Annotated in this window: 58 protein-coding genes, 1 tRNA gene and 1 pseudogene (2 of these 60 only partly in view); 39 read left to right on the top strand and 21 right to left on the bottom strand. The window is 59.8% G+C overall.

From position 1 onward, the window contains the following. A protein-coding gene (locus tag IE091_RS06620) for an NAD(P)H-dependent flavin oxidoreductase (RefSeq protein WP_189463131.1) crosses the window boundary here: on the top strand, positions 1-837 show its 3' portion. The gene continues 123 nt to the left of window position 1, outside the view; the window shows 837 of its 960 coding nt (coding positions 124-960); the start codon falls outside the window, past its left edge; its stop codon occupies positions 835-837. Here IE091_RS06620 and IE091_RS06615 read toward each other — a convergent pair. The 8 genes from IE091_RS06615 to IE091_RS06580 form a co-directional block, all read right to left on the bottom strand. Then, a complete protein-coding gene (locus IE091_RS06615; RefSeq protein WP_189463130.1) occupies positions 819-1,598 on the bottom strand; it encodes an enoyl-CoA hydratase/isomerase family protein in 780 nt (259 codons plus the stop codon). The two genes, IE091_RS06620 and IE091_RS06615, sit on opposite strands and share 19 nt — an antisense overlap. 10 nt (positions 1,599-1,608) lie before the next feature. Further along, entirely contained in the window at positions 1,609-2,727 is a 1,119-nt protein-coding gene (locus tag IE091_RS06610; RefSeq protein WP_189463129.1) for an acyl-CoA dehydrogenase family protein, read from the bottom strand. Positions 2,728-2,736: 9 nt separating this feature from the next. Next, on the bottom strand, positions 2,737-3,930 hold the full coding sequence (locus IE091_RS06605) for an acyl-CoA dehydrogenase family protein (RefSeq protein WP_189463128.1): 1,194 nt from the start codon (positions 3,928-3,930) through the stop codon (positions 2,737-2,739). Continuing rightward, complete coding sequence (locus tag IE091_RS06600) at positions 3,927-5,447, bottom strand: enoyl-CoA hydratase/isomerase family protein (protein ID WP_189463127.1); 1,521 nt, start codon at positions 5,445-5,447, stop codon at positions 3,927-3,929. The genes IE091_RS06605 and IE091_RS06600 overlap by 4 nt, the downstream gene beginning before the upstream one ends. Before the next feature lie 294 nt (positions 5,448-5,741). Next, positions 5,742-6,887: a TAXI family TRAP transporter solute-binding subunit gene (locus IE091_RS06595; RefSeq protein WP_189463126.1), complete on the bottom strand. Its 1,146-nt coding sequence runs from the start codon at positions 6,885-6,887 to the stop codon at positions 5,742-5,744. Positions 6,888-6,908: 21 nt separating this feature from the next. Continuing rightward, positions 6,909-8,915 carry a TRAP transporter permease gene (locus tag IE091_RS06590; protein ID WP_189463124.1) on the bottom strand — a complete coding sequence of 669 codons (2,007 nt, stop codon included), beginning with the start codon at positions 8,913-8,915 and terminating at the stop codon, positions 6,909-6,911. Positions 8,916-8,964: 49 nt separating this feature from the next. Beyond that, a complete protein-coding gene (locus tag IE091_RS06585) occupies positions 8,965-10,125 on the bottom strand; it encodes a TAXI family TRAP transporter solute-binding subunit (RefSeq protein ID WP_144984801.1) in 1,161 nt (386 codons plus the stop codon). A gap of 233 nt (positions 10,126-10,358) precedes the next feature. Beyond that, on the bottom strand, positions 10,359-12,062 hold the full coding sequence (locus tag IE091_RS06580) for a SulP family inorganic anion transporter (protein ID WP_096922955.1): 1,704 nt from the start codon (positions 12,060-12,062) through the stop codon (positions 10,359-10,361). A gap of 237 nt (positions 12,063-12,299) precedes the next feature. Between IE091_RS06580 and IE091_RS06575 the strand changes: the two genes are divergently transcribed. Further along, a complete protein-coding gene (locus IE091_RS06575; protein ID WP_189463123.1) occupies positions 12,300-13,946 on the top strand; it encodes a methyl-accepting chemotaxis protein in 1,647 nt (548 codons plus the stop codon). Here the strand turns inward: IE091_RS06575 and rarD are convergent. Continuing rightward, positions 13,920-14,825, bottom strand: a complete 906-nt coding sequence (gene rarD / locus IE091_RS06570; protein WP_189463121.1) for an EamA family transporter RarD — start codon at positions 14,823-14,825, stop codon at positions 13,920-13,922. The genes IE091_RS06575 and rarD overlap by 27 nt on opposite strands. Before the next feature lie 72 nt (positions 14,826-14,897). On the opposite strand from rarD, the gene IE091_RS06565 reads away from it, so the two are divergent. Both IE091_RS06565 and IE091_RS06560 read left to right on the top strand, forming a co-directional pair. Beyond that, positions 14,898-15,713 (top strand): amidohydrolase, encoded by an 816-nt coding sequence (locus IE091_RS06565; protein ID WP_039177846.1) that lies wholly within the window; start codon positions 14,898-14,900, stop codon positions 15,711-15,713. Continuing rightward, positions 15,713-16,417 (top strand): pseudouridine synthase, encoded by a 705-nt coding sequence (locus tag IE091_RS06560; protein ID WP_096922958.1) that lies wholly within the window; start codon positions 15,713-15,715, stop codon positions 16,415-16,417. The genes IE091_RS06565 and IE091_RS06560 overlap by 1 nt, the downstream gene beginning before the upstream one ends. A gap of 152 nt (positions 16,418-16,569) precedes the next feature. Here IE091_RS06560 and IE091_RS06555 read toward each other — a convergent pair whose 3' ends face one another. From IE091_RS06555 to gloB, 6 genes are read right to left on the bottom strand one after another with little or no spacing between them, the layout of a single operon-like run. Beyond that, positions 16,570-18,162, bottom strand: coding sequence for an ABC transporter ATP-binding protein (locus IE091_RS06555; protein WP_039178421.1), 1,593 nt, complete (start codon positions 18,160-18,162; stop codon positions 16,570-16,572). Continuing rightward, the gene (locus IE091_RS06550) at positions 18,155-19,228 is read right to left on the bottom strand and encodes an ABC transporter permease (RefSeq protein ID WP_096922960.1); all 1,074 of its coding nucleotides are present in this window, start codon (positions 19,226-19,228) and stop codon (positions 18,155-18,157) included. Before IE091_RS06550 ends, IE091_RS06555 begins: the two co-directional genes overlap by 8 nt. 1 nt (position 19,229) lies before the next feature. Next, positions 19,230-20,303 carry a microcin C ABC transporter permease YejB gene (locus tag IE091_RS06545; protein ID WP_039178423.1) on the bottom strand — a complete coding sequence of 358 codons (1,074 nt, stop codon included), beginning with the start codon at positions 20,301-20,303 and terminating at the stop codon, positions 19,230-19,232. Positions 20,304-20,349: 46 nt separating this feature from the next. Beyond that, positions 20,350-22,215 (bottom strand): extracellular solute-binding protein, encoded by a 1,866-nt coding sequence (locus tag IE091_RS06540; RefSeq protein ID WP_189463120.1) that lies wholly within the window; start codon positions 22,213-22,215, stop codon positions 20,350-20,352. Between the two features lie 53 nt (positions 22,216-22,268). Further along, entirely contained in the window at positions 22,269-23,492 is a 1,224-nt protein-coding gene (locus IE091_RS06535) for a transglycosylase SLT domain-containing protein (protein ID WP_189463118.1), read from the bottom strand. Positions 23,493-23,521: 29 nt separating this feature from the next. Further along, on the bottom strand, positions 23,522-24,289 hold the full coding sequence (gloB, locus tag IE091_RS06530; protein ID WP_189463116.1) for a hydroxyacylglutathione hydrolase: 768 nt from the start codon (positions 24,287-24,289) through the stop codon (positions 23,522-23,524). A 110-nt stretch (positions 24,290-24,399) separates the two neighbouring features. On the opposite strand from gloB, the gene IE091_RS06525 reads away from it, so the two are divergent. From IE091_RS06525 to nudC, 4 genes are read left to right on the top strand one after another with little or no spacing between them, the layout of a single operon-like run. Next, positions 24,400-25,188, top strand: coding sequence for a class I SAM-dependent methyltransferase (locus IE091_RS06525; protein WP_189463115.1), 789 nt, complete (start codon positions 24,400-24,402; stop codon positions 25,186-25,188). Beyond that, complete coding sequence (rnhA, locus tag IE091_RS06520; protein WP_039177860.1) at positions 25,181-25,663, top strand: ribonuclease HI; 483 nt, start codon at positions 25,181-25,183, stop codon at positions 25,661-25,663. Before IE091_RS06525 ends, rnhA begins: the two co-directional genes overlap by 8 nt. Then, on the top strand, positions 25,651-26,400 hold the full coding sequence (gene dnaQ, locus IE091_RS06515) for a DNA polymerase III subunit epsilon (protein ID WP_189463113.1): 750 nt from the start codon (positions 25,651-25,653) through the stop codon (positions 26,398-26,400). Before rnhA ends, dnaQ begins: the two co-directional genes overlap by 13 nt. Further along, positions 26,393-27,166: an NAD(+) diphosphatase gene (gene nudC, locus IE091_RS06510; protein ID WP_189463111.1), complete on the top strand. Its 774-nt coding sequence runs from the start codon at positions 26,393-26,395 to the stop codon at positions 27,164-27,166. The genes dnaQ and nudC overlap by 8 nt, the downstream gene beginning before the upstream one ends. 4 nt (positions 27,167-27,170) lie before the next feature. Here nudC and IE091_RS06505 read toward each other — a convergent pair whose 3' ends face one another. Next, positions 27,171-27,482: an SCP2 sterol-binding domain-containing protein gene (locus IE091_RS06505; RefSeq protein ID WP_039177868.1), complete on the bottom strand. Its 312-nt coding sequence runs from the start codon at positions 27,480-27,482 to the stop codon at positions 27,171-27,173. Between the two features lie 162 nt (positions 27,483-27,644). Between IE091_RS06505 and sohB the strand changes: the two genes are divergently transcribed. Next, entirely contained in the window at positions 27,645-28,691 is a 1,047-nt protein-coding gene (gene sohB, locus IE091_RS06500; protein ID WP_189463110.1) for a protease SohB, read from the top strand. Between the two features lie 10 nt (positions 28,692-28,701). Here sohB and IE091_RS06495 read toward each other — a convergent pair whose 3' ends face one another. Continuing rightward, positions 28,702-29,022, bottom strand: a complete 321-nt coding sequence (locus IE091_RS06495) for an ArsR/SmtB family transcription factor (RefSeq protein WP_039177873.1) — start codon at positions 29,020-29,022, stop codon at positions 28,702-28,704. A 255-nt stretch (positions 29,023-29,277) separates the two neighbouring features. Here IE091_RS06495 and IE091_RS06490 point away from each other — a divergent pair. From IE091_RS06490 to IE091_RS06480, 3 genes and pseudogenes are all read left to right on the top strand, one after another. Next, a pseudogene (locus IE091_RS06490) lies at positions 29,278-31,215 on the top strand (propionyl-CoA synthetase); the annotation flags it as partial. Positions 31,216-31,353: 138 nt separating this feature from the next. Further along, positions 31,354-32,022 (top strand): 7-cyano-7-deazaguanine/7-aminomethyl-7-deazaguanine transporter, encoded by a 669-nt coding sequence (locus tag IE091_RS06485; protein ID WP_096922966.1) that lies wholly within the window; start codon positions 31,354-31,356, stop codon positions 32,020-32,022. 16 nt (positions 32,023-32,038) lie between these two features. After that, positions 32,039-32,845 (top strand): alpha/beta fold hydrolase, encoded by an 807-nt coding sequence (locus IE091_RS06480; RefSeq protein WP_189463107.1) that lies wholly within the window; start codon positions 32,039-32,041, stop codon positions 32,843-32,845. A gap of 36 nt (positions 32,846-32,881) precedes the next feature. Here IE091_RS06480 and IE091_RS06475 read toward each other — a convergent pair whose 3' ends face one another. After that, a complete protein-coding gene (locus IE091_RS06475) occupies positions 32,882-34,270 on the bottom strand; it encodes an exonuclease domain-containing protein (RefSeq protein WP_189463106.1) in 1,389 nt (462 codons plus the stop codon). A 21-nt stretch (positions 34,271-34,291) separates the two neighbouring features. After that, positions 34,292-35,377: an ABC transporter substrate-binding protein gene (locus tag IE091_RS06470; protein ID WP_308428119.1), complete on the bottom strand. Its 1,086-nt coding sequence runs from the start codon at positions 35,375-35,377 to the stop codon at positions 34,292-34,294. Between the two features lie 259 nt (positions 35,378-35,636). Between IE091_RS06470 and IE091_RS06465 the strand changes: the two genes are divergently transcribed. From IE091_RS06465 to IE091_RS06365, 21 genes are all read left to right on the top strand, one after another. Continuing rightward, entirely contained in the window at positions 35,637-37,343 is a 1,707-nt protein-coding gene (locus IE091_RS06465) for a potassium/proton antiporter (RefSeq protein ID WP_096922970.1), read from the top strand. 58 nt (positions 37,344-37,401) lie between these two features. Beyond that, positions 37,402-37,492: transfer RNA gene (locus IE091_RS06460), tRNA-Ser, on the top strand. A gap of 162 nt (positions 37,493-37,654) precedes the next feature. Continuing rightward, positions 37,655-38,881: a tyrosine-type recombinase/integrase gene (locus tag IE091_RS06455; protein WP_189463102.1), complete on the top strand. Its 1,227-nt coding sequence runs from the start codon at positions 37,655-37,657 to the stop codon at positions 38,879-38,881. Then, on the top strand, positions 38,878-39,447 hold the full coding sequence (locus tag IE091_RS06450; RefSeq protein ID WP_189463101.1) for a hypothetical protein: 570 nt from the start codon (positions 38,878-38,880) through the stop codon (positions 39,445-39,447). The genes IE091_RS06455 and IE091_RS06450 overlap by 4 nt, the downstream gene beginning before the upstream one ends. A gap of 58 nt (positions 39,448-39,505) precedes the next feature. Further along, the gene (locus tag IE091_RS06445) at positions 39,506-39,721 is read left to right on the top strand and encodes a helix-turn-helix transcriptional regulator (RefSeq protein WP_189463099.1); all 216 of its coding nucleotides are present in this window, start codon (positions 39,506-39,508) and stop codon (positions 39,719-39,721) included. A 272-nt stretch (positions 39,722-39,993) separates the two neighbouring features. After that, complete coding sequence (locus tag IE091_RS06440) at positions 39,994-40,203, top strand: hypothetical protein (RefSeq protein WP_189463097.1); 210 nt, start codon at positions 39,994-39,996, stop codon at positions 40,201-40,203. Continuing rightward, positions 40,200-40,445 carry a hypothetical protein gene (locus tag IE091_RS06435; RefSeq protein WP_189463095.1) on the top strand — a complete coding sequence of 82 codons (246 nt, stop codon included), beginning with the start codon at positions 40,200-40,202 and terminating at the stop codon, positions 40,443-40,445. Before IE091_RS06440 ends, IE091_RS06435 begins: the two co-directional genes overlap by 4 nt. After that, positions 40,435-40,917 (top strand): hypothetical protein, encoded by a 483-nt coding sequence (locus IE091_RS06430; protein ID WP_189463093.1) that lies wholly within the window; start codon positions 40,435-40,437, stop codon positions 40,915-40,917. Before IE091_RS06435 ends, IE091_RS06430 begins: the two co-directional genes overlap by 11 nt. Positions 40,918-40,919: 2 nt before the next feature. Further along, the gene (locus tag IE091_RS06425) at positions 40,920-41,213 is read left to right on the top strand and encodes a helix-turn-helix domain-containing protein (protein ID WP_189463092.1); all 294 of its coding nucleotides are present in this window, start codon (positions 40,920-40,922) and stop codon (positions 41,211-41,213) included. Positions 41,214-41,257: 44 nt separating this feature from the next. Next, entirely contained in the window at positions 41,258-41,659 is a 402-nt protein-coding gene (locus tag IE091_RS06420) for a helix-turn-helix domain-containing protein (protein WP_189463091.1), read from the top strand. Positions 41,660-42,074: 415 nt separating this feature from the next. Then, positions 42,075-43,292, top strand: a complete 1,218-nt coding sequence (locus tag IE091_RS06415) for a phage major capsid protein (protein ID WP_189463089.1) — start codon at positions 42,075-42,077, stop codon at positions 43,290-43,292. A 2-nt stretch (positions 43,293-43,294) separates the two neighbouring features. Next, positions 43,295-43,816, top strand: coding sequence for an HK97 family phage prohead protease (locus tag IE091_RS06410; protein ID WP_189463088.1), 522 nt, complete (start codon positions 43,295-43,297; stop codon positions 43,814-43,816). Continuing rightward, entirely contained in the window at positions 43,813-44,973 is a 1,161-nt protein-coding gene (locus IE091_RS06405) for a phage portal protein (protein ID WP_189463087.1), read from the top strand. The genes IE091_RS06410 and IE091_RS06405 overlap by 4 nt, the downstream gene beginning before the upstream one ends. After that, positions 44,945-45,256 carry an HNH endonuclease gene (locus IE091_RS06400; RefSeq protein ID WP_189463085.1) on the top strand — a complete coding sequence of 104 codons (312 nt, stop codon included), beginning with the start codon at positions 44,945-44,947 and terminating at the stop codon, positions 45,254-45,256. Before IE091_RS06405 ends, IE091_RS06400 begins: the two co-directional genes overlap by 29 nt. Positions 45,257-45,319: 63 nt before the next feature. Next, positions 45,320-45,781 carry a TerS protein gene (locus IE091_RS06395; protein WP_189463083.1) on the top strand — a complete coding sequence of 154 codons (462 nt, stop codon included), beginning with the start codon at positions 45,320-45,322 and terminating at the stop codon, positions 45,779-45,781. Next, positions 45,778-47,274 carry a terminase large subunit gene (locus IE091_RS06390; protein WP_189463082.1) on the top strand — a complete coding sequence of 499 codons (1,497 nt, stop codon included), beginning with the start codon at positions 45,778-45,780 and terminating at the stop codon, positions 47,272-47,274. The genes IE091_RS06395 and IE091_RS06390 overlap by 4 nt, the downstream gene beginning before the upstream one ends. Then, on the top strand, positions 47,271-47,561 hold the full coding sequence (locus IE091_RS06385) for a head-tail connector protein (protein ID WP_189463081.1): 291 nt from the start codon (positions 47,271-47,273) through the stop codon (positions 47,559-47,561). Before IE091_RS06390 ends, IE091_RS06385 begins: the two co-directional genes overlap by 4 nt. After that, a complete protein-coding gene (locus tag IE091_RS06380) occupies positions 47,561-47,803 on the top strand; it encodes a hypothetical protein (protein ID WP_189463079.1) in 243 nt (80 codons plus the stop codon). The genes IE091_RS06385 and IE091_RS06380 overlap by 1 nt, the downstream gene beginning before the upstream one ends. A gap of 685 nt (positions 47,804-48,488) precedes the next feature. Further along, complete coding sequence (locus IE091_RS06375; protein ID WP_189463077.1) at positions 48,489-49,424, top strand: Abi family protein; 936 nt, start codon at positions 48,489-48,491, stop codon at positions 49,422-49,424. Positions 49,425-49,505: 81 nt separating this feature from the next. Further along, the gene (locus tag IE091_RS06370; RefSeq protein WP_189463076.1) at positions 49,506-50,225 is read left to right on the top strand and encodes a DUF6694 family lipoprotein; all 720 of its coding nucleotides are present in this window, start codon (positions 49,506-49,508) and stop codon (positions 50,223-50,225) included. A 46-nt stretch (positions 50,226-50,271) separates the two neighbouring features. Next, the gene (locus IE091_RS06365) at positions 50,272-50,484 is read left to right on the top strand and encodes a hypothetical protein (protein ID WP_229800773.1); all 213 of its coding nucleotides are present in this window, start codon (positions 50,272-50,274) and stop codon (positions 50,482-50,484) included. 2 nt (positions 50,485-50,486) lie between these two features. Here IE091_RS06365 and IE091_RS06360 read toward each other — a convergent pair whose 3' ends face one another. Continuing rightward, entirely contained in the window at positions 50,487-50,681 is a 195-nt protein-coding gene (locus IE091_RS06360) for a hypothetical protein (RefSeq protein WP_189463075.1), read from the bottom strand. Positions 50,682-50,792: 111 nt separating this feature from the next. Between IE091_RS06360 and IE091_RS06355 the strand changes: the two genes are divergently transcribed. The 3 genes from IE091_RS06355 to IE091_RS06345 all read left to right on the top strand — a co-directional run bounded on the left by IE091_RS06355 (position 50,793) and on the right by IE091_RS06345 (position 53,085). Then, positions 50,793-51,788, top strand: a complete 996-nt coding sequence (locus IE091_RS06355; protein ID WP_189463073.1) for a hydrolase — start codon at positions 50,793-50,795, stop codon at positions 51,786-51,788. 29 nt (positions 51,789-51,817) lie between these two features. Continuing rightward, positions 51,818-52,816, top strand: coding sequence for an aldo/keto reductase (locus IE091_RS06350; RefSeq protein WP_189463072.1), 999 nt, complete (start codon positions 51,818-51,820; stop codon positions 52,814-52,816). Positions 52,817-52,920: 104 nt separating this feature from the next. Then, entirely contained in the window at positions 52,921-53,085 is a 165-nt protein-coding gene (locus IE091_RS06345; RefSeq protein WP_016913867.1) for a hypothetical protein, read from the top strand. Positions 53,086-53,167: 82 nt separating this feature from the next. Here IE091_RS06345 and IE091_RS06340 read toward each other — a convergent pair whose 3' ends face one another. Then, positions 53,168-53,929 carry a dienelactone hydrolase family protein gene (locus tag IE091_RS06340; protein ID WP_189463070.1) on the bottom strand — a complete coding sequence of 254 codons (762 nt, stop codon included), beginning with the start codon at positions 53,927-53,929 and terminating at the stop codon, positions 53,168-53,170. A 161-nt stretch (positions 53,930-54,090) separates the two neighbouring features. Here IE091_RS06340 and IE091_RS06335 point away from each other — a divergent pair, with 161 nt between their 5' ends. The 3 genes from IE091_RS06335 to tusC form a co-directional block, all read left to right on the top strand. Next, entirely contained in the window at positions 54,091-54,768 is a 678-nt protein-coding gene (locus IE091_RS06335; protein WP_039177898.1) for a Bax inhibitor-1/YccA family protein, read from the top strand. Between the two features lie 101 nt (positions 54,769-54,869). Next, complete coding sequence (tusD, locus tag IE091_RS06330; RefSeq protein ID WP_039177900.1) at positions 54,870-55,259, top strand: sulfurtransferase complex subunit TusD; 390 nt, start codon at positions 54,870-54,872, stop codon at positions 55,257-55,259. 9 nt (positions 55,260-55,268) lie between these two features. After that, positions 55,269-55,306 carry the start of a sulfurtransferase complex subunit TusC gene (tusC, locus tag IE091_RS06325; protein ID WP_039177902.1) on the top strand. It continues 325 nt past the right edge of the window, so only the first 38 of its 363 coding nucleotides appear in the window; its start codon is at positions 55,269-55,271; the stop codon falls past the right edge of the window.

Here is a 55,306-nt window from a genome sequence, read left to right as displayed (position 1 = left end):
CTGAACGCCAGGCCTGCGGAAGTGCTTCGGGAGTGGCTGCAGCAGATTACCTCGACGCTGGACGCCTATGACGCTCAGCACCCGCAAGAGCCCGCCGCACCGTTTGCGGTGAATCAGATCGTGCACCCCACCAATGACCGCCTGGACCACGATGTAGCGCTGTGCGCAGAGTTCAAGGTGCCGCTGATCATCACCAGCCTGCATGCGCCCAACCGGGTGGTCGAGCAGGTACACGCCTACGGCGGCCTGGTGTTTCACGATGTGACGACGATCAGGCACGCCCAAAAAGCCATCGATGCCGGAGTGGATGGGCTGATTCTGGTGTGCCATGGCGCAGGCGGCCATGCGGGGCGGCTCAACCCCTTTGCCTTCGTGGCCGAGGTTCGGCAGTTCTACGATGGGCCTCTGGTGCTGGCGGGTGCGATTACCAAAGGCGAGCAGATCGCCGCCGCGCAGGCGCTGGGCGTGGACATGGTGTACATGGGCACGCGCTTCATTGCTACCCGGGAAGCCAATGCCCAGCCTGCTTATAAGCAGATGGTGCTGGAGGCTGCTGCCGGGGATATCGTTTACACCAACCTGTTTACCGGCGTGCACGGCAACTATCTTCGCCAGAGCATCGAGCTGGCCGGGCTGGACCCGAATGCGCTGCCCGAGGGCGACAAGAGCGCCATGCGCTATGGGTCAGGTGGCAGCAGCAAAGCCAAGGCATGGCGGGATATTTGGGGCGCAGGGCAGGGGGTGGGCGGTATCACGACGCTCAACAGCGTGGCCGATGAAGTGGCCACCCTGCGGGCGGATTACCAACAAGCATGGGATCAGTTGCGACGGCGCTGACGAAAGGCGGCCACGCGCGCTTGAAAATCCTCCGTGGCTTTACAGGCATCCTGCAGCGAGCCCTCCAGCGTCAAGGTGTCGTCGAGCGACAGGTTGGCTGCCTGTCGCAAGGCGCGTTTCGTGGCTCCCAGCGCCTGGGGAGATTGCGCCACCAGCGCCTGCGCCAGCCCTCGGGCCTCCGCTAGCACCTGATCATCCTCCACCACTCGATTGGCCAGACCCAGCGCCACGCAGCGCTCGGCGTCGATGGGGGTGGCCAGCGCCGCCATTTCAAAGGCCTGGGCATGACCCAGCTTGCGCACCAAATGCCAGCATGCGCCGCCATCAGGAATCAGGCCAATAGTGATAAAAGCCAGCTTCAGGTACGCCGAGCGGCCCATGACCACCATGTCGCTGGCCAGCACATAGGAGACGCCAATCCCCGCAGCGGCACCGCTGACCGCTGCGATCACCGGTTTCTCCATGGTCATCATGGTGCGCAGGGCAGGAAGAAAGAGCATCGCGAGCCGCTCGCTGGCGGGCTGTGTGGAGGCTTTCTCGAACTCTGCCAGGTCGGCACCGGCGCAGAAGGCGCTGCCTTCGCCGCTGAGAATCACGCAGCGCACCTGTGAGTCTGCCGCCGCCCTGGCAAGGGCTTCGTTGAGTGCCAGGGCCGTGGGCTCGTTGAGAGCATTGCGAACCGCTGGGCGCGCAATGGCGATGTGGGTAATACCGTCTGCCGTTGGGTGGACCCGCACCAGCGGCGTGGCTTGCTGACTCATATTCGGCTCCTCAGGCGGCGTCCAGCTGTTCGCTCAGCGTTTCAAGGTGGAAGTCGCTATCGCCCAGGTAGTGATCGAACATGACCAGGTGCTTGGCATAGTGGGCCACGTAGCACTCTTCGGTCATGCCCATGCCGCCGTGCAGCTGAATGGCCTGTTCGGCAATGAAACGCGCTGATTCACCGCAGTACGCCTTGGCTGCGGCCAGCCTGGCATCCCGTTCCTGGGCGGGCAGCGAGAGGCTGGTGGCGGCAAGAATCGCCATGGAGCGCGACTGCTCCAGGTGCAGGTGCATGTCCACCATGCGGTGCTGCAGCGCCTGAAACGTGGCCAGCGGCAGGCCAAACTGCTTGCGCTCTTTCAGGTACGCCAGCGTCTGGGCGCAGGCGGTTTCCATGGCGCCGATGGCGTCGGCGCACAGCGCCGCCCGGCCCAGGGCCAATACCTCTGCCAGTGCCTCACCGGCGTCTTCGCTCAGGCAGTGCTCCAGCGGCAGGGCCACATCGTCCAGCATCAGGTCACCGGCGGGCTGGTCATCCATGGTGCGATAGGTGCGCTGCGAAACGCTCGGGGCATCGGCAGGCACGATGAACACGCCTAACTGGCCATTGGGCAGTTGGGCGGTGACCAGCGTGGCGGCGGCATTGGCCAGGTTCATGACCACGTCCTTGCGGCCATTGAGCAGCCACTGGCCGTTGTGCTGGCGCGCGTGGGTCGATATATCGAACGCGTCATAGCGGGCGGCGTGCTCTTGCCAGGCCAGGGCAAGCTGGTGCTCGCCTTCCAGCAGTGGGGCCAGCCAGCGTGCCTGCTGTGCTGGACTGCCACATAGCGCCAGCAGTTGCCCGGGCATGACCAGCCCAAACAGGTAGGCTTCCGGGACCAGGCCGCGCCCCAGTGCCTGCATGATGATCATCAGGTCGGTGCCGTTGCCGCCCAGCCCTCCCACGTCTTCGCTGAACGGCATATGCAGCAGCCCCAGTTCGGCAAAGGTACGCCACAGAGGGCTGGCGACGTGTGACGGCGCTTCCAGCAGGGCGCGGCGCTGTTCGGGGGATACCTGGTCGGCCACCAGGCGTGTCAGTGTCTCTTCGAGCATGCGCTGCTCGTCGGTGAGTGCGAAATCCATGGTGACCCCTTACATGCCTAGAATGGTTTTAGCGACGATGCTCTTTTGAATCTCGTTGGCGCCGCCATAAATCGACAGCTTGCGACGATTGAAGTACTGAGCGCTGGCAGCAGCGCTCTGGGCGGCGGTGTCTTCCAGCGTGTCATCACCGTGGAGAAACTCGGGAAAGAACGGCAGCGCGGCAGGCCCCAGCGCACGGCGGGTCAGTTCGCTGAGCTCCTGGCGTAGCTCCGAGCCGCGTACTTTCAGCAGAGAGCTTTCCGCCCCGGGAACGCCGCCCTCCCGGGAGGCGGCAATCACCCGCAGGTTGGTGACTTCCAGCGCCATCAGCTCCAGCTCCGCTTTGATCACCCGTTGGCGAAAGCTGGGCAGCGCCAGCAGCGGCTTGCCGCGATGCTGCATACGGGAGGCCAGCGACTTCAAATGGCGCAGCGCCTGCTTGGCGTGGCCCAGCCCGGCAATGCCGGTGCGCTCGTGGGTGAGCAGGAACTTGGCGCAGGTCCAGCCCTGGCCCTCGTCACCCACGCGGTTTTCCACCGGTACGCGCACGTTATCGAGGAACACCTCGTTGACTTCATGGGCACCGTCGAGGGTGATGATCGGGCGCACGGTAATGCCGGGGGTCTGCATATCGATCAGTAAAAAGCTGATGCCTGCCTGCTTTTTGGCCTGGGGGTCGGTGCGCACCAGGCAGAACATCATGTTGGCGTGCTGACCCAGGGTGGTCCAGGTTTTCTGGCCGTTGACCACATAGTGGTCACCGTCACGCACCGCACGGGTCGCCAGACCGGCCAGGTCCGAGCCCGCGCCCGGCTCGGAGTAGCCCTGGCACCACCAGTCCTGATTGTCGAGAATGCGCGGCAGGTAGTGTTGCTGCTGCGCGACACTGCCGAACTTCATGATCACCGGCGCCACCATGTTGACGCCAAAGGGAACGACCGTGGGGGCGTGGGCGGCGGCGCACTCTTCATCGAAGATATGCCGCTGCACCGGCCCCCAGCCTGGGCCACCGTGTTCGACTGGCCAGTTGGCGGCGAGCCACCCCCGTTCACTGAGAATGTTCTGCCAGCGCAGGTGGTCGTCGGCGCGTAAATGGCGCCCCAGGCGTACCCGCTCACGGATGTCCTCGGGCAGTGAGTCGCTGAGAAATTGGCGGACTTCCTCGCGGAACGCCTGCTCTTCGGGGCTAAACGTCAGGTTCATGAGTGTGCATTCCTGGCAGTGGTCGATGAGGTGTCGGAGGCGGGCTGGGCCAGCGTGGCCTGGCGGTGAGCCCCGCCTGAATGCCGGGGGTAGCCCATGGCTTCCACCGAAAGCAGATCGATATCGCTTTCCCGGTAGCAGGCTCCCTGCTGGGCCAAGGCCAGGCTGGTCTGCTCCAGCGCCGTTTGGGTGCCCTGGGCAGGCGCTTGTGCGGCGGCGTCATGCAGGGTGCTCAGCACGCCAGGGGAGCGCGTCACGACCACATTGGCCCGCAATGCCTTGAGGGTTAACGCCGCCCGCTGCTGGTCCAGCGCGCTGGCGTGGTGATTGACCAGTTCATGGAAGGCGCCATGCTCAGCCAGCACCAGGCTCAAGGAGGCCGAGGGCAGGTCTGTGTCAATGTGTTCGTCAATGTCTTTGTCAATGGCTGCGTCAATGGCTGCGTCAAGGGCTGCGCTGATGGGGGCAGTAAGTGGCCGCAGCGCTAGCGTGACGGCTTGGCCGGGGCAGGTGCTGGCATCCACGCCGGGCGCCAGCAGGCACAGTTCGGTGTTGGCGTCTGCTGTGGGTGTCAGCGTTATCCCCGCCCGCTGGGCGGCCTGCTGCAGCGTGTCGAACAGCGGGTGTTCACCGATCAGCGCTAGCTGGGTGAAGAGGGCCGCGTTCTCTACGCCGGGCACCAGGTGAGGGTTTCGGGCGGCAAAAAAGAGGTGGATCAGTCCTGCCCGTTGTGGGGAGTCCATACAGGCCAGAAACAGTGCCCGCTCCTGGCGCAGGCCCTCTTCCAGCGACGCTGCCTGGGTGCAGGCATCGATGGCTTCGACAATGCGAAACGGCGAAAACAGCTCCGGGACGCTGCTTTCAAGCTGCGCCCGCATGGTAGCCATGGCCTGAGGGTCGGCGTCGGGTGCGGGGAGCTGCCCGGTAATACGCGTTGTCTGCTCTCCCGCCAGCACTGCTCGTGCAGCGGCAAGCCCGGCTTCCAGCGGCGTTGCGGCGTCGCTGATGGCATCGAGGATTCCGATGGCATGAGCTTCCGTGGCCTCCACGAAACGCCCGCTGGTGATGATGTCTAGTGCATTTTTCACACCCGTCAGCCGGGGTAGGCGTTGGGTGCCGCCTGCGCCGGGCAGCAGGCCGAGCTTCACTTCTGGCAGGCCAACACGAGTGCTTGCCAGCGCCACACGATAGTGACAGCCCAGCGCAACTTCCAGGCCACCCCCCAGCGCCGTGCCGTGCAGCGATGCCACCAGCGGTTTGGGACATGCTTCCAGTTGGCTAATCACGTCTGGCAGAAGCGGCGCCTGGGGCGGTTTGCCAAATTCGCGGATATCTGCCCCGGCGATGAACGTGCGCCCCTCGGCCATGACCACCAGCGCCTGTGCCTGCTGGTCGGCGATGCCTTCTTGCAGCGCGTCGAGCAAACCGCGCCGCACGGCCTGGCTCAAAGCGTTGACCGGTGGGTTGGCGATACTGATGACACCCACCTCGCCATGCCGCTGGTAGTGAACACTCATGATGGCTCCCGTGTTTCGCTATATGAAACTAAGCATTGTTATTTGGAATATACATCGATCATGGCTAAAGACGCCGCTGGAGTCAATAATTCAAAACATTGTTTTGCATTGCGGAATTTATGGCTTCGAATAAAAGGCCGCACAGTGGCGGCCTGGGGTAAAAGATGAGGCGAAATATGAAGCGCGGCGTGAGGTAGGCTTGTTGAGGTAGGCCCGGCGATGAGGTGCACATGGGACACCCGCCACGTCAGCGTAAAGTGGCCCACCGCAGCTCGCCGTCTTTTCAGACAGAGCCTAGAACACTGGATTCAACCCAGCCTCTTCCAGCGCGGTGCGACGCACCTGCATCCAGCCGTCGATGAACGCCGTTTCGTCTTCGGGGGCATCGGCTTGATACGCTTCCCAGGTCTCCATCAGCAGCTGTTGCCGCGCTACCAGGGCATTCTGGTGGGCCTCCATGGCATCGTCCCACACGCCGGTCTGTTGGTAGTAGGCCACCACGGCATCGTGAAAGGGCACCACCCAGGTCATGTTCTGGTTTTCCAGCGCATAGCCGCTGGCGCCGGGGGCGTTGTCCTTGTAGTCGTCAAAGGACTCCACCAGCGTGGTGATCAGCCCGGTAACGGTGTCCGGTGCCAGGTCGGCGTTACTCACCATGATCGGGTAGGGGTAGCTGGCGCTGGCCAGCGGCTGCTCGGCATCGATGCCCGCGCCAGAGGTCACGTCGTGGGGCTGGAAGTAGGGGGCTACCTCCAGCATGCGTGCCCAGCCTGCGTCATCGTCTGCGGGTAGCGCTGGCCACTGCAAGCCGCGTGGGCTGGCCGCCAAGCGCTGGGCCGCCGGAGTGACCGTGGTGGTAATCGCCGCATCGGCACGGCCGCTGATGATGCCGTCGAAGGCGGCGTTGTAACCGGGGAAATCGACACGCTGCACGTCATCCCAGGTCAGCCCGGCAAACGCCAGATAGGCTTCGGCGGCCTTGTTCAGGGCATCGTCGCCACGCAGGTAGGCTAGCCGTTTGCCCTTGAGGTCGGCGATGGAATCGATCTCCACGTCGCCAGCTACCGCCATGCCCAGACCGAAGCTGGCCATGGCGGTGGAAATGACCCGTATGGGCTGTGGACCCCAGTCCGGTCCGGCAAACATCATGACGCCTTCCAAGCCGTAGTAGCTGGCAATGCCGCAGGCACACAGATCCACGCGGCCGGTTTTGAGCGGCGTCATGCGCATGGTGTCATTTTCACCGGGAATGACCCGGGACTGAGTGCCATGCTCCTCCTGAAGCAGCTGGCTGATCGCCATGATCTGGGCGTGGCCGCTGGTGCCCGTGCCATACGCCGTCCAGTTCAAGGTGCTGGGCATGGCGCTGGCGCTGCCCGCGGCCAGCAGGCCAGCGGTGACGCTACTGAGGGCGAGGGTAAGCGTTGTTCTTGTGTTCATGATCTCTCCTCGTGGTGGGTATCAAGCGTTGGCCGTCAGCGAACGCTGGTGGTGGCGCTGGCTAAGCCGCGCAAGGGCAACCCCTGGCAATAGTGCTGCCGCGGCCAGGCCAATCAACTCCCACTGGCTCAGCGGAACCATGCCGCCCCCGGGGAGCGCCAGCAGCAGGCCCGCTACCAGCACCAGACCACGAATGATTGCCTCTTGCAGCATGCCGTATCCCAGCCGCCCGACGCCCATCAGATAGCCCTGCATGGCCGATGCGAACAGGATGATGCCGATGATGGCCTGAATGAATACGGCGACGATCACCAGTGGCTCGCCCTGCATGATCAGCGCCGGGTTGAGGACGAACAGGAAGGGAATGAAGTAGATCACGCTGCCCAGGCGCATGGCCTGCAGGCCGGTCTCCATGGGGCGGGCGCCCGCCACCGTGGCGGCGGCAAAAGCTCCCAGCGCCACGGGGGGTGTGATGAAGCTCAGCATGCCCCAGTAGAGAATGAACATGTGCACTGCCATGGGGTCCAGGCCGCCGCCTTGAATCAGCGCCGGGGCCAGCGCCACGGCCAGGAAGATGTAGGCTGCGGTCACGGTCATGCCAATGCCCAGCACGAAGCTGGTGACCGCCCCCATGATCAGCAGCAGCGGTACGCTGCCCCCGGCGATGTTGATGAAGTCGTTGGCAATGGTGCCTGAAAGGCCGGTCATGGAGAGCGCGCCCACCAGCATGCCGACCCCTGCCAGAATGGCGATGAGTTCGGCAAACAGCTTGGCGGCCGAAGAGAGCGTGTCGGCAACATCTTTCCATCCCCAGCGGTTCTGGCGGGAAAGCTGGTTGAGTACCAGCAGCAGGGCGGTTGCGTAGAACGGTGCCACCGCTTCGCGCTGCATGACCAGCAGCATCCACACCAGCAGGCCAAAGACGAAGATGAAGTACCAGCCCTCCTTGAGGGTTTGCCAGACCGATGGCAGCTCTACCGCAGGCAGCCCCTTGACATCATGGCGGGCAGCGTAAGCGTCGATCTGGATGAACAGCCCCAGAAAATAGAGAATCGAGGGAATGACGGCGGCCAGCGCAATGGTGGAGTAGGGCACGTCCAGGAACATGGCCATGACGAAGGCGGTGGCGCCCATGACCGGTGGCATCAGCACGCCTCCGGTGGATGCACAGGCTTCGACGCCGCCAGCGAACGAACGGCTCATGCCGATGCGGCGCATGGCGGGGATCGACAGCACCCCGGTAGTCAGCACGTTGCTGATCACGCTGCCGCTCATGGAGCCCATCAGGCCGCTGGAGAAAATCGATACCTTGGCAGGGCCGCCGCGCACATGGCCCAGCAGTGCAAAGGCCAGGTTGATGAAAAACTTGCCGCCGCCGCTTTTTTGCAGCACGACGCCAAACACCAGAAAACCGATGACCAGCCCGGCAAAGGCCTGCAGTGGCACCCCCATGATGCTCTCGGTGCTCATGGTATGGTACATGGCCGTTTCAGACAGGCTGGAAGGAAACGCTTGAATCGGGCCCGGTACGATATCCGCCACCAAGGGGTAAAGAGAGAATAGCCCGGCAATGATGGCAATCGGCAGGCCGCCCGCCCGGCGGGCAGCTTCGATGATGAGAACCCAGTAGGCGTAGCTGGCGTAAATGGCAGTATCCGGGGCTGAAAATGCCCAGCCGCGCTCGAGAATGGACACCGCGTTATAGACGAAGTAGCCGCCAATCACCAAGGTGATGGCGCTGAGCAGGTAGTCGTACCAGGGGATGGTCTGGTCCTGCTGTCGGCTGAGCATGGGCCATAGCAGAAAGACCAGCGGCAGCAGCAGTGCCACTACTGCGTAATAGAACTGGGTTTCGAGCCCGGTCACGAAGGTGAGCCAGCCCCAGTTGAACAGGTAATCCAGCGTCATCATCATCAGCAGCACGGTGACGGCTGCGGGAACCCAGCGAAGCGCAGGTGGCAGCTCGCGGATTTGGCTGATCTTTTCTTTGACCTGCGGGGCATTAACAGGCGCGGTATCGGTGGTCATAGGGCGTTCCATCAATCAGCTGGGGCGGCGAGCGCCGCCCCGAGGCGAGTTACTCGAAAATCGGCTCGAATCCGGCGTCGGTCAATGCCGAGGCGCGGGCCGCCATCCACTCGGTAGTGAACGCGTCCGAGTCGCTGGGTGCGTCTGCCATGAACGCCTCCCAGGCTTGCAGCAGGACATTTTGCCGCTCGACCAGCTGATCCTGGTGAGCCTGCATGTCATCGGTCCATACGTCGATTTCCTTGTAGTACTCCACCACCGCATCGTGGAACGGCACTACCCACTGTAGATCCTGGTACTCCAGCGCGTAGCCCACGGCTCCCGGCGCGTTGTCCTTGTAATCGTCGTAATGGTCATTCATGGCTCGAATCAGACCATAGGCGACCTTGTCATCCAGGTCCTGATTGGCCACGACGATGGGATAAGGGTAGCTGGCGCTGGGGACCGGGTTGTCCGCGCTGATGCCGCCCGCGCCTGCGGTGACTTCATGGGGCTGAAAATAGGGGGCAACTGCCGCCATGCGCTCCCAGCCTGCTTCATCGTTTGGATCGAGCACCGGCCAGCTGATGCCTCTGGGGCTACTGGCCAGCTGCTGCGCAGGGGGCGTCACGGTCGTCGTGAAGGAGGCATCCACATCACCGGCGATGATGCCGTCGAAGGAGCGTGCGTAACCCGGATAGTCGACGCGCTCCACGTCGTCCCAGGTAAGCCCACCGAAGGCCAGATACGCCTCGGTGCCTTTGTTCAGCGCATCGTCACCACGAATGTAGGCAATGCGCTTGCCAGCCAGGTCCGCCGGGGTTTCAACGCCCAGGTCGCCTGCCACGGCCAATGACAGGCCGAATGACGCCGTGGATGTGGTGATCACGCGCAGCGGCTGTGGGCCCCAGTCGCGATCAGCGAACATCATGACCCCTTCGGCGCCGTAGTAGCTGGCGATACCGCAGGCGCACAGGTCGACACGTCCTTGTTTCAGGGGCGTCATGCGGGAAACGTCGTTGTCGCCGGGCAGTATGCGCACCGAAGAGCCGTAATGGTTCTGCAGCATGTTGCCGATGGCAACGGCCTGGGCGTAGCCGCTGGAGTTGGTGCCGTAGGCCGTCCACGCCATGGTGCGCGGCAGTTCTACTTCGCTGGCGTGGCTGACGGCCGCACCCAGTAGAGAAAGCGGCAGGGCGGCGATGAGCAGGCGGTGAGCAAATGGATGCATTTTCATGCTCCTTTATTGTGGTTGTGATGGTCGCTATCGGGTTGTTACGCTTTGCTACAATGTGTTTTGCTATGCGGTATTTGATTCTGCTAAGTGGTCAGGTGATAGTAGGTAAGCCAGCAGAGGCTGTCAACGCCGTTTGATGAAGTACCCAAAAATGCCGATTGCTAAATGCAAAAAGCCGAGCAATGGCTCGGCTTTTCGATTTATTTTCAATGGCTTGAATGACTGGGCTATGGGGAGAACTCACGCCAGGCAGCATAGGTGCTCAAAAACACGCGGCCAGACAGTTCTTCGAGGAAGTCGCTCTTCTTCAGTTGATCCATGACCGGCCCCTTGACCTCGGCAAGGTGCAGCTTCACTTCGGAATCCTTCAGCCGTGCGTTGATGGCATCCAGGCTTTCCAAGGCCGAGGCGTCGATCAAATTGACGGCCGAACAGATCAGTACCACGTGTTCCAGCTCGGGTCGGCTGGCCACCAGGTTGTAGACGGTATCTTCGAGGTAGCGGGCGTTGGCGAAGTAGAGGCTCTCATCGATGCGCAGCAGCGCTGCATGCGGGGCGGTTTCGACATCATGGCGCTCGGTATTGCGAAAATGTTCGGTGTCGGGCACCCGACCTACCAACGCGCTGTGGGGGCGGCTGGTGCGATAGAGAAAAAGTGCGATGGAGAGCGTGACGCCGCCAATGATGCCGGCCTCGATGCCTTCGACCAGAGTCAGCAGAATCGTGACCGCCATGGCGGCAAAGTCACTGCGGGAGTAGCGCCAGGTCTGGCGCAGCATGGGAATGTCCACCAGCGTCAGGATGGAGACCGTGATGGTGGCCGCCAGGGTGGCGATGGGCAGGTAGTAGAGCCAGCCAGTGAACGCCAGCGTCACCAACCCAATGCCCAGGGCGGCAAAGGCCCCTGCGGCCGGGGTCTGTGCCCCGGCATCGTAGTTGATCACGGTGCGCGAGAGCCCGCCGGTGACCGGCATGCCACTGGTGAAACCTGCCGCCAGATTGGCGGCGCCCAGGCCGATCAACTCCTGATTGGGTGAGATACGCTGGCGGCGTTTGGCGGCCAGCATCTGGCCCATGGAGACCGACTCCACAAACCCCACCAGACTGATCAATAGAGCAGGAATCAATAGCGCCCGCCAGAGTGAGGCGTCGCCCCAGGGCAGGCTGAACGCGGGCAAACCGCTGGGAATCGTACCCACCACCGCCACACCCTGATAGGCCAGCTGCCAGTGCCAGGTGACCAGCGTCGTGATCAGCACGGCAAATACCGGGCCTGCCTTGGTCAGCAGGTCTGCCAGGGATACAGGCACGCCTACCCAGATCAACGAGCGTTTGCCGTAGCGGCGCAGCGCCACCAGAAACAGCAGCGTCCCCACGCCAATGGTTGCCGTGTAGGGATTGATGTCAGGCAGGTTGGGTAGCAGCGTCATGAGCCGTTCGACGAGCGTAAAGCCGCTGCTGGCAATTCCCAGCAGGCCGCCCAGCTGGCTGACCGCAATCAGAATGCCGGAAGCCGTCAGGAAGCCAGAGATGACCGGGTGGCTCAGGAAGTTGCTGAAAAAACCCATTTTCAGGCTGCCCATGATCAGCAGGATCATGCCCGAGAGCAGCGACAGCACCAGTGCGGCTTGCAGGTATTCGGCGCTACCGGGGGCGGCCACCGACGAAAGTGCCGCTCCCGTCATCAGCGCAATGATGGCCACGGGCCCCACCGCCAGGGTTCGGCTGGTGCCCAGCAGGGTGTAGAGCAGTTGGGGAAGAAGACTGGCGTAAAGCCCTACCACGGCAGGCAGCCCGGCCAGCAGAGCGTATGCCAGCGACTGGGGAATGACCATGACCGTCACGATCAGGCCCGCCATGAGGTCGGCCCCCAGCAGGCGCCGATGATAGTGGGGTAGCCAGGCAAGAATGGGCAAATAGCGCTTCAACATGGTTTCTCGCAGCGTTGGCCATATCAGGAAAAACGGAACCTGCAAAACGGAACATAGTTTAGCCTGTTTAGTTATAAAAATGTCATGCCCACTTGCCTCAAGGCCAAATATTACCTTTTGCTATCCCCCCAAAGTGCTACTTATTTCAAATGCGTAACTGGTTAAGCTGACTGAGTGGTAAACGCGGTCTGTATTGCGCCATGACTCGACGATCTCAACAATAAAAGAGTACTCACTATGCGACTGCTTCGCTGGCTGTTACCGCTGCTATTGATCAGTGCTGCCGTCGGGATGACCTGGCGAGGAGGCTTCTGGGCGTATGCTGGGCTCGCCAGTGCCCTTGTCGCGGGGGGCGCGCTGGTGGCCGCCGCCCTGTACGACGTGTACCGTGCCGATCATCAACGTTTGGTATCGGTGCCCCGCAATATCAGGCCGATTCAGGACTATGGTGCGCTACGCGGCATGGCGTATCGCCTGATGCATCGCGCCAGCAGTACTGCCATTGCCTCGGCGGAGGTGTCCCATTACGCCGACCTGATGGCCCAACGTCTTGCCAAACAAGAAAACATGGCCAGTGAGGCCTCTTCCAGCATGAGCGCCATCAACGCTGCCATCATGCAAGTCAGCGCTAGCGCGACACAGGTAGCGACCCTGGCCGAAAGCGCCCAGCGGGCGAGTCATGACAATCATGATGCGCTGGCCGATATCATTCAGGACATGACCGATGTGGCCGAGCGCTCCGGCCTGGCGTTGGATATGCTCACCGAACTTAACGACAAGATCGAACGGGTGCGCAGCGTGACTTCCATGATCGAGGGGGTGGCCGAACAGACCCACTTGTTGTCGCTGAACGCATCCATCGAAGCTGCCAGGGCCGGCGAGCATGGCCGAGGCTTTGCGGTGGTGGCGGGAGAGGTGCGCGACCTGGCGTTGAAAACGTCCACGGCCACCCAGAGTATCGATGGGCTGGTCAAGGATATGCACCAAAGCGGCCAGAGTGTCGTCAGCACCATGGGCGGGCTGATGACCCGGATGCGAGACCGGGCTGAGGAGATGCAGCAGGTAGGGAGCAGCCTGGCCACCATTACCCAGGAGTTCGACCAGGTGCAGCAGGAAATCACCAGCGTGGCGGGTGCCATGGACAGTACGCGGGCCCACAGCCAGACCGTGGCGGACAGCCTCGACCAGCTGGAGCACGATGTAGATGAAGGGAACCGCCATATGCACGCCCTTGCCCAGCAAGCTCACGCCTTGATGGAGGCTGCCGAAAGCGTGGATGCAGAGCTGGCCCAGCAACATCTTGAAGGGCGCCATCAGCAGGTATTCAAGGTGGCTCGACAAACCGCCGACCAGATTGGCAAGCTGTTCGAAAAGGCCTTGAGCCGAGGCGAGCTATCGGAGGCCGCGCTGTTCCATCCAAATTATGCGGTGATCCCCGGGACCCAGCCGCCGCTTTATCATACCGGCTTCGATGCCTTCACCGACCAGCAACTGCCCGCCCTGCAGGAGCCGCTGTTGGCAGGTCACGGCCTGAGCTACGCGATTGCCTGTGACCGCAATGGCTATGTGCCCACCCATAACGCCGCGGTGAGCCGTGAACCCACTGGCGACCCGCAACACGACCTGAAATATTGCCGCAGCAAGCGCATTTTCGATGACCCTACCGGTCGCCGCTGTGGTGCCCATGAGCAGCCGCTGCTGCTGCAAACCTACAAGCGCGACACGGGCGAGATCATGCACGACCTGTCGGTTCCCATTCATGTGCACGGCAAGCACTGGGGTGGCTTCCGTGTGGGGTATCAGCCTGAGCAAGCCGCACAGCTTCAAGCCGTTGAGCAGGCACCTGCCACGCTGGCCTCAAGCGGCCGCCTGGCGCGGACGTGATTGCCAGGACGACCATGAATAGAGCGCCAGGCCTGTCCAGATCATCAGAAACGTGACGAGCTGAATCAGGCCCAGCGGCTCTCCAAACACGGTCAGTGCAATCAAAAACTGAATGCTGGGGTTGATGTACATCAAGAACCCCAGGGTGGCTAGCCGCAAGCGGCGTGCGGCCCCGGCAAACGCCATCAGCGGCAGGGCCGTGAGGATACCGCTGACTACCAGTAACGCCGACATGGGCGCGTCGTGCAGGAAGTGTGACGTGCCTTGCCAGCTCATCCAGCTCAGCGCCAACAGGGCCAGCGGGAAGAGCAGCAGTGTTTCCACGAACAGGCCAGACAGCCCATCCAATGGCACCTGCTTGCGAAAGAGCCCATAGCTGCCGAAACTCAGCGCCAGCAGCAGGCTGATCCACGGCAACTCCCCCAGCATGACGAATTGCACGGCAATCGCCAGGCTGGCGAGACCAAGCGCCACCAGCTGTAGTCGGGCCATGACTTCTCTGAGCACCAGCATGCCCAACGCAACGTTGACCAGCGGGGTGAGAAAGTAGCCCAGGCTGGCTTGCAGCACCTGCTTGCTCTCTACGGCATAGATGTAGATGCCCCAGTTGAAGGCAATCAGCAGCGCGCAGGCGAGCACCCTGCCCAGGCGTCTGGGCTCGACCAGCGCGGCCACCACCGGAGGCCAGCGGCGCAGGACGCTGATCAGCCCGACCAGGAACAGGCATGACCACAAAATGCGGTGGATCAGAATTTCAAAGGCGGGTATTCCATCGAACAGCGCAAAGAACAGCGGAAAACAACCCCACATGGTATAGGCGGTCAAACCGAACATGACGCCCTTGACCGCTTCAGGGTCTCTGGGTGCAGATGGAAGCATAGCAGCCTCATTAACTAAAAATGCTAATCTAGCACACAATCGGCCAAGACATTGATGCAAAGGAGGCATGGCATGAGCCAACTGAAAACCAGCCTGGTGCAGTGCGATTTGCGCTGGGAAGACCCCCACGCCAACCACACGCATTTGGCCAAACTGCTGGGCGACCTGGATAGCCGGGACACGGACTTGATCGTGCTGCCCGAAATGTTCGCCACCGGCTTTACCATGAACTCTCGCGAGATGGCCCAGCCCATGGCCGAGAGCCAGAGCGTGGCCTGGCTGCAAGCGCAAGCGCAGGCTCGAGGTTGCGTGATGACCGGCAGCGTGGCCGTCGTGGAGGATGGCCAGTACTACAACCGCATGGTATGGGCAACGCCCGACGGCGAACTGCGCTACTACGACAAGCGTCACCTGTTCCGCATGGCGGGAGAGCATGAGCGATACGGCATGGGGTCGGCACGGCAGATCGTCGAACTCAAGGGATTCAAGCTGCAGCTCAGCGTTTGCTACGACCTGCGGTTTCCCGTGTGGATGCGCCAGCAGCCAGCAGAAGGCGAGCATTTCGAGTATGATGCCGTGCTGTGCGTGGCTAACTGGCCCGCCCCTCGTCGCCATCCGTGGCGCACGCTGCTGCAAGCACGCGCGGTGGAAAACCTCGCCTATGTGATAGGCGTCAATCGTGTGGGCGAAGACGCCAAGGGGCTGGCCTATAGCGGCGACTCCATGCTGGTCGATTTCAAGGGCGAACCGCTCATCGACCATCCTGCCCATACCGCGTTCATCGATACCGGAACGCTCGACAAGACGGAACTGGATGCCTTTCGTGACAAATTTCCTGCCTGGCAAGATGCCGATCGCTTTTCGCTACTGCCAGGAGTGGGCCAATAATGCGCCTTGATCGTTTTTTGAGTGAAACCTCTGCGCTGACCCGCAGCCTCGCCAAGCGCGCCTTGAAAAATGGCGAAGTGACGCTGAATGGCGAGCCCATCAAGCAAGCCGCCACCCATATCGACACGGCCCAGGATGAGGTGCGTCTGAATGGCGAGCGTCTCGAGCTGGTGGGGCTGCGCTATATCATGCTGCACAAGCCCAAGGACGTGGAGTGCACTGCACGCCGGGGACTGTATCCGCGGGTCATTGATATCATCGATGAGCCCAAGGTAGAACGCCTTCAGCCGGTAGGGCGCCTGGATGTGGACACCACCGGACTGCTGCTATTGACCGATGACGGGCAGTGGTCCCACCGAGTGACATCGCCGCGCCACCGCTGTGCCAAGGTGTATCTCGCCGAACTGGCCGAGCCCATGGAAGGTGAGGCGGCTCAGCAGGCGGTCGAGCGCGTGGCCGAAGGCCTGCTGCTCGAAGGTGAAGAGACCCCCACCCAGCCGGCCACGCTGCGTTTCATTACCCCGCAGCAGGCAGAGCTGACCATTACCGAAGGCCGCTACCATCAGGTAAAGCGGATGTTTGCTGCCTTGGGCAACCACGTCGAGGCGCTTCATCGGCACTCGATCGGCAGCCTTGCGTTGCCCGATGATTTGGCACCAGGCGAGTGGCGAGCGCTGACCCAGGAAGAGATCGACAGCTTCTAAACGGGTCATATTTATACCGTTATCTTGTCTAAACTGAAAATGTGCACGCGGCTTTGGATGTTTTCAGGCGCTGGCGGAGAGGCTCGGGTCGAGCCTCTCCGCCAGAAATTTTTTTGCCAGAAATGTCCTTGGTGATCAGATTCTCAGCCAGCTCACGACAGGTGAGCGGCACTCAAAAGCGCTTGGGTATACGGGTGGCGAGGGTTGGCCAGCACGTCAAGACAATCCCCCTGTTCGACCACCTCGCCATCTTTCAGCACCATGATGCGGTGTGCCATGGCGCGGACGACGGCCAGGTCGTGGCTGATGAACAGATAGCTGAGCTGCCGCCTGGCCTGCAGTTCTCGCAGTAGCGTGACCAGCTGCTTTTGCACTGTGCGGTCCAGGGCAGAGGTGGGTTCGTCGAGGACCAACAGCTCGGGCTCCAGTATGATGGCCCGGGCCACGGCAATACGCTGGCGTTGGCCGCCTGAAAACTCGTGAGGGTAGCGGTCGGCACAGCTTTCGGGCAGGCCGACTTCCTTCAGGGTCTGGCGGACGCGCTCGCGGACCTCGCTGTCGCTCAGGCGCGGAAAGTGAAAGCGCAACCCTTCGCTGACGATGTCGAACACGGGCATGCGTGGAGAAAGCGCGCCGTAGGGGTCCTGAAACACCATCTGCAGCCGATGGCGCTGGCGACGCAGAGCGTCTCCCGTCAGCTCGCTCAGCCGTGCATCGCCCAGGCTGACATCTCCCTCACTGGGCACTAGCCGCATGATGGCCGAGGCCAGCGTGGTCTTGCCCGACCCGGATTCGCCCACGATGCCCAGGGTTTCACCGGGCGCTATGTGCAGATCGGTGGTTTTCAGCGCTTCGAAAGCCGGGGGCTGGCGCTGGAACAGCTGCGTCTTGGGTCGTTTGAAGCTGACGCGCAGCTGGCGGGCGCTCAGCAGGGCAGCACTGCTGAGCGGCGCTGCAGGTCGGCCCTCCGGCTCGGCGGCGATGAGTGCTCGGGTGTAGTCGCTTTGCGGGTTGGCGAAGACCTGTGCGACGGGCCCGGTTTCTTCTACCTTGCCGCGATACATCACGCAGACACGATCGGCATGGCGCCGCACCAGGTTGAGGTCGTGGCTGATCAGCAGCAGCCCCATGCCGTGGTGATCGCGTAGCTCCTTGAGCAATGCCAGAATTTCCTGCTGTACCGTGACGTCCAGCGCCGTGGTGGGTTCGTCGGCAATCAACAGTGCGGGGTTGTTGGCGATGGCCATGGCGATCATGACGCGCTGGCGCTGGCCTCCCGAGAGCTGGTGAGGCCAGGCGTCCAGCAGCTCGTCTGGGCGGGGCAGTTTGACCTGCTCCAGCAGCGTACGCGCCCGCTGCCTGGCCGCTTGTCCGCTCAACCCTTGATGCAGGCGCAGGGTTTCCCCTATCTGCTTGCCAATGCGATGCAGCGGGTTGAGCGATGTCATCGGCTCCTGAAAAATGAACCCGACGCGGTTGCCCCGCAGCGTGTTCCAGTCGCGCTCACGCAGCTGGCTCACGTCACGGCCTTCCAGCAGGCGCTGGCCAACGACCTGGGCATTGCTGGGCAGCAAGCCAATGGCGCCCAGCGCGGAGACCGACTTGCCCGAGCCGGACTCTCCGACGATGGCCAGGGTTTCCCCCGCATTCAGCGACAGCGACAGTTTGTCGACCACCACCTGGCCATCGAACGCCACGCTGAAGTCATTCAGGTGCAGCAAAGGGGCAGAGCTAAGTTCAGACATGGGCGGCTTCCCCGGCAGCATTGGCGCCTTGCTTGACGTGGCGAGGGTCGAAAGCATCCCGCAGGCCCTCACCGATGAATACCAGCAGTGACAGCATGATGGCCAGCGTCATGAAGGCCGTGATGCCGAGCCAGGGCGCATGCAGGTTGTTCTTGCCCTGTGCCGCCAGTTCACCCAGCGAGGGGGCGCCAGGGGGCAAGCCGAAGCCCAGAAAGTCGAGTGCCGTCAAGGTGCCGATGGCGCCGGTAAAGATAAACGGAATGAATGTAAGCGTTGCCACCATGGCGTTGGGCAGGACATGGCGCCACATGATGAGTCGGGAAGGAAGCCCCATGGCCTTGGCAGCCCGCACGTACTCCAGGTTACGGGCGCGCAGGAATTCGGCGCGCACGATATCCACCAGACCCAGCCAGGAAAACAGCAGCATGATGCCCAGTAGCCACCAGAAACCCGGCTGCACGAAGCTGGCCAGAATGATCAGCAGGAACAGCACCGGCAGCCCGGACCATATTTCCGTGAAACGCTGGCCGATGAGATCCACCTTGCCGCCGAAATAGCCCTGCAGGCCACCGGCAATGACTCCGATGACCAGCGAGCCTGCGGTCAACACCAGCGCGAAGGCCACCGAGAGACGAAAGCCGTAAATCACCCGGGCCATGACATCGCGCCCTTGATCATCGGTGCCCAGCCAGTGGCGCCCATCGGGTGGGGCCGGGGAAGGACGGCTCATCTGCATGTCGAGGGTTTGATACGAAAAGGGGATGATGGGCCAGAGCGCCCAGCCATGGTCGCTGATCTGCTGTTGGATGAACGGATCGAGATAGTCGGTTCGGGTGGGCAAAAAGCCGCCGAACTCGGTTTCCGGATAGTCGACCAGCAAGGGAACGTACCACTGCCCTTCGAACTGCATCACGATGGGTTTGTCGTTGGCGATCAGCTCCGCGAACAGGCTGATGATGAACAGTACGCCAAACAGCCACAGCGAGATGCGTGCCCGCCGGTTGGCCTTGAACGCCGCCCAGCGCCGCCGGGTAATCGGGGAAAGGCGGGAGGAGATGGCGTGCATATCAGGACTCCCTGGAGGCGAAATCGATACGTGGGTCGACCCACACGTAGGTCAGGTCGGAAATCAGCTTGAGCACCAGCCCGATGACGGTATACAGGAACAGGGTGCCGAAGATGACCGGGTAGTCGCGTTGCATGACCGCCTCGAAACCCAGTAGCCCCAGGCCATCCAGCGAGAAAATCACTTCGATGAGTAGCGCACCGGTAAAGAAAATGCCGATCATCGCCGACGGTAGTCCGGCAATGATGATCAGCATGGCATTACGAAACACGTGACCATACAGGATACGCTGCTCGTCGGCGCCCTTGGCGCGCGCCGTCAACACATACTGCTTGTGGATTTCATCCAGGAAGCTGTTCTTGGTCAGCATGGTGAGCGTGGCGAAACTGCCGATGGCAGCGGCCAGTACCGGTAGCGTGATATGCCAGAAGTAGTCCTTGATTTTGCCCCAGGTGGAAAGGTCGGCAAAATCGGGGGAAGTGAGGCCTCTCAGCGGGAACCAGTCGAGATACGAGCCCCCCGCAAACAGCACGATCAGCAGGATGGCGAACAGAAAGCCGGGGATGGCGTAGCCGACAATGACGAGCCCTGAGCTCCACACGTCGAATCGAGACCCGTGTCGCAGCGCCTTGCGAATGCCCAGCGGAATCGAAATCAGGTAGACCAGCAGGGTGGTCCACAGGCCCAGCGAGATGGAGACCGGCAAACGCTCGATCATCAGCTCGATCACCGGGCGGTCGCGAAAGAAGCTGGTGCCAAAATCGAAGGTCAGATAGTCCAGCATCATGCCGATAAAGCGCTCATGGGCGGGTTTGTCGAACCCGAACTGCTGCTCCAGCTGTTCGATGAAGCGTGGGTCGATACCGCGCGCGCCACGGGAGTCATCGCTTACCTGGATATCGGCACCGCCCATGTCCAGGCGCGTGCTGGCCATGGCGTCGGCCCCTTCGAAACGGGCCAGCATCTGGTCGATAGGCCCTCCCGGCGCTGCCTGAACGATCACGAAGTTCAGCAGCATGATGCCGAGCAGTGTCGGAATCATCAGTAGCAATCGACGAAGTGTGTAGCGTGCCAAGGTGCACCCCATGAAATGAGAGTTGAGCGGTTGTCTTGTTCTGCGTTCAGCGGCGGTTGCGACGCTCCAGCGCAGCTTCGCGCTCACTGTCGACCCACCAGGCATCCAGGTCCATGGCGTAGGCGGGTGCCGGGTCGGGATAACCAAACTTGTCCCACACGGCAATCCGGGTTTCCCCCGAGTGGTAGTGTGGAATCACATAGAACCCCCAGCGCAGCACACGATCCAGCGCGTGGGTGATGGTGTCGAGGGTTTCTCGATCCTCGGCGCGAATCAGCTGTTCCACCAGCGAGTCCACGGCCGGATGCGCCAGAGCCATACGGTTACGACTCTGCGGTGACTCGGCGGCCGCGCTGGTCCAATAATCGCGTTGCTCGTTGCCGGGGTTGTTGGATTGGGGGAAGTGGCTGATGACCATGTCGTAATCGTAGCTGCGCACGCGGTTCAGATACTGGTTGATATCGACGATGCGCATGGAGGTCTGGATACCCAGGCGCGCCATGTTACGCAGCATGGGCTGGACCACGCGCTCCATGCCGGAGTCGTACATCAATACTTCCAGACTTAGCGGACGGCCCGTCTGCTCGTTGACCAACACGCCATCCTCCACCACATACCCTGCGTCTTCCAGCAGCGTCAGCGCACGCCTGAGTCGCTCGCGTAGCTCGACAGGCTGCTCGATGGGCAGCGGGTCGGTAAACAACCGCTCGGATCGATGCGATGCCAGCAGCTCGTCACGGAAGGGGTCGAGCAGTGCCAGCTCCTCTTCGGTAGGCAGGCCGACGGCTTCCATCTCGGAGTTTTGAAAGAAGCTCTCGGTACGATAATACGTGCCGTAAAAAATATTGGTGTTCAGCCACGGAAAATCGAAGGTGAGGCTTAACGCTTCACGTACCCGTGGATCTTGAAACTTCTCGCGACGCAGGTTGAACACGAAGGCCTGCATCATCGAGGGATTGACATCGGGAACGGTAAGACGTTTGACCTGCCCCTGACGATAGGCAGGGAAGTCGTAGCCAATCGCCCAGGTGGCAGCGCGGGCATCGATGCGAAAATCGGTCAAGCCTGCCTTGAAAGCTTCCCAGGAAATATCACGATCCCGGTAATACTCATAGGCAATGCGGTCGATGTTGTAGCGCCCGACATTGACGGGAAGGTCCTTGCCCCAGTAATTGTCGTCGCGCTGGTAGACGATGCGACGGCCAGGGTCGACCTCGCTGATGCGGTAGGGACCAGACCCCGGATGGGCCGCCAGGGTGGGGGCGGTAAAGTCGCGGGGTTCCCAGTAATGGCGCGGCAAGATCGGCAGCTGCGCGACGATCAAAGGCAGTTCTCGGGACTGGGTGTCATTGAACTCGAAACGCACCTGATGCTCATTGATGGCCGTGACCCGTTCGACCCCCGCGTAGTAGCTGGCGTAGAAAGGGTTGCCCTGTTCGCGCAGCAGGTCAAAGGTGAACACCACATCGTAAGCGGTGACCGGCTCACCATCCTGAAAGCGTGCCTGCTCGTGCAGGTCGAACTCGATCCACTCGCGCTCAGGGTCCAGGCGCACGCCACGGGCCAGCAGGCCATACAGGCTGAACGGCTCGTTGGGGTTGCTGGCCATCAGCGTGTCGTAAATTTGTGAAATGCCGGTGGCCGGAGTACCGCGAATGATAAAAGGGTTGGTGGAGTCGAAACTGCCACCCACGGCGGTATGGGTGATGGAGCCGCCCTTGGGAGCCTGCGGGTTGACGTGGGGGAAGTAGGCAAAGTCTTCGGGCAGCTCAGGGCTATCGTAAAGCGATAGCCCGTGCACCGTGGGGACGGGAACACCACTCTCACCTAGCGGTGAAGCCCATAGAGTGGCACTCAGCAGTAGGCCACTGACCAGTAGGACTGCTTTTGACAACAACTCACCGCGTGGCATTGGTAACGTCCTGTAGTGGCAAAACCGGGGGTGGTCACGGGGGGCTGGCTGCGCTAGCCATCCGATAACGAGAGCAACTGACCGGGCTGCAGGGCTTCTGGGCGATCCAGCCCATTCCACCTGATTAAATCTTGCTGATCAAGATTATAGCGCGCGGCAATTGTGGAAAGATTGTCGCCCCGTTCAACGCGGTGTACCGAAGGGGAGTCCGCTGCCACGTAGCTGCCGCTGGACTGCGATAGCTGCGCCAGCACCTGGGTGTCCACTTCTTCGGGTACCAACAGTGTTTGAGCGCTGTTGGGGTCGATGCTGCCATTCAGCAGGCCCGGGTTCAGCTCGGCCAGGGCCGACTGACTGACATCCAGCATGCGAGAGGCTTGTGCCAGGCTGACGGGCTGCTCCAGCTGTACTTTGGCGAAGGCCGGTTCCGCGTGAATGTCAGGCAAGCTGACGCCGTAACGTTCAGGATTGTCGATGATGGTGGCAATGGCTTTCAATTTGGGAACGTACTGCATGGTCTCGTTGGGCAGCGCCAAATCCCAGTAGTGGCCCGCCATGCCCTGATTCTGAGCCTGCTGGCGAGCACGATTGACTGTGCCAGCGCCGGCATTGTAAGCCGCCAGGGAGAGCATGATGTCGCCTTCGTACCACTCGTCGGCCTGCATTTCCAGGTAATTGAGCGCGGCGTCGGTGGAGGTCACCACGTCCAGGCGGCCATCGTACTGACCGTTGCGAACCAGGCCCAGTGCATCACCGGTGCCGGGCATGAACTGCCATAATCCGGCGGCACCCATATGGCTGCGGGCGCTGGGGTCGAAAGAGCTTTCGACAAAGGGGATCAGGGCAATTTCACCGGGCAGGCCTCGCTCGGATACCTGTTGGGCAATCCAGGCAAGCCAGGGCGTGGCACGCTCGGTGATCGAAGCGATATTCTGGGGGCTGGCGCTGTAGAATTGAATCCACTCGTCTACCCGTGCCTGGGCATCGGCGGGCAGGTGCTTCTCCTGCCACTGAAAACTCGAGCGCAGGATGCTCCAGGCGTCCTGAGGTTGCAGTTCGAGAGCTTCCCAGAAGTGGTGCTGAAACGCAGTGGGTCGGGCCGTCAAGGCATCCTCAGCATCACCTAGCGCAGAGGAGTCGGTATTGCTGGTGTGGGAGCCCCATTGGGGATCCGTGGCAGAGGCTTGAGTATTCGCAGCGGCGGCCAAAAAAAGGCCCATAATAACCGTACTGCCGGCGCTCAATAGCAAGCGCTGGCGAAGCGTTCGATAAGTCATAGTGTGTTCGTTTCTATTCGATAGCGTTCTTAAAAACGGTTCTTCCACTCACGCAGAGTGGTGAACGTAGCGAGTTCGTCGTCATTTGCCCCTTGCATGCCTGCGGCTTGGCGCACACTCTCGGTACCGACACGCAGGTAGGGGTTGATCGTCAGCTCGCGTCCTATCGTGCTGGGTAAGGTGGGCCTGCCTAGCGCCCGGGCCTTTTCGCACTCCTGTTGTGCGCGTGTTACAGCATCGTTTTCAGGATCCGCAGCACGTGCAAAGCTCAGATTTGCCTGAGTATATTCATGCGCTGCAAAGACCAGTGTTTCCTGGGGGAGTTCCGCAAAACGACGCAATGAAGTCAGCATCTGCTCTGGTGTGCCTTCGAAAAGGCGGCCACAGCCGGCATGAAACAACGTGTCGCCACAGAAAAGAAGGGCGGGAATACCTGGCGTAAAGTAGCTGATATGATCGAGCGTATGGCCTGGGGTTTCCATCACTTCGAAGGCGCGGCCCAGTACTCTTACCTGGTCGCCCTCGCCGACGCGCTGGTCGATACCCTGAATATCCGGGTTGTGCGGGCCAATCACCATGGGCGAGTAGCGCGCTTTCAGTGCCGCCAGCCCGCCGGTGTGGTCATGATGATGATGCGTGATCAAAATCGAATCGAGGGTCAGGGATTCCCGCTCGAGGAAATCGATCACGGGGGGCGCTTCACCGGGGTCCACCACGCAGACGCCTTGACTGTTATCCTGTCTTATCAGCCAAATATAGTTGTCGCTTAAGGCGGGTATCGGTGTCACGCTCATCATGGGCGAGATCCCTCGGAGTTTGTCAGACCTGCTTGAAAAATTTGCCGTGCGCTGCGTAGCGTGGCAGCGCGCCCCTCAAAAGCCCAATACTGTGGAGGCAAGTGCCGTTCATGTCAAATTCGCCCAATGCACCGCGCCTTGCCCACTCGCTTGCAGAGGCGCGAGCCTACTGGCAGACAGACGCTGGGCGCGCTTTGTGGGATGCGCAGCGTGCTTGCCTTGGGCCCGTGGTGGAAGGCAGAAAAGGTGGGCATAGCCTTGAGATGGGCATGGCCCCGCCATTGATGACCATGTCCGGCATTGCTCATCAGGTGGTCTGGGCGCCCAGCAGAGAGGCCGCCCATAGTGAATCCACCCTGATTTGCCCCCCGGAACAGCTGGCACTCCCGGACCGCTGTCTGGACGTCATGGTGATTCATCATTGGCTCGAATATTTGCCGGATGCACACCACACGCTTCAGGAAGCCGCGCGGGTCACGGCAGACAACGGCGTGCTGGTGCTGTTTGGCTTCAATCCAGTGGGCCTCAACGGGCTCAGTCGCCGGTGGCGCAAGGCCGAATATCCTTGGCAAGGCCAGTGGCGCACGGTGAACCGCTTGCGGGACTGGCTCGCGTTTGTCGATTTCGAGGTGGAGCGCGTAGACTACTGCTGTTTTCGTGGCCCCATGAGCACCACTTGTCGCGAACGCTGGGAGCGGCTTGGCCGACGCCACAACATGCCGCTGGGTGAGAGTTACATGATTCAGGCGCAGCGTCGGCAGCATCATGCTCCCATTCAACGCGTCAAGTTCGGTTTGCGTACGCCGGTTTCGTCATCGATCGGTGCCACACGCACCAGCGCAGCCGCCCGGCTACCCGCTGGAAAACGTTGTATAGAAAAGGATAGTGAGCGTGAGTAACCAAGCAGCCAATGGGCTGCCCCGTGTCACGGTGTATACCGATGGGGCGTGTCGTGGCAATCCTGGCCCCGGCGGATGGGGAGTGCTGCTGGTCAGCGGTACCCATGAGAAGACCTTGAAAGGCTTCGAAGCGAACACCACCAATAATCGTATGGAATTGATGGCGGCCATCATGGCGCTGCGCACGCTCAACAAGCCCTGTGATGTGGCGTTGTGGACCGATTCGCAGTACGTTCGCCAAGGCATTACCCAGTGGATTCACAACTGGATGAAACGTGGCTGGAAAACCGCCTCCAAGCAGCCGGTGAAAAATGCCGAGCTCTGGAAATCCCTGCACGAAGAGACCCAGCGCCATCGTGTCGAATGGCATTGGGTCAAAGGGCATAGTGGCCACCCCGGTAACGAGCGCGCCGACGCCTTGGCCAACGAGGCCATCGATGAGCACCAGAGGAGCAAGACCCCATGCGCCAAGTGATTCTGGATACCGAAACGACTGGTATCGACCCCAAGGATGGCCACCGTCTGGTAGAGATTGGCGCCGTCGAAATGATCAATCGGCGGTTTACCGGGCGCACGTATCACCAATACATCAACCCTGAGCGTCATATCGATGCCGAGGTGGTGGCCGTCCACGGCATCGATGATGCCAAAGTAGCCAACGAGCCGGTATTTGCTCAGATTGCCGACGCGTTCTGGGCCTTCATCGATGGGGCCGAGCTGGTCATTCACAACGCGCCGTTCGACGTGGGCTTCATCGACCACGAACTGAACATGCTCAACAAGCGGCGCAAATCGCCGATACTGGGGCCGGTCAGGGAGCACTGCCGTATCCTGGACACGCTGGTCATGGCCCGCGAAATGCACCCTGGCCAACGCAACAATCTGGACGCGCTCTGCAAACGGTACGACATCGATAACGGCCACCGAGTGCTTCACGGGGCCTTGCTGGATGCGGAAATTCTGGCCGATGTCTACTTGGCGATGACCGGTGGGCAAACGGCGTTGACCCTGGATGCCGAGAGTGGCAATGACCAGCGCGAAGAGCGCCAGGCCAACGAAGGGCTGTCGGTTCAGCGGCTGTCGTTGGCGCCAGGTCAGCTACGAGTGATTCGCCCCAGCGCAGAAGAGCAGGCCGCTCATCAGGCAAAGTGTCAGGCGCATCAACTGCGTTGGCTGTCGGCAAGCGGCGAGAGTGGTACGGCCGATGCTTAGGCGTGAAATCCCGCACCATGCGCGTGAAGGCCGAGTGATTCGCGTCGCGCGCAGTCACATTGCGCCGGCACCGCTGGTGGGTGAGCTATCCCCGCTTCAGCCCCATCAACCCTGGGACGAGCACATGCAGCCCTTGTGCTACTGGCATGATGAGCCCGTGGCCTTGCAGCTGGAGAGTGAGCCTGGGGATGCCTGGATAGAAGGGCGCCAGTGGTTGGCAGAGCTGCCAGCTTCTTGGTTTAGCCTGCTGGCCACGGCATTGCAGGTAGGCGCCTGGCTGGAAAACCACCGTTTTTGTAGCCGCTGCGGTGAGCGGGCATCCAAGCTGGAAGCCGAGTTCGCCATGCACTGCTATGCGTGCGGGCATCGCAACTACCCGCGAATTTCACCCTGTATCATCACGCTGGTGACCCGGGGTGAAGCCATGCTGCTGGCGCGCAGCCCGCGTTTTCCGCCCGGCCGCTACTCTACCCTGGCGGGGTTCATCGAGCCGGGGGAGTCGGCAGAAGAGGCCGTGCATCGGGAAGTGTTCGAAGAGGTAGGCGTGCACGTGGACCAACTGCGCTACCACCACAGTCAGGCCTGGCCTTTCCCGCATTCGCTTATGCTGGGCTATTTCGCCGAGGCCACGACCCAGCGAATCACCATCGATGGGGTCGAAATCAGCGATGCCGCCTGGTTTTCGCCGCGGCAGCTGCCTGCGCTGCTGCCGCCGTACTCTATTTCACGGGATTTGATCGAGACGCATCTGGCCCGTTGGCGCTGATGGCTTACTTGGCCGGGAACAGGCTGGTCAGCTTGGTGGCCAGCATGACGTTGCCGGTCGCCTTGAGCTTGCCGGTCATGAACGCGGTCATGCCGTTGATGTCGCCACTCATGATGCCCTTGAGGGTATCGGTGCTCAGGCTCAAGCTCACAGACGGGTCGTCGTGCTCGCCTTCATGCACCCCCAAGCTACCGTCCTGAACCGAGAGATAGTGGCTGCCAGCATCGGAAAAATGAAACTGGAAAACTTCGTTCATGCCTTTGGCTGCTTCGGGGTCGAAGCGAGACTGCAGTTTTTCAAGCGTATTGGATGACATAAGGTATGCTCACGTAACGAGTTGGTGCGGATTGACGTTATCTCACGAGAGTATTTCAAACAGTTGTTTTAATCAAGCCTCGTTGACACTTCCTCACAATCTGCGGATAAAGCCCGTACACTAATACTTTCCAGCGTTTAAAAATACCTGAGGAGACGAATCATGGCGGAATGGTTGGTGGAAATGGGCACCTTCCTGCTGCAAACCACGCTGGTGCTGGCAGCAGTGGCAGCGTTGCTGATGCTGGTGATGCGTAGCAAGGAGTCCCCGTCATCGGGACTGAAGTTGCAGGTGGAATCACTGAACGATCAGCGTCGAGCCCGTGGCCGACGGCTGCGAGTCAGTACCACCGAGCAGGGCGCCCGCAAGAAACTGATCAAGGCCTTTCGTCAGGAAGAGAAAGCGCGGCAAAAGGCGGCCAAGCAGGGTAAGAATCCCTCTGATTCTGTTCAAAAAGTGTGGGTGCTGGATTTCCATGGCGATATCAAGGCCTCCCAGGCTGAAACCTTTGCCCAGGAAGTGTCGGCGGTGATCGAGGTGGCCACCGCCAGTGACGAAGTGGTGGTGCGCCTGGAATCAGCCGGTGGGCTGGTGCACGCCTATGGCCTGGCGTCGGCCCAATTGGACAGGCTGCGAGAAGCAGGGCTGACCACCACGGTGTGTATCGATAAGGTCGCGGCCAGCGGTGGCTACATGATGGCGTGTACCGCTCACCACATCAAAGCGGCCCCGTTTGCGGTCATTGGCTCCATCGGCGTCGTGGCCCAGGTGCCCAATATTCACCGTTTGCTCAAACGCAACGATATCGATGTGGAGTTGCTCACTGCCGGCAAGTACAAGCGTACCTTGACGATATTGGGAGAAAACACCCAGGAAGGGCGTGAGAAGTTCATTGATGACTTGGAGAATACCCATCGCCTGTTCAAATCTTTCGTTGCCAGCCACCGTCCCGAGATGGACATCGAACAGCTGGCCACGGGAGAAATCTGGTACGGCAGCGAAGCGCTGGAAAACAAACTGGTGGACAGCGTAGGCACCAGCGAAGCCTACCTGGTCGAGCGCATGGCCGATGCGCAGGTATACCGGGTGAAGCTGGAGCCGCCGAAAACCATGGGGCGCAGGTTTGGCCTTGCAGTGTCGGCGGGTATCGAAAATGCGCTGGTGAAAGCGCTGGGGGTGATCGAATCAGCCGATTGGCTGCGTCGTTGACCTGAAAAAATCAGGCCGCATAGTGTTGGGCCAGGGTGCTGATGATCGCCCTGGCACTGTCACTGTTGAGCGAGTAATAGATGGTTTGTGATTCGCGGCGCGTCTCGACCAGTTTGTCGCGCCGTAGAATGGCCAAATGCTGGGAGAGCGCGGACTGGCTCAACGCCAGCTGTTGATTGATCTGCGTGACAGACAGTTCCGTTTCTGCCAGCAAGCAAAGGATTTGCAGACGTTTTTCATTGGCCAGGGCCTTGAGCAATTGAGTGCCTGCCTCAATGGCGAGTCCATTGTGTTCCAGAAGGCGTGCAGCGGCGCTAGTAGAAGCAGACATGAAACTCTCCTTGCCTACACTGTGGTGACAGCGTTGTTATTGATTATGTAGCCATCGTCGCGTCGCGAGGATTGGGTTGTTGAATGATCATTAATTTAGCGCTTTTTGTCCAAAACCACGTTTAACGTTCTATCAATGATAAGTGTTGATTTTTTGTCGACAATTTGTGTTTTTTGCTTTTGCTTTGGTCGAATTTAAGCCGATAGTATGAGGGTGAAAGCATGCTTTGCTTTGTAGAGTGTCAACAATCAAGCTCACAACAATGACAAGGCCACCATGAATCGTTATCACTCCGTTTACCGCCAGTCGGTGGAACAGCCAGAAGCGTTCTGGGCCGAGCAGGCTCGCAAGCTGCCCTGGTTCACCCCTCCCAGCACCATCCTCAGTTACGACGAGCAGCAGCACGCCCGCTGGTTCAGCGATGGTGTGCTCAATATTTGTCACGCCGCCATCGACGTGCACGTAGAGCAGGGCCGCGGCGAACAGGCGGCCATTTTCTGGGACTCGCCGGTCACCCGCTGCAAACAGACGCTCACTTACCGTCAGCTGCGTGACCGAGTCGCCAAGGTAGCCGGTGGCTTGGCACAGCTGGGCGTCACCCAAGGTGACCGGGTGATCATCTACATGCCCATGGTGCCCGAGGCGCTGATTGCCATGTACGCCTGTGCCCGCCTGGGCGCGGTGCACTCCGTGGTCTTTGGCGGCTTTGCCCCCCACGAGCTGGCAGTACGCATCGAAGATGCCGAGCCCAAGGTGGTGATTGCGGCTTCTTGCGGGGTCGAGGTCGATAAGGTGCTGCCTTACAAGCCCATCGTGGAGCGTGCCATCGAGCTGAGCAGCTTCAAACCACAGGCGTGCGTGGTGTTCCAACGCGATGCCCACCGGGCCGAGCTGCAGCCGGGGGATCACGACTGGGCGACGCTCGAAGCCAGCGCTCAGGCCGCCGACTGTGTGCCCGTCAAAGCGACCGACCCGCTGTATATCCTGTACACCTCAGGTACCACGGGTAAGCCCAAGGGCGTGGTGCGCGATACGGGTGGTTACGCCGTGGCGCTGCACTACTCCATGGAGGCCATTTACGACCTGGCGCCGGGCGACGTGATGTTCACGGCTTCTGATGTGGGGTGGGTCGTCGGGCACTCCTATATCGTCTATGCGCCGCTGCTGCGTGGCTGCACCACGGTGGTGTACGAAGGCAAGCCCGTGCGCACGCCGGATGCCGGGGCATTCTGGCGGCTGATCGAGGAGTACCGCGTCAAGAGCTTCTTTACGGCGCCTACGGCGTTCCGGGCCATCAAGAAAGAGGACCCGGACGCCAAGCGACTCTCGCAATACGATATCAGCAGCCTGAAACATCTGTATGTGGCGGGGGAGCGGCTCGATCCCCCCACGTTCCATTGGCTGGATGACCTGCTGGACGTGCCGGTGATCGATCACTGGTGGCAAACCGAAACCGGCTGGCCGATTGCCGCCAACTTGCCCGGCATCGAAGCCGTGCCCACCAAGGCCGGTTCGGCTACGTATCCCGTGCCCGGCTTCGACGTACGTATTCTGGATCGCGACGGCGAGCAGGCCGAGTCCATGCAGCAGGGCAGCGTGGTGATCAAGCAGCCGTTGCCGCCAGGTTGCCTGATCGGCGTATGGCGTGACCCGCAGCGTTTCCACAGCGCCTACATGGCGGCTTTCCCAGGTTTTTACCTCACCGGGGATGGCGGCTATTTCGATGAGGAGGGCTACCTGTTCATCATGGGGCGCACCGATGACGTGATCAATGTGGCGGGGCATCGCCTCTCCACCGGTGAAATGGAGGAAGTGGTGGGTGCCCACCCGGCGGTGGCCGAATGCGCGGTGATTGGCATTCATGACGAGTTGAAAGGGCAGCTCCCGATAGGACTGGTCATCCCCAAGGATGGCTTCCAGGGCGACGAAGCGACGCTGGAAGCCGAGCTGATCGAGCGAGTGCGTGAACATATCGGCCCGATTGCCTGCTTCAAGCAGGTGCTGGTGGTCAATCGGCTACCGAAAACCCGTTCGGGCAAGATATTGCGCAAGCTGCTGCGCAATATCGCCGATGGCAAGTCCTACGGTATTCCATCGACCATCGATGACCCCACCAGTCTCGATGACGTGCATGAAGCCATGTGCCAGCGTCAGATCGGTGCCGCTGAGCAAGCGAAGCCGCAGCAGGACTGAAACCAGGTTGGCCGCCCGGAGAGCCTGGGCGGCTTTCATTACCAGCGAGAAGGCGTATAATGCGCGCCCCAGTAGCATCATTACGCTGTTCACGAGGGTTCCCTAACCCCTCTTGCCACCAAAAAAAGGTCTCGCTCCATGTTTGCGCTCACCGATCTTCAGCATCGCCGTTGCCTGACGGTAATGGTCCTTTTCCATATTGCCATCATTGCCGCCAGCAACTATCTGGTGCAGCTTCCATTTACGCTGTTCGGCTTTCACACCACCTGGGGAGCCTTTAGCTTTCCGTTCATCTTTCTGGCTACCGACCTGACCGTGCGCCTGTTTGGTAAAGGGCCTGCACGCACTATCGTATTACGGGTCATGTTTCCCGCGCTGCTGGTATCCTATGTGGTGTCGGTGGTGTTTCCCCGTGGCAGTTTCGCGGGCCTGGAAGCGCTGGGCGAGTGGAACCTGTTCGTGGCGCGGATTGCCCTGGCCAGCTTCCTGGCCTACGTGCTGGGCCAATTGCTGGATGTGCAGGTCTTTGACCGGTTGCGCCAATGGGCCTGGTGGGTAGCGCCGGTCTGCTCCACTATCCTGGGTAACCTGGCGGATACCTTTGCCTTTTTTGCGACCGCCTTTTACAACAGCCCCGATCCGTTCATGGCCGCCCACTGGGTGGAAATTGCCACGGTGGATTACGTCATCAAACTGGCGATCAGCCTGCTGTTCTTCCTGCCGCTGTACGGCTTATTGCTGGCGTGGCTGACGCGCAGGCTGGTGGTATGGACCGGCCAGGCAGATGCCGAACCACGCACCGCTTAATCATCAAGGAGCCCCCATGACCGAACAGGCCACTGTCGACCTGCACGTGATCGATCTGCCCGCCGAGGTTGAAGCGCCTCAGCAAGCGCCGCTGATCGTCATTCATGGATTGTTGGGAAGTGCCGACAACTGGCGCTCGCATCTCAAGGTGTGGCAGCGCAAGCGCCGGGTGGTGGCGGTGGATCTGCGCAATCATGGCCGCTCGCCCCATGCCGAAGGCATGCACTACACCGCCATGAGCGATGACGTGCTGGCAGTGATGGACAAGCTCTCCATCGAGGATGCGCATATTCTTGGCCACTCCATGGGCGGAAAAGTGGCCATGACGCTGGCTCGGCAAGCCCCCGAGCGCTGCCTGTCGCTGATGGTGGCCGATATCGCTCCGGTGGCCTACCAGCATGGTCATGACGATGTGTTCGCGGCGCTGAATCGCGTCAGAGACGCCAAGCCTGCCAATCGCCGTGAAGCCGATGCGCTATTGGCGGAGCATGTCAGCGAGCGCCCCACGCGACTGTTCCTGGCCACCAACCTGGTACGAGACGAGCAGGGGGGGATGAGCATTCGCGTGGGTCTGGACGAAATTCAGCGTGGCTATGAGCACATCATCGGTGAGCCGGAAGGAGAGGCTGCCTACGAGGGGCCAACGCTGGTGCTGCGTGGGGCCAACTCTCACTACGTGACGGATGAGATGCTGCCCAGGCTACGCGAAGTGCTGCCACGGGCCCGCCTGGTGACGCTGAAGAATGCTGGGCATTGGCTGCATGCCGACCAGCCCGAAGCGTTTCAGCAGGGGGTCGACGCTTTTATTGCGGCGCACTCCTGACGCTGGCCCGCTCAATCCAACCACCAATCCAGCCACTCAACCCAGCGGCTCGATCGACAGCCCGTGCTGTTCGGCGTCGCGGATGAAGCGGTTGAGAATGCGGTAGGTATCCATATCGAACTGCCCGGCAGGTGTTTTCAACGCCAGCGCAACCTGCCGCGATGGGGCGCTGCCCAGATAGCACCAGTGATCGATCAAGTGATAGGCCGCCGGACCCGTGGGGCGGCTCTGTTCGCGCAGAATGATACGGCCAGGCCACGGCCAGGCGCTGATCTGCAGGCCCGCCAGCGCTTGCTGGGCACGCAGCGTGTGTGCCTCTCGTGTTTCCTCGCCGCAACACGCCCCCCGGCATCGCCCCAGCTGGTGGGCAAAGCAGCGTCCCTTGCCCTTGTCCAGCCCCAATACCTGCGGGCAGAGCTGATGCGCTTCGGCCAAGTGGCGCAGTGCCTCCTTGGCTTCCTTGGCGCTGCGGAACAGGCCAAACAGCTTGCCCGGCTGCGGTTGCCCCAGCAGCTTGCCATTGGCCAGCGTGGGCTGCGCCGCATCGTCCGGCCAGTACCAGGTGTGTAGCTTGCCCTGGCGGCGTAGCTGTCGGTTCATGATGGGCATCAACTGCTTTACCAGCTGCGCTTCTCGCAGTTGGGCGCTCAGGTCGCCGGCCGTTTCCTCCCATTCCACGTGCTGGATCTGCTGGGCCAGGCGCATCTCCTTGTCATCCTGATGATCACGCTGGAAGTGGCCGAGCACCCGCAATCGCAGATTGACGCTCTTTCCCACATAGAGCGGCAGGCGGTTGTGCCCATAAAACAGGTAGACGCCCGGTGCTTCCGGCAGCCCCGCCAGCTGCTCGCTGGGAAGGTGTGCGGGCAGGCTGCGGTGACGCTGCTCGTCAGCCAACGCCGCCTGCCAGGTGGGCGTATCGAACCGCTGTTGCCAGGTTTGCCAAAGGCCCCACAGGGCTTGCGCATCCTCTTCGGCTCGGTGGGCGTTGGTTCTGGGAACGTCGTAATGGGCCAGCAATGCCGTCAGATTGTGCTTGGCCAGCTGCGGTGCCAGTCGCCGGGCAAGGCGCAGGGTGCAGATCACCCTGGGTCGGTAAGCAATTCCAGCGCGTTTGAACTCGTTGCGCAGGAAGCCTGCATCGAAGCGAGCGTTGTGCGCCACCAGCGTGTCACGCCCCAACCACCCGTTGAGCTCCTCGGCAATGCAAGCAAAGGTGGGCGCCTCCCTGAGCATTGCATCGTCGATTCCTGTCAGTCGGCTGATATGGGCCGGTACTCCCGTTGTGGGCTGAATCAGGCTGATCCAGCGCTCCACGACGTGACCGCCGTTGATTTTCAAGGCGGCAATTTCCGTGATGCGGTCACGGGTAGCGCGTGTGCCGGTGGTTTCTATGTCGATGAAAATCAGTGGCGTATCGTTCATGCGGCTCCCGCCTGGGCGCGCTTATGGCTCGGCCAGGGTATGCGGATTGAGTGCCAGCCGGGAGGCAGGCAGCGTGGCGTCTATCGTGCCGGAGGCCAGCAGGTAACGTTCGAAGGCGCTGTAACGACGCTCATCTAGGGCGGCTGGGCTCAGCGCCAGGCGGCGCACGATATTTGCCCAGGCGCCCTGGTTGACCGGGTTGTCGAGCACTGGCTGAGTGTTGATCACCAGTTGCCAGGCCTCGTTGGGGTGGTCGACGATCCAGTTGCTGGCTTCTTCCAGGGCCGTCACCAGGCGCGACCAGGTGGCTGCCCGCCGCGCGACAGAATCGCTGTTGGCCAGCAGAATCAGGCCGTCATGGCGGGGAATGTCGAGCGCTTGATAACGCACCGTGTGGGTGACGATACCGTCTGAGGCCAGCTCTTCCGGCAGGGTCAGATAAAAGCCGTCGGCAATGGCGTCGACGCGCCCTTCGCGCAGGGCGCCGGCCGCATCGAAGTGGACGTTTTCGGCGGGCGAAAATTCATCGATTTGCCGCAGGGACAGGGGCACCAGCGGTTCCGCCAGCAGGTCGCGCCCTTCGCGGGTCGAGAAGCCATAGTGGACTCTGCCCAATCCCTGGAGGGGGTCGGGCGAAGTGGCGGTGCCTGCCACGACCACGGCATTCAACGGGGTTTCGACCAGCGTGGCAATCCGCACGATGGGGGCACCATCATGCACATTCAGGTGTAGCAGCGGCTGGCGCGACAGCGCCAGATCCACTTCTCCAGCCGCCAACAGTTTGATGGCGATGGTCGGGTCTGCAGGCGTCTGTAGTTCCACCTCCAGGCCTTGCAGCGCAAACAGACCGCGCTCTTTGGCAACGATCAGGGGAGCATGCTGGGGGCTCAGGTACCAATCCAGCATCAGGTTCAGACGCTTCATGGGCGGTGGGTCCAGAGGCGGCGGTGGCACCAGCGCCATACTGGGAGCCTCGTCTTCACTGGACGCTTGTTCCGGGGCAGATGTCTCAGGCTCGTCGCTTTCGACGGTAGCCGCTTCTACTTCGGGTTGGGGAGCGCTGTGCCACAACCCTTCAGGCAGCACCAGGTCGCTCTCCAGCTGCAAGGGTGTGTCGGGTGTTTCCGTATCATTTGCGTAAGTGGCTGAAATTGAAAATAATAAAAAAAACGCTAAGACTAGGGTAAGGATGGAACGGGCACGCAAGAATGCGTTCAACATAACCTGAACTCCAGAAGGTACGACGGCGGAGTTTAGCTGTCAGGAGAAGTCTCTGGCTAGCCCTGGGGCAATCTGGCCAACTCGCTCAGTAAAATCAGCCTGGGCATGCAATAATAGAATGGCATTGATGTAGAGACGGAGACTCATGGACGCAATTTATACCTTCTTTCTGGTAGGCGGTACCCTCATGGCGCTCAGCATTCTGGCGAGCCGCTTGTCTTCCATGATGGGCGTGCCGCTACTGCTGATCTTCCTGGGTTTGGGTATGCTTGCCGGGGAGGAAGGCTTATTGGGTCTCGAGTTCGATGACTACTCCATGGCCTTCACCATCGGCCACCTAGCGCTGGCCATGATTCTGCTGGATGGTGGGTTACGTACACGACTCAAGACGTTTCGCGTGGGGTTTCGTCCAGCCCTTTCGCTGGCAACGCTTGGGGTGTTCATCACCAGCGCCATCGTTGGCGTGATTGCCATGTGGGTTTTCGACCTCACCTTGATCCAGGGGCTACTGGTGGGGGCCATCGTCGGCTCCACCGATGCGGCGGCCGTGTTCTCGATGCTCAGTGGTCGTGGAGTGAACCTGAACGAGCGGGTTGGGGCAACGCTGGAGATCGAGTCAGGCACCAACGACCCGATGGCGATTTTCCTGACGCTGATGCTGGTCGAGATGCTGGTGGGGGATATTGGTGGCATCAGCGAGACGCTGCTGTTTTTCGTTTCTCAGTTCGGCATCGGCCTGCTGGTGGGCGTGGCGGGCGGCTGGGGCAGCGCCAAGTTGTTGCGCTGGCTGGACCTGGCGCCTGGCCTCTACTCCATGCTGGCGCTTGCCTTGGGGTTCAGTGTCTTTGGCCTTACCAGCGTGCTGGGCGGCAGTGGCTTCCTGGCCATTTACCTGGCTGGGCTGATGATCGGCAATCAGCCGGGCAGGCACCTCAACTTCATTCTGCCGGTGCACGACGGGCTTGCCTGGTTAAGCCAGATCGGTCTGTTCCTGGTGCTGGGCCTGCTGGTCGCGCCCAGCCAGCTCTGGGAAGTAGCGCTTCCAGCCAGTCTGGTGGCATTGGCCTTGATCTTTATTGCCCGCCCGCTGGCGGTGCTGATAACCATCAAGCCGTTTTTCAAGTTCCGCTGGCGCGAGACTTTCTTTATTGCCTGGGTTGGCTTGCGGGGTGCCGTGCCTATCGTGCTGGCCATTTTCCCGGTCATTGGCGGCGTCGAAAATGCTTCTCTCTACTTCAACGTGGCCTTCGCGGTGGTGCTGATGTCGTTGCTGATTCAAGGCGGTTCGCTCAATCTGGTGGCCCGCTGGTTGAAGGTGCAGGTGCCCGTGGGCACCACGCCCAATCGGCGCGGTCCGTTGGGCATCCTGCCGGAAAACGATTTTGAAATGTTCGTTTACACGGTGGAAAACCAGGACCTGGACGATGTGCCTATCCGGCTGCTGCGGTTTCCCTCGGGCGCCTTGATCTCGTCGCTGTTCCGCAACCACGTCATGCTCCACCCCAAAGGCAGCACCCGACTGAAGCTGGGGGATGTGATCTGCGTGATTGGTCGCAGTGAAGACCTGGTGGCCCTGAATCGCTTGTTCAATGGCGATGCCAAGCTCAAGCAGGAGCGGGCGTTCTTCGGTACCTTTACCCTGGACGGCACCGCTCAGATGCAAGACATCGCCCAGGCCTACGGCCTGACCCTGAGCCCCGGCGAGCAGGAGATGACCCTGGCCGAGTTCGTCTCCCTGCGGGTAGGCGGCCACCCGGTGGTGGGGGACGACGTGGACTGGCACGGCATTCACTGGGTGGTCAGCGAGATGGAAGGCGGCGACATTACCCGGGTAGGCTTAAGACTCTACTAATTGATTCAAAAGGCGTTGACTTCCAAGGGAAAGCTGTTATTATACGCACCCATAAGCCGGAGGGATGGCAGAGCGGTTGAATGCACCGGTCTTGAAAACCGGCATAGGTTAATAGCCTATCCAGGGTTCGAATCCCTGTCCCTCCGCCACAACATAGTTTCAGGTGTTCCCAGAGATACCAGAAACACAGCAACGAAGCGCCTTAGGGCGCTTTTTTGCGTTCTATACGTTCTGTTTGTTTCTTGACATCCCACCTTTTGAGGGGGCATAAGTGGGGGCATAAGCCAAAATCACGTTTTTAGGTGCCCCCAATGACCCGAGCCACCAACAAGCTGACCGCTACCGCCGTGCGCAATGCCAAGCCGAAGGAAAAAGCCTATAAGCTGTCCGATGGTGGCGGTATGTATTTGGAGATCACCCCCAGCGGTGGCACTTACTGGCGGCTGAAATATCGCTTCAACGGCAAAGAGAAGCGGCTGGCGCTTGGTATCTATCCAGAGACTACGCTGGCCCAAGCCCGAGAAAGGCGCGAGGATGCCCGCCGTCAGCTTGCCCAGGGGGTTGACCCGAGCGCAGCAAAGCAAGCCGAGCGACGTGCTAGCAAGGTAGCAGCTGCCAACACACTGAACGCGGTGGCCACCGAATGGCTAGCCGTTCATAAAGATAAGGTGGTTCACGATCATTACCGGCACGACAAGCGCCGCCTAGAACTTCACTTGCTGCCGGTGTTGGGTAACCGTGTGCTTTCTGAGATCACGGCGCCAGAATTGCTTGATTGCCTGCGTAAGATCGAGAAGCAAGGCAAGCTAGAGACAGCCAAGCGAGTGCGCACCCTGGCGAGTATGATTTTTCGTTATGCCATAGCGACAGAGCGCGCCGACCGTGACCCCGCCGCCGATCTGAAAGGTGCCCTTAAATCGCCGCAGATAAAGCACCATCCCGCCATTACTGAACCGGATGAAATCGCCAAGCTGATGCGCGCCATTTACGCCTATTCTGGCGAGCCGGTAACGCTGGCCGCGCTCAAGTTGTCCGCGTTGGTGTTCGTTCGCCCTGGCGAGCTTCGCCGCGCTGAGTGGGACGCGATCAACCTGGAAGAAGCAACCTGGAAGTTCACCCCGAGCAAAAACGGCCCGCCGCTAATCGTGCCGCTGGCTTCGCAAGCAGTCGAGGTGCTGACCGATCTGCACGACCTAACCGGACGAAGCCGTTATGTGTTCCCAGGCGCTAGAAGCCGTGACCGACCAATGAGTGAAAACGCTATTACTGCCGCTATGGCTGGCATGGGCTATAAAGGCCGAATGACTGCCCACGGCTTTAGGGCCATGGCCCGCACGGTGCTAGAGGAGCGCTTAAACTTCCCACCAGCTCACATTGAGCAGCAATTGGCCCACGTAGTAAGAGACGCCAATGGGCGCGCCTACAACCGTACAGCGTTTTTAGAGCAGCGCCGCGCCATGTTGCAGGCGTGGGCCGACTACCTGGACACGCTACGCGAAGGCAGTCAAAACGTGGTGCCTATCAAGGGGGTGGTATGAGCGTTTATGGCCTTATGAGTGAAGCGGTAGCACGCTTGGAGAGCTCTTCTTTCGAAGATATTTACAAAGAGCAAAAACAATGGGAAGAAAACGGCGGATGCTTAGCAAGCCCAGGCGCGTCAGCCGCGCCTATTTACCAGTGGACAACATGGAATGAGGAGCTGCCCAGGCTAGAAAAAGCATTTGAAGAAGGGGAGACGATAGCAGTTCTTCAAGCAGTTGAGCTTTGCGCCCTGAGAGGCTTGCCAATGCCTGAATGGTGCCAAAGTGCATATTTGAAGTCTTGGCGAAAAGCGAAAGGCGCTAAGTGTCGCACCTTAGATGAAGCGTTTGGCTTTAGTATGAAAGGCGTCAAACTACGTTTTGCACGGCAAAAATATCTACTAGCTGATGTTGTTGTTTTTAAGGTGTTGCAGTTACTTGAGGAAGGCGAGAAAGGAAGTGACGCTTTCTTGGCAGTAGGAAAAGAGCAAGGCATAGCATGGGAAACTGTTCGCGATTGGTATTACGAGCGCCGTGCAAAATTTGACTTTATGACATATTCCCAAAAACGCCAGAAAGACTAAAACCTCTGCCGGTTACATCCTGTTCCTGTTCGTGCCACAACAGTCAGGGTGAGCCTATATGAGCCAAGCCAACCGCAAGACCTTAATCAAGCGTCGTGAAGTGCTGGCGCGCACTGCGTTAGCAAACTCTACCCTCTACCGCCTTATGAAAGACGGCACCTTCCCCCAGTCTGTTCAGATTGGCCCGCGTTCAGTTGCTTGGGTTGAAGATGAAGTAGACCAGTGGATCCAACAGCGCATCGAGTGCGCCCACCAGCAAAAGGGGGCCGCGTGATGTTGACTTTATCCCATACGTTCCCCTATGCTTCATTTGCTGGCGCAAAATCGCTAGCAATACAGACCTTGGCCGGTCTCAATCACAAAGGCGCACCAGCGCCCCAAATGACGGCGCTTTTTTTGTGCCCGTCAGTTATGGCGGCTGTGCGTGGGACACCTTCGGGTGTGCCGGTTTCCTTTGTGACCGGTCGGCCAACCTGCGTACAGTCGCCCCCATTCGTTGCTTGGCCGCAGCAGGGGGACGACTCCAAACACAAAGGAGTCTCACCAATGACGGCATCCATCCGCCTATCTAATCTTATTACCCGCAGCTTATCCAGCCGCGCCGCTGCCCATCGTGCCATGGCCAAAAGTGCCTTGTTTGCCGATAGCAGTGCCAGCACCCGCCTAAAGCGTTACAACCACCACATAGCGAAAGCCGAGCAACTAGAAGCCCGCGCCCTGAATACTGCCAAGCGCAGTGTAGGGGGTGAAGCGTGAACACCAACCAAACGCACCTACACGACCTTGAGGACATCTTGGGCGCTGTATATGGCCTAGCCGACATGCTGGAGCAAAGCGGCAGCCATGAAGGCAGCGAAGACGAAGCGCCAGCCCTTAGCCGCTTTCATCGTGGCTGTATGACCACGGCTATAAAGCACTTGGCTAACCGTGCTAACTCGCTGGTTGACATTATTGGAGAGCAAGAGGCCGGTAAGGCAGGAGGCTCCAATGCTAAATGAGCTCTACCTAACCGGCATTCTTCGCACGATGCGAGAAGAAGCCGAGACATCCGAGCGCCGCGAAGAAGACATAAGGCCCGCCGCGCTAGTTCAGTATGCCCAGATGATTGAAGACTCAGTTTACAAAGGTGCCGCCGCTATGACCCATACCACCACTAACGATTATGTCCGCCAGCTAGAGAACACCATTAGCGACTATACCCAACAGCTAGAGCAAATGACGCTTGCCGGTGAAGACCTTTTGAAGCTGGCGTCTGTGTTTAAAGCTATCGTGGACATGCTGGACAAGGATGGGTTCGATTTAGCCCAGGATGCCGAGCGGCTAGCCTGCGTTGGGCGCGAGCTTGCTAAGCGTGGAGCTGAATACTTTATGGATGCGGCAGACTGCCTTGAGGCGACAATTTCACAGCTAGAAGTTGAAGTTGAAGAAGAAAAGGAAAAAGTAATTTTTGCCGAAGAAGGGGAGGAGTAACCATGGCCGCGCCGTTCAATAAAAAGCGCGGCCCTGAGGGGAGCCGCGCCGATCATACGAAGCCGTCTTGCAAGATCAATCCTAACACCCAGCAAGGCATGGTGCTAGAGGTTTTGCGCCAGCACCCCGCCAGCGCCTTTGAGTTGCAACACTTGCTGCCCCTGGCTGATGCCCGTGCCGTGGTGCGCGATCTGAAAAAGAAAGGCTTTCCGATTGACACGGTAGAAGCGCCCAACCCTAACCAGAATGCTCGCTGTAAAACGATAAAGCGATACCGCCTAATCGAAGCGCAGTGATTTATCAGCGGGCCTCGCATTGAGGCCCGCTTCTGGAGGACGCTATGCCCAGGAAAAAGCGCGACAGCGTGGCAACACCTGGCGGCTTTCTCGCACTGCCCAAACTGCTGATGGAACAGCGCGACTTTAGGGAGCTTTCACCGTCAGCCTTGAAGGTTCTTATGGTGCTGGGAAGCCAATACAACGGGCGCAACAATGGCGATCTGTCCGCCACCCATTCAATGATGGAAGACTGGGGAGGTATGGCCAAGGCGACGTTAGCCAAGGCGTTACGCGAGCTACAAGACCGCGAGTTGATCGTTAAGACTAGAGAGAACCGGCACGGCAGAGAAGGTGCCCGCTGTGCGCTGTTTGCCTTAACATGGCAGACCATAGACGATTGCCCAGGCAAAGACCTGGAAATGCCGCCTAGCATCATTCCCAGGCGCAAGCTGTCTAGAGGCTAAGGAATCCCACCACGCGGTGGGATTTTTTTTGCTTTAGCCGTGGTTATTGAACAGCTATTCGATTTTAACCGCGTTCAAAAATTGAACCTCATAGGGCTAAAAATTGAACCCTTATTCATATAGCGGGCGTTTTGCTCCAAATAAGGGGCTAAAAATTGAACCCTTACCCCGTCATTTCGATTTTTACCGGGTTCAATAATTGAACACCCTTCTAGAGTTACCACGTTAGGGGGCTTTTGGCAGGGAACACAACAGAGAGAGCGGCACAGAGAGAGAAGCCAAGGCGTGAGCAATAAGCGCCCACCTTGTAAGCAATCACAGTAATGGCGATATAAACAGTTATGTTATAACATTGCATTTATGGGCTAGGTGTTATAGCGACACCACCAGACGACCAACCGACAAGGTAACGAAAATGAAAGTGTCAGCACTACGTGAGCAGCGAAGCGCCAAAGTTGCGCAAATGAAGGGCATGATCGACAAAGCCGCCGATGAAGGCCGCGATCTGTCAGCCGATGAAGCTAAGCAGTTTGAGACGCTCAAAGCAGAGGAGCGCGCCCTGGCCGGTCAGGTTGACCGAGCAGAGTATTTAGCCGAAGCCGAGCGCCGCAGCGTTGCCGCACCCGTAACCGGTGATGCTGGCGCAGACTTCAACAAGCTGGCGCGTCAGGTAAGCGTGATGAAGGTAATGCGCGCTCAGATGGAAGGCCGCAGCCTGGACGGTGTAGAAGCTGAATACGCCCAGGAGGCCGAGCGCCGCAGCGGTCGCAAGGCACAAGGCGCATTCGTGCCAATGGCTGCGCTAGAGACACGGGCCAACACGACCGGCACCGCTGGCGAGATCACCCCAATTGACCACCGCCAAGACCAGTACATTGACGCGCTGCGCAACCGCTTACTGGCTCGCCGTCTTGGTATCCGTATTCTGTCTGGCTTATCGGGTGACGTGAGCATTCCGAAGTACGGCAGCGGCCTTGCTACCGGTTGGGTGACAGAAGGTGGAGCCGTGCCAGAAGGCGAAATGAGCTTTGGCGAGGTGAAGCTGTCACCTAAGCACGTAGGCGGCAAAACCGAAATGAGCCGCCAGCTTATCCAGCAATCTAGCCCAGACATCGAGCAGCTAGTTCGTGGCGATCTGTCCGCCTTGATTGCCCAACAGATTGATAGCGCGATCTTGAACGGTTCCGGTGCTGCTGGTGAGCCGCAAGGCATTATCGGGGCCGCTGGCATCCAAACCGCCGACATTCCCACCACTTGGGCCGGTGTGCTTGGTCTATCCGAAATGCTAGAGCTTGAAAACCTGGAAGGCGCGGCTTGGCTATCAGCCCCAGGCGTGAAGACCACCCTTGGCAGCACTGAGAAGGTCGCCGGTTCCGGTTCTGGCTTCCTGCTGCAAAACGGCATGATGGATGATAAGCCCTACTGGTCTACTAATCAGATGCCCGCTAGTACGCTGCTGTTTGGCGACTTCTCGCAAGTGCTGCTAGGTATCTGGTCAGAGATCGACATCTTGGTGAACCCCTACGCTGAACCGGCTTATAGCCGTGGCGGTGTTCAGGTTCGCGCTATGGCCACTTGTGATGTGGCGCTTCGCCATCCGCAAGGCTTTGTCGTTGCAACCCCAGGCGAATAACCATGGAGCGCCGTGCTAGCACTGAATTGAAGCCCAAGGGCCGCAAGCTGACCGGCTACGTTGCCCGCTTCGATGAACCCACCGATCTAGGGGAGTTTGTCGAGGTGGTACGTGCTGGCGCGTTTACCCGCACGCTCGCCGGTACCGGCGCCCAAAACATCCGCGCTATTTACGAGCATGATGGCCGCGCACTGCTGGGACGGTTGGGCGCTGGTACGTTGCGGCTAACTGAGGATGCCGTGGGGCTGGCCTTCGAGATCGACCTACCCGACACCACCTTGGGCCGCGACTTGGCCCACTTGGTGGAGCGTGGCGACGTGGCTGGCTGTTCGTTTGGCTTCCTGCCGGTGAGCGATGCGTGGTCAGAGCGTGAAGGCCGCGCCGTGCGCGAGCTGACAGACGTGGACTTGATTGAAGTCACCATAACCGCGTCACCCGCCTACGACACGACCAGCGTACAGGTGCGCGCCAGCCAGCCCTTAGGCATCCGACTTGCCCGCCTATACGTGGAGGCTTGCCAGTGAAGTTAATCAAGCGCCTATTTGAGAAGCGCGCCGCCGATGCCTACGACACCTACTGGAACCGCTTCACCGCTGCGCAAGACGTGGCAGGCGTGGCGGTGAACCCCAAGAGTGCCGAAGGTATCAGCGCCGTTTATGCTGCCGTGGCGGCTATTTCTGAGAGTGTGGCCAGCCTACCGCTAGACATCTACCGCCGCACTGAGGATGGGCGCGAGAAGGCCCGAACCCATCCGCTGTTCAAACTGTTGCACTCAGAGCCAAACGAACAGCAGACCGCGCTAGAGTTTCGGGAAATGCTGCAACGGCACGTTCTGTTGCGTGGCAATGCTTATGCCGAGATCAAGTGGAACGCTGCCGGACGCATCGACAGCTTGAAGGCGCTTCACCCTGACAGTGTGAACGTGCTTATCACCCTAGACGATAAGCTGGTGTATGAGGTGACAGACCGGCACGGTAAGCGCCGCCGCCTGCTAGCGTCTGAGGTGCTTCACCTGCGTTACCACAGTGATGACGGCCTGATGGGCCGAACGCCTATTGAGGTGTGCCGCGACACGGTAGGGCTAGCGCTAGCAGAGCGCACCCACGGGGAACGTATGTTTGCCCAGGGTACCAAGCTATCAGGCGTTATTCAGACGCAGCCCACCACCACCAAAGAGCAGGCCGCGCAAATACGCGACAGTTGGGCCGCTGGTCAGAGTGGTGTGAGTAACCACGGCAAGACTGCTGTTTTACCTGCCGGTGCCGAGTTCAAGACGGTCAGCATGACGCTTGAAGACGCCGAGTGGATAGAAGCCCGCCGTATGAGCGTGGAGGAGGTGGCCCGCCTATTCCGTGTCCCGCCCGTGCTTATTGGCGATCTGAGAGAGGCCAACTACTCCAACGCGGTAGAGCTTGGCCGGTACTTTGTGACCCATACCTTACGCCGTCACTTGGTGATGTGGGAGCAGGCAATCAACCGCGCCCTAATCAACGACCCCGCCACCTTCTACGCAGAGCATAACGTTGAAGGGCTATTGCGTGGCGATAGCTTGAAGCGGGCCCAGTTCTACGAGCGCTCTATCAGTGATGGATGGATGCGCCGTAGTGAGGTGCGCCGCCTGGAGAACCTGCCCAGCATCGAAGGCATAGACGATGAAGAAGCTAAGGCACCTACCCCTTAATAGCGCCGCGTGGGCGCGCCTGCGTGCCCAGGTGCTAGCCGAGGAGCCGCTTTGTAGGCAGTGCGCAGCGCTTGGGCGGGTGGAGCCTGCCACCGATGTTGACCACATTATCAACGGTGAAGGCGACTACTCAGACGACAACCGCCGCGAGAACTTGCAGCCATTGTGCCACCCGTGCCACAGCCAGAAGACCCGCGCCGAGATGAACGGCGGGGAGTTGGTGCAGGTGGGATGCGACACCAGTGGCCGACCCATTGACCCAAACCACCATTGGAACCGCTGAAAAATCACGAGGAACCGCGGCGGCAGACACCGCCACCCAACCTCTTTTTTATCGCTAACTGCCATGAAAACAACCGCCCGCCGCCACCGATCTGACAGCGCCAAAGCGGCCATAGCCGCCGCACAGGCCGCCGCCATGGAGCCAATAGCGCCTCCGGCTTGTGTTCGCCTGCGTGATAGTGACCGGCCCGTGTGGGCTGCCATTGTGACCGCTAGGGCGCGTGATACGTGGACGGATGCCGACCTTATCTTGGCTGGCCAGCTTGCCCGCACCTATGGCGACATAGCCCAGCTAGAGGAGTTGATCGACCAGCAAGGCATGATCTTGGGCGACCAGGTCAACCCCGCTTGTACGCTGCTGGATAAGATGAGCCGCCGCGCCCTGGCCATGGCACGGCAGCTAAAGATCGACACGATCAGCGTGGTGGGCAAGTCGCAAGACATCAACAAGAGCGCCGCACTAGAACGCGATGCGCGCCAAGGCGTTGACGATGACGACGGCTTGATACCGAGAACACTGCAATGACCCGAGCCGAACGCATTATCAAATTCATCGAGCGCTATTGTGTAACGCCTGAGGGCGCTGGCGTGGGTAAGCCGATGGTGCTGGCTAAGTTTCAAAAGCAATTCATCATCGACGTTTACGACAACCCCGCCGGTACCCGCCGCGCTATTCTGTCCGTGGGCCGCAAGAACGGCAAAACCGGCCTTATCGCCGCGCTACTGCTGGCGCACTTGGTAGGCCCAGAGGTGAAGCAAAACAGCCAGCTAGTTAGCGGCGCCATGAGCCGCGACCAAGCCGCGCTGGTGTTTAACCTGGCTTCAAAGATGGTGCAGATGTCTCCCGAGCTTTCCAAGATCGTGCGCATTGTGCCCAGCGGCAAGCGGCTTATTGGTCTGACAATGAACACTGAGTTTAAGGCGCTGGCAGCCGATGGCAAAACCGCCCACGGTCTTAGCCCCGTGCTGGCCATACTGGACGAAGTGGGGCAGGTACGTGGGCCGCAATCTGACTTTGTGGACGCGATCACCACCAGCCAAGGCGCACACGAAAACCCGCTAATAATCACGATCAGCACCCAGGCCGCCAACGATGCCGACTTGCTAAGCGAGTGGATAGACGACGCCCTAAGGTCGAAAGACCCGCGTACTGTTTGCCACTTGTACACCGCGCCCGCTGACTGCGATCTGATGGACGTTGAAGCATGGCGCGCCGCTAACCCTGCGTTGGGCATCTTCCGAAGTGAGGACGATATGCGAGAGCAGATGGCCCAGGCCGAGCGTATGCCGAGCATGTCCAACAGTGCCCGCAACCTGCTACTTAACCAGCGTGTCAGCCTAGACAGCCCCTTCATTAGCCCAGACGTATGGGCAGACTGTGCAGCCGCGCCGCTGCCGTTTGATGGGCCGGTGTTTGGTGGGCTTGATCTGTCAGCCCGTACCGACTTAACCGCCCTGGCGCTAGTGGGCAAGGTCGAGGGCGTATGGCAGGTTCAAATCTACTTTTGGACGCCAGAGCAAGGCATTTTCGACCGAGCTAAAAAAGACCGTGCCCCCTATGACGTGTGGGCGCGTGATGGCTTCCTGCGTACTACCCCAGGCGCAACCGTGGACTATGAGGCGGTAGCCGCTGACCTAGGCGACATACTGCAAGACGTAGACCTTCACGCCCTGGCCTTTGACCGCTGGCGCATCGACATCTTCAAGAAAGAGCTAGACCGCCTTGGCATAGAGTTGCCGCTGGTACCCCACGGGCAAGGCTTCCGCGATATGGCCCCAGCACTTGACGCACTTGAAGCCGAGTTGCTGAACGGACGCATAGCCCACGGCAACCACCCTGTTTTGACTATGTGCGCCGCCAATGCGGTCGCTGTAACGGATCCTGCTGGCGCTCGCAAGCTAGACAAATCCCGCCGTACTGGACGCATTGACGGCATTCAAGCCTTGGCGATGGCCATGGGGGCCGCCCAGTCAGCCGAAGAACCCGCCACCATTGAAACAGAGGTTTTATTCGTATGAGCGTTTCACTTGAAGAAGCAAAGGCCCATCTTCGCTTGATAGATGAAGACGACGCCGAAGACGGCTTGATTACCGGCTTAATTGAGGCCGCTGTGGGCTACGTGAGCGAGTACCTAGGCGATGACCTACCTGAACCGATGCCCGCGCCTGTGCGTGCTGCTGTGCTGCTACTGGTGGCCGATCTATTCGAGAACAGAGAGCGCCAAAGCGTGGGAGTAGGTAGCTACCAGCAAAACCCCACCTTCCAACTTTTGCTAAACTCGTACCGGTCTAACGAGGTTTTCTAATGGGCGACCTGAAAAGCGAGTTTGCATGGAGCGAGCGACCCGCCGGTGAATATCGTGCCGACCGTCTAGAGGAGGAGCGCGAACGCTTAAACCGTCGCTTGGTGTGGGCAATGCGTAAGCAGGATGCCCAGGCTATTGAGAGATTGCACCAGCGCCTTGAAGCGTTAGAGGAGGCAATCGACGACGACTTGGCCCCAGGCTGCCCGCCTAATAAGTTCGAGCGTTACCGCGGCAAGTGGTAAGGCTACCGATGCGCTTATGTTCGCATCGCTTAAAAGGTGGGGAAACTGCACCTTTTATCTAACCCATTGAAAAAGCGTAATTCCTGCAGGAAGTCACATTTATGCAGTTCGGAACCCTGGCGGGTGCTAACCCCTGAACACCATTTAGGCGTTACCCGACTTAGGGCATGTTGCCCTGACTTAGGCCAAACTGGCCTCACTCAAGCCAAACCGGCCTTGCCCGCGTGGGCGATGTCCGATTATCCGACATCGGCTAAAAGTGATTCACTTGCTAAGGGGGCATATCTGGGGGCACATCGGCAGCGCCTGAGCCGAGAAACCCCGCAACCACGGGGCTGGGGGATGGCTTTGTGCTGGACTGTCCCTCCGCCACTTATTTGAAAAAGCTCCTGATTCGTCAGGGGCTTTTTTTATGCGTGTGATTTGGCCGAGAATGTATTTATCTCCATCTGTATTCGTTGCCAGCGCTACTTAAAGGTGACGCTATCGTCAGGGTGCCTGCCTGATACCATGGATATGTATCAGTTGGGCCTTGTCGATTAACCAGTACCTGTCGACGCGGGGTTTATCTTGCTGCTGATGAGCAACATGCCTATAATAGATTCCAACAACACCCCCCAAGCCTATCCTGCAGCGCGCTGCGGTGATGCTCAAACCGGGGGGTTACTATTTTGGGGCTTCCAAAATGTACTATGACAAGCCTCCTATCCCTATTGAGCAGCAAGTGTCGCTACTCCGCAAGCGGGGCATGAATGTGCCAGATACCGCTCGTGCCGAGCATTACCTCACGCATATTGGCTATTACCGCTTAAGCGCTTTCTGGTTGCCTTTTGAAGAGCCTAATGCGCTCGCTGACGTTGGGCGCACCCACCGTTTCGTTGCTGGTACCTCGTTTGATGATGTGCTCCAGCATTATATATTTGACCGTGAGTTACGTCTGATTTGTCTTGAAGCCTTGGAGCGGGTGGAAGTCTCCCTGCGCTCGTTATGGGTGAATGCATTTGCTCTTCAAAAAGGGCCGCATGCGTATTTGGATGCTCAGTACTTTCATTGTCCTTACAAACACGCCAAGCAGGTGGCCAGAGCAGCCAACGATCTACAAGACAATGAAGAGGCGTTTGTAAAGCACTATCGCCAGAAGTATCGTGGGGCTGGATTGCCCCCTATCTGGATCATGGCGGAAACACTGACATTTGGAGCGCTATCGCAGTGGGTTGAACTCACCATGCCTACAGAAATTAAAAAGGTAGTGATTCAGCAGCTTGATCTACCGACCATCGAAATAGCCCAAGGCATTTTTCATAACCTCAGTCAGCTGCGTAATGTGTGTGCCCATCATGCACGCTTATGGAACCGTCGCTTCTCGAAAAAATATCCCCACATCCGTAGGATGCCGCTTCTCTTGCATCCAGAAACACCCGATGAACAGGCCCGTTACATCTATAACCATTTCGTGATGCTTGGCCACCTGATGGTGGTAATCAATCCTGGAACATCCTGGCCGCGGCGGTTGTATAGCCTTCTGGAAAAGCAGACCGAAGCCACCCACATAGCGATGCACCTTCCCGATCACTGGCGGACAGCACTGGCTGCCACTGGCCCGAAGGGCAGTTTCAAGTGATCAATCCGCCCACGAAGGGCTATTTCCAAAGCGCCACCAGATAGCTTATGTTGTTAACTCAACCAACAGGATGGTGACTCTATGAAACGGATATTAGCGGTAGCGATGACGATGGCCATGGCGGGCGTTGCTTTTGCAGACCCGACCATCGACGCTTCCAACCCGCGATACTTTGACCGGTCCCTCGATGAAATTCGTGCTTCACTGGATGACAGCGAGGCTGAACGCTTCGACGAGGCCGTGAATACGCTGCTGATGCGCCGTTCCCAGCAGGGGCTGACCATCGTTCAGCTCAGTGAACTGCGTGATGACGAGCTGGAAGCCCTCGCAACCGAGGCCCGGCGCAGTTTGCACGGGTTGAGTGGGCCGCAAGTGCTGGCCCTGGCAGGGGACTTGCCCGAGAAAGACAAGGAAGGCCATGAGCTGGAAGAGCCCATTGCTCAAGAAATGCTGAGCCGGTTCGTGGTGGAAAGTGCCGAGTATCGGTTAAGCGATGAAGGGGGGGCTGGCAGCACGCCGGTGATCGAACTTCGAGTTACCAACAACACGGGCGAACCGGTGGCACAGGCCCATTTTCGAGGCGTACTGCAAAGCCCGGGGCGGTCGACGCCTTGGGTGGATGAAACCTTCTTCTATACCATTTCCGGGGGCATCGAGCCCGGTGAAACGCTGGAGTGGAGCCTGGCCCCGGATAGCACCGGAGCATGGGGGAATCCGTCGATCAGCGACGATGCGCAGCTGAGTATCGAGGTTCTGCGCCTGGATGGCCCCACCGGTGACATGCTGTGGGAAAGGCCTTGAGAAAGCGCCTGACATGACGCATCAAAACCCGCCAAGGCGGGTTTTGATGGAGGTATCACTTGCGCAGGAGCGCACCATGGATAAAGTGTTTGCCTGGGACCATCGCCGAGAGCAGGTGGTCTATCGAATACCGGGGCATCGTCATGATGATGGACGAGAGGATAGTGACCTGTCGCCCGTGTGGCTGGCTGCTCAGCCCGATGATTTGCCGGAAGGTGTGGCCGTGGAAGACCTGCGCAAGGTCGACGTGGATGAGTAGCCTTATGGCTGCTCGTCGTGTGTTTGCTCGTTGAGGGTATTGGCCACATCGTCGGCTTCGGGCTTGGTGGTGCCCCGGTGGCGAACCAGCTCGCCATCGCGTTCGTTTTCATCCCTCGTGTCGACCACCCACCACTCGGGCTGGTCGTCGATTTCGGCACCTTCCTTTACTGCACGGTAGACGGCAAAACGTTCCATAATCCTCTCCTTGGTCATGATGGGTACGTTAACCCTAGCGCATATCGGCAACGGTTGCCGAAAGTTTGTTAAGCTTATCGGCTACTTGAGCGTGTAACAGGAGCCCTGCCTGTGTTTCAGCCTTCCCGCTGGCTGGTCAATGGCCATCTTCAAACTGTGTATAGCCCGCTGTTACGTCGCCGTGTGGCCCTGTCGCGCCACCGTGAACGCCTGACCCTGCAGGATGGGGATTTCATCGACCTGGATTGGTATGGGCCTGAAGGGCCACAGGTGCCTTGTGCTTTGTTGCTGCATGGTCTGACGGGCAGTGCTTCTTCTCACTATATCGTTGGCCAGCAGCAGGCCTTGGCGGCCATGGGCTGGCAAAGCGTTGCGGTGAACTGGCGTGGCTGCTCAGGTGAGCCGAATCACCGAGCCCGAGGGTATCACTCCGGGGCCAGCGAGGATCTGGCCGATATCGTAGCCCAACTGGTGGCACGGGCGCCGCAGAAACCGCTGGCTGCCGTCGGTTACTCCTTGGGTGGCAATGTGTTGCTGAAGTACCTGGGAGAAACCGGCGAGCAGTGCCCTTTACAGGCCGCCGTGGCGGTGTCGGTTCCCTTTCGGCTCGACCACTGTGCCGACCGTATCAGCCAGGGGGCGTCCAGGGTGTATCAAGTACGCTTTCTGCGTGACCTGCGCCGCTACGTGGAGAACAAGCGTCACGCGTTCGAAGCCCAGGGCCGCGAGGAAGAGTTGGCACGTTTGAGCGCTTTGCAAAGTCTGGAGGGAATGCGCACCTTCTGGGACTTCGATGGTCGCGTGACGGCGCCTTTGCATGGGTTTGCCAGTGCGGCCGAGTATTATCGCCGCTGCAGCAGTGCTTACTTCATTGGCAGCATCGCAAGACCCACGCTGGTGATTCATTCGTCGGATGACCCTTTCGTTTATCCTCATAGCGTGCCGCCGAGCGGTGAGTGGGCGTCTTGCGTCACGCTGGAGCTGCATGCACAGGGGGGCCATGTGGGATTTATCGAAGGCACGCCATGGCGGCCACGCTATTATCTCGAACACCGCGTGCCACACTGGCTCGCTGCACAAATAGCCGTACACGGCGCCGTGTCCTGATCACTTGAATAGGCAAGTCGAGGTTATTCATGTCTGCATTTCTGAAGCGGTTGAACGAGGTCGGGTCACCCCGCATTGGCCTGGGCTGCATGAACCTGTCCCATGGGTATGGCCAACGCGTATCGGACGCCGAGGCCATCCGTGCCCTGGAAGAAGCCTTCGAGATGGGATATCGCCATTTCGATACCGCCACGCTGTATGGCGGTACGGCCAACGAGCGGCTGCTGGGGAGCGCCCTGGCCAACAAACGTCACGCGCTGCTGCTGGCCAGTAAAGGCGGAATGGCCATGGACATGGAGCGCGGCCAACGGGTGATCGACGGTCGTCCCGCTACCTTGCGCAGACAGTGTGAAGAGAGCTTGGCGCGTCTGAAAACCGATCATCTCGATATCTACTATTTGCATCGCCTTGACCGTCAGGTGCCCATCGAAGAGAGCGTGGGCGCGCTGGGGCGCCTGGTAGAGGAGGGCAAGCTGGGCGCGGTGGGGCTATCGGAGATTTCAGCAGCGACGTTACGCAGGGCTCATGCCGAGTACCCCATTGCGGCCGTTCAGTCCGAGTATTCGCTGTGGACCCGCAACCCCGAAATTGCCCTCAAGCAGGCCTGTGAAGCGCTTGGAGTGACGTTGGTAGCCTTCAGCCCCTTGGGCAGAGGCTTCCTGACGGGCACGATGGATACGTATACGACGTTCCCTCAGGGCGACATGCGGGCCAACATGCCACGCTTCACGGGCGATAACCTGGTGCAGAATGTACAAGCACTGGCTGATTTCAAGGCGCTGGCCGCACGCCAAGGGTGGACGCCTGCCCAGTTGGCGCTGGCCTGGGTCTGTGCACAGGGGGAGAACGTCGTACCGATACCGGGCAGCTGTTCTACCCAGCACATGCGTGAGAACCTGGCGGCAGAGAACCTTCGCCTCGATGCGGATGTATTGGTCAGCCTCCGCCAGATGATGGGCCCAGAGACGGTAGCAGGCAGCCGTTACAGCGATGCACAGCAGGCGGATATCGATACCGAAGAGTTCTGACGCGCCTGGGGCATTTTATTTTTTTGGTGCCGTTGCATTCTTTCAGCATTTGGCTAACATCCAAATTATGCTAACAGGCTGTTAGCCCCCTAAGGAATACCGCCATGTTGAAAGGTCTGATTATCTGCTTCGCTGTACTGTTTGCCCAGTTGGCGGTACTGAACGTGATCGATGCGCGTCTCTACAACGCTCAGGATGCCCGCCAGTCTGCTTCTACCGTGGTGACACCGCATCGGGACGAAGAGGGCGATAGCGAATCGTCCGTGTAAGGGGCAGCGTTGTTCGTTGACCGTGGCTGGATGAAAAAACGACGGCAGCTTTGGAAGCTGCCGTCGTTTTTTTGGGTGCTGATCAAAGCATCTCTGCCAGCCAATGTTGAAACGTGGCCCAGGACTGCTGGTCGGCGCGTTCGTGATAGCGGTCGCTGCCGAATACGCTGAAGGCGTGCGGCGCACCAGAGTAGATGCCAATCTCGTAGGTAATGCCTGCGGCTTCGAGCTCCGTTGCCAGGGTGGCGACATCCTCCAGGCTCACCGCATCATCAGCGCCACCGTGGGCGATATAGATGGGTGCCGTATCGGCTGCGTATGCCTGGCCTTCAGGAGTGTCCAGGCCGCCGTGAAAGCTGGTATAGGCCGCGATGTCATCCGCCTCGCCTGAACGGGCCATTTCCAGCGCGACGGCGCCGCCAAAGCAGTACCCCATGATCACGCTGCGTGAAGCGGCGCCTACTTCACGGGCATGGGCAAGGCCTGCCAGGGTCAATTGACGCATGCGCTCGCGGTCTTCATAGAGTGCTCGCGTGGCAGCCTGTTTATCTTCGATGGCCTGGGGGCGATTGCCTTCACCGAACAGGTCGACGGCAAACGCATCGTAACCCTCCTCGGCCAGCATGTCGGCGCGCTGGCGCTCATAGTCATCCAGGCCGTCCCAGTCATGGACGATGATGACACTGCCTTTCGGGTTGTCACCGCCAGAGACGAAGTAACCGCTGAAGGACTCACCATCGACCTCATAGCGTGTGTCTTCGCCCTGCGGGGTAAAGCCATGGGCGGCCGTCGCCAAGGCGAAACAACCTACGGAAGAGATGATGACAGGGATCTTGTGGCGCATTGTCGTGTCCAATGTATGTTGGGAAATATCAGCATAGTCGAATCGTCGCTCGAGGCGACAACGCAAGACACTCGTTGCGTTTAAAGACAAAAACTTGCGTCTGGAACCTGAGGACGGCATTCTTGTCCGTTGTGAGTATGACCATATAGGGAGCACTGATAATGGCTTTTAACGATTCCAACCTGGCAAGAGCACAGACCACCACGGTCAGTGGTGCCAGTGCCAACAAGGTTCTGCGAAACACCTACGCGCTGCTGGCAATGACGCTACTGTTCTCTGCCGTCATGGCAGGGGTGTCCGTGGCCATGGGCATTCAGCAGCTGAACATTTTCGTGTTCTTCATCGGCGCCTACGGCCTGATGTTCCTGGTGCACAAGACTGCCAATTCAGCCGCAGGCCTGTTGGCAACCTTCGCGTTCACCGGTTTCATGGGCTTTACGCTGGGCCCCATCATCTCGGCCTACCTGACACTGCCAAACGGTGGCGCGTTGATCATGAACGCGCTGGCCATGACGGGGCTGACGTTCATTGGTCTGTCGGCCGTTGCGCTGACGACCAAGAAAGATTTCAGCTTCCTGGGCAACTTCCTGCTGGCTGGCGCGATCGTGCTGGTGCTGGCCATGGTCGCTGGGCTGATCTTCAACATTCCCGCGCTTTCCTTGATGGTGTCCGCGGGCTTTGTGCTGTTCGCTTCGGCGGCAATCCTGTACCAAACCAGTGAGATCGTTCATCGTGCGGGCGAGACCAACTACATTCTGGCGACCGTCACTCTCTACGTATCGATCTACAACCTGTTCATCAGCCTGCTGTCCATTCTGGGCATCATGAGCAACGATTGATGTAGCAGGGATGCTCACTGAATGAGAGCATCATGCAAGTACCAACAGACCCTACCCAGTAGGGTCTGTTTTTTTGGCTTCGCTAAAACGAGAGGTGAGCCATGCAGTATGGCCTGTTAGTGATGGGCGCCCCGTACTCAAGTGCCGCTCCTCATTCAGCGCTGCGCTTTGCCCATCAGGTCATTGCGAGTGGGCATCGGGTTACCGGTGTGTTCTTCTACCGCGATGGCGTTCACAATGCGTCGTCGTTGATGACGCCGCCCCAGGATGAGCTCAACCTGCGCGAGGCGTGGGTTGAGCTCCATCATACCCACGGTGTGATGCTCGATGTATGCGTGGCGGCGGCCTTGCGTCGGGGGTTGCTCGATGAGTCCGAGGCGAAACGCCATGGCAAGAGCGTGGCCAACCTGGAGGCTCCGTTCTCGCTGACCGGGCTTGGCCAGCTTTTAACGTTACAGCAGCAGTGTGATCGCTTGATCACCTTTGCCTAGGAGCCATTGATGAGCACTTCTCAACGTTTGGTGATCATTCGTCATGG

The organism is Vreelandella hamiltonii, assembly GCF_014651775.1.
In the GTDB taxonomy this organism is placed as follows: domain Bacteria; phylum Pseudomonadota; class Gammaproteobacteria; order Pseudomonadales; family Halomonadaceae; genus Vreelandella; species Vreelandella hamiltonii.
The sequence above is the reverse complement of the archived record's forward strand: the minus strand, read 5'-3'. Positions and strand labels throughout refer to the sequence as shown.

What these genes read in the sequence shown, in the direction of transcription:
- IE091_RS06615 (WP_189463130.1), bottom strand. Translation starts at nt 1,598, where the DNA reads ATGAGTCAGCAAGCCACGCCGCTGGTGCGGGTCCACCCAACGGCAGAC.
- IE091_RS06610 (WP_189463129.1), bottom strand. Translation starts at nt 2,727, where the DNA reads ATGGATTTCGCACTCACCGACGAGCAGCGCATGCTCGAAGAGACACTG.
- IE091_RS06605 (WP_189463128.1), bottom strand. Translation starts at nt 3,930, where the DNA reads ATGAACCTGACGTTTAGCCCCGAAGAGCAGGCGTTCCGCGAGGAAGTC.
- IE091_RS06600 (WP_189463127.1), bottom strand. Translation starts at nt 5,447, where the DNA reads ATGAGTGTTCACTACCAGCGGCATGGCGAGGTGGGTGTCATCAGTATC.
- IE091_RS06595 (WP_189463126.1), bottom strand. Translation starts at nt 6,887, where the DNA reads ATGAACACAAGAACAACGCTTACCCTCGCCCTCAGTAGCGTCACCGCT.
- IE091_RS06590 (WP_189463124.1), bottom strand. Translation starts at nt 8,915, where the DNA reads ATGACCACCGATACCGCGCCTGTTAATGCCCCGCAGGTCAAAGAAAAG.
- IE091_RS06585 (WP_144984801.1), bottom strand. Translation starts at nt 10,125, where the DNA reads ATGCATCCATTTGCTCACCGCCTGCTCATCGCCGCCCTGCCGCTTTCT.
- IE091_RS06580 (WP_096922955.1), bottom strand. Translation starts at nt 12,062, where the DNA reads ATGTTGAAGCGCTATTTGCCCATTCTTGCCTGGCTACCCCACTATCAT.
- IE091_RS06575 (WP_189463123.1), top strand. Translation starts at nt 12,300, where the DNA reads ATGCGACTGCTTCGCTGGCTGTTACCGCTGCTATTGATCAGTGCTGCC.
- rarD (WP_189463121.1), bottom strand. Translation starts at nt 14,825, where the DNA reads ATGCTTCCATCTGCACCCAGAGACCCTGAAGCGGTCAAGGGCGTCATG.
- IE091_RS06565 (WP_039177846.1), top strand. Translation starts at nt 14,898, where the DNA reads ATGAGCCAACTGAAAACCAGCCTGGTGCAGTGCGATTTGCGCTGGGAA.
- IE091_RS06560 (WP_096922958.1), top strand. Translation starts at nt 15,713, where the DNA reads ATGCGCCTTGATCGTTTTTTGAGTGAAACCTCTGCGCTGACCCGCAGC.
- IE091_RS06555 (WP_039178421.1), bottom strand. Translation starts at nt 18,162, where the DNA reads ATGTCTGAACTTAGCTCTGCCCCTTTGCTGCACCTGAATGACTTCAGC.
- IE091_RS06550 (WP_096922960.1), bottom strand. Translation starts at nt 19,228, where the DNA reads ATGCACGCCATCTCCTCCCGCCTTTCCCCGATTACCCGGCGGCGCTGG.
- IE091_RS06540 (WP_189463120.1), bottom strand. Translation starts at nt 22,215, where the DNA reads ATGCCACGCGGTGAGTTGTTGTCAAAAGCAGTCCTACTGGTCAGTGGC.
- IE091_RS06535 (WP_189463118.1), bottom strand. Translation starts at nt 23,492, where the DNA reads ATGACTTATCGAACGCTTCGCCAGCGCTTGCTATTGAGCGCCGGCAGT.
- gloB (WP_189463116.1), bottom strand. Translation starts at nt 24,289, where the DNA reads ATGATGAGCGTGACACCGATACCCGCCTTAAGCGACAACTATATTTGG.
- IE091_RS06525 (WP_189463115.1), top strand. Translation starts at nt 24,400, where the DNA reads ATGTCAAATTCGCCCAATGCACCGCGCCTTGCCCACTCGCTTGCAGAG.
- dnaQ (WP_189463113.1), top strand. Translation starts at nt 25,651, where the DNA reads ATGCGCCAAGTGATTCTGGATACCGAAACGACTGGTATCGACCCCAAG.
- nudC (WP_189463111.1), top strand. Translation starts at nt 26,393, where the DNA reads ATGCTTAGGCGTGAAATCCCGCACCATGCGCGTGAAGGCCGAGTGATT.
- IE091_RS06505 (WP_039177868.1), bottom strand. Translation starts at nt 27,482, where the DNA reads ATGTCATCCAATACGCTTGAAAAACTGCAGTCTCGCTTCGACCCCGAA.
- sohB (WP_189463110.1), top strand. Translation starts at nt 27,645, where the DNA reads ATGGCGGAATGGTTGGTGGAAATGGGCACCTTCCTGCTGCAAACCACG.
- IE091_RS06495 (WP_039177873.1), bottom strand. Translation starts at nt 29,022, where the DNA reads ATGTCTGCTTCTACTAGCGCCGCTGCACGCCTTCTGGAACACAATGGA.
- IE091_RS06485 (WP_096922966.1), top strand. Translation starts at nt 31,354, where the DNA reads ATGTTTGCGCTCACCGATCTTCAGCATCGCCGTTGCCTGACGGTAATG.
- IE091_RS06480 (WP_189463107.1), top strand. Translation starts at nt 32,039, where the DNA reads ATGACCGAACAGGCCACTGTCGACCTGCACGTGATCGATCTGCCCGCC.
- IE091_RS06475 (WP_189463106.1), bottom strand. Translation starts at nt 34,270, where the DNA reads ATGAACGATACGCCACTGATTTTCATCGACATAGAAACCACCGGCACA.
- IE091_RS06465 (WP_096922970.1), top strand. Translation starts at nt 35,637, where the DNA reads ATGGACGCAATTTATACCTTCTTTCTGGTAGGCGGTACCCTCATGGCG.
- IE091_RS06455 (WP_189463102.1), top strand. Translation starts at nt 37,655, where the DNA reads ATGACCCGAGCCACCAACAAGCTGACCGCTACCGCCGTGCGCAATGCC.
- IE091_RS06450 (WP_189463101.1), top strand. Translation starts at nt 38,878, where the DNA reads ATGAGCGTTTATGGCCTTATGAGTGAAGCGGTAGCACGCTTGGAGAGC.
- IE091_RS06445 (WP_189463099.1), top strand. Translation starts at nt 39,506, where the DNA reads ATGAGCCAAGCCAACCGCAAGACCTTAATCAAGCGTCGTGAAGTGCTG.
- IE091_RS06440 (WP_189463097.1), top strand. Translation starts at nt 39,994, where the DNA reads ATGACGGCATCCATCCGCCTATCTAATCTTATTACCCGCAGCTTATCC.
- IE091_RS06430 (WP_189463093.1), top strand. Translation starts at nt 40,435, where the DNA reads ATGCTAAATGAGCTCTACCTAACCGGCATTCTTCGCACGATGCGAGAA.
- IE091_RS06425 (WP_189463092.1), top strand. Translation starts at nt 40,920, where the DNA reads ATGGCCGCGCCGTTCAATAAAAAGCGCGGCCCTGAGGGGAGCCGCGCC.
- IE091_RS06420 (WP_189463091.1), top strand. Translation starts at nt 41,258, where the DNA reads ATGCCCAGGAAAAAGCGCGACAGCGTGGCAACACCTGGCGGCTTTCTC.
- IE091_RS06415 (WP_189463089.1), top strand. Translation starts at nt 42,075, where the DNA reads ATGAAAGTGTCAGCACTACGTGAGCAGCGAAGCGCCAAAGTTGCGCAA.
- IE091_RS06410 (WP_189463088.1), top strand. Translation starts at nt 43,295, where the DNA reads ATGGAGCGCCGTGCTAGCACTGAATTGAAGCCCAAGGGCCGCAAGCTG.
- IE091_RS06400 (WP_189463085.1), top strand. Translation starts at nt 44,945, where the DNA reads ATGAAGAAGCTAAGGCACCTACCCCTTAATAGCGCCGCGTGGGCGCGC.
- IE091_RS06395 (WP_189463083.1), top strand. Translation starts at nt 45,320, where the DNA reads ATGAAAACAACCGCCCGCCGCCACCGATCTGACAGCGCCAAAGCGGCC.
- IE091_RS06390 (WP_189463082.1), top strand. Translation starts at nt 45,778, where the DNA reads ATGACCCGAGCCGAACGCATTATCAAATTCATCGAGCGCTATTGTGTA.
- IE091_RS06385 (WP_189463081.1), top strand. Translation starts at nt 47,271, where the DNA reads ATGAGCGTTTCACTTGAAGAAGCAAAGGCCCATCTTCGCTTGATAGAT.
- IE091_RS06380 (WP_189463079.1), top strand. Translation starts at nt 47,561, where the DNA reads ATGGGCGACCTGAAAAGCGAGTTTGCATGGAGCGAGCGACCCGCCGGT.
- IE091_RS06375 (WP_189463077.1), top strand. Translation starts at nt 48,489, where the DNA reads ATGTACTATGACAAGCCTCCTATCCCTATTGAGCAGCAAGTGTCGCTA.
- IE091_RS06370 (WP_189463076.1), top strand. Translation starts at nt 49,506, where the DNA reads ATGAAACGGATATTAGCGGTAGCGATGACGATGGCCATGGCGGGCGTT.
- IE091_RS06365 (WP_229800773.1), top strand. Translation starts at nt 50,272, where the DNA reads ATGGAGGTATCACTTGCGCAGGAGCGCACCATGGATAAAGTGTTTGCC.
- IE091_RS06360 (WP_189463075.1), bottom strand. Translation starts at nt 50,681, where the DNA reads ATGGAACGTTTTGCCGTCTACCGTGCAGTAAAGGAAGGTGCCGAAATC.
- IE091_RS06350 (WP_189463072.1), top strand. Translation starts at nt 51,818, where the DNA reads ATGTCTGCATTTCTGAAGCGGTTGAACGAGGTCGGGTCACCCCGCATT.
- IE091_RS06345 (WP_016913867.1), top strand. Translation starts at nt 52,921, where the DNA reads ATGTTGAAAGGTCTGATTATCTGCTTCGCTGTACTGTTTGCCCAGTTG.
- IE091_RS06340 (WP_189463070.1), bottom strand. Translation starts at nt 53,929, where the DNA reads ATGCGCCACAAGATCCCTGTCATCATCTCTTCCGTAGGTTGTTTCGCC.
- IE091_RS06335 (WP_039177898.1), top strand. Translation starts at nt 54,091, where the DNA reads ATGGCTTTTAACGATTCCAACCTGGCAAGAGCACAGACCACCACGGTC.
- tusD (WP_039177900.1), top strand. Translation starts at nt 54,870, where the DNA reads ATGCAGTATGGCCTGTTAGTGATGGGCGCCCCGTACTCAAGTGCCGCT.